The organism is Streptococcus sp. Marseille-Q8145 (assembly GCF_965112035.1).
Map to the genome: position 1 here is coordinate 230,686 of NZ_CBCOPQ010000001.1, position 57,671 is coordinate 288,356.

General features: G+C 41.6%; 53 protein-coding genes, 1 tRNA gene and 2 pseudogenes (2 of these 56 only partly in view). 5 read left to right on the top strand and 51 right to left on the bottom strand.

Annotation, left to right across the window (positions count from 1 at the left end; translation table 11 throughout):
* The 10 genes from cas8c to ACWPVL_RS01235 all read right to left on the bottom strand — a co-directional run.
* Nucleotides 1-1,474 carry the 5' portion of a type I-C CRISPR-associated protein Cas8c/Csd1 gene (cas8c, locus tag ACWPVL_RS01190; protein WP_454386336.1) on the bottom strand. Its footprint begins 428 nt before the window's first position, so 1,474 of the gene's 1,902 nt are visible here — the first part of the coding sequence; its start codon is at nt 1,472-1,474; its stop codon lies off the left edge, out of view.
* Complete coding sequence (cas5c, locus tag ACWPVL_RS01195; RefSeq protein WP_454386338.1) at nt 1,474-2,202, bottom strand: type I-C CRISPR-associated protein Cas5c; 729 nt, start codon at nt 2,200-2,202, stop codon at nt 1,474-1,476. The genes cas8c and cas5c overlap by 1 nt, the downstream gene beginning before the upstream one ends.
* Before the next feature lie 245 nt (nt 2,203-2,447).
* Nucleotides 2,448-4,862 carry a CRISPR-associated helicase Cas3' gene (gene cas3 / locus ACWPVL_RS01200; protein WP_454386340.1) on the bottom strand — a complete coding sequence of 805 codons (2,415 nt, stop codon included), beginning with the start codon at nt 4,860-4,862 and terminating at the stop codon, nt 2,448-2,450.
* Between the two features lie 817 nt (nt 4,863-5,679).
* A tRNA-Arg gene (locus ACWPVL_RS01205) sits at nt 5,680-5,751 on the bottom strand.
* Nucleotides 5,752-5,791: 40 nt separating this feature from the next.
* Nucleotides 5,792-6,139 carry a 50S ribosomal protein L19 gene (gene rplS / locus ACWPVL_RS01210; RefSeq protein ID WP_005590628.1) on the bottom strand — a complete coding sequence of 116 codons (348 nt, stop codon included), beginning with the start codon at nt 6,137-6,139 and terminating at the stop codon, nt 5,792-5,794.
* Between the two features lie 118 nt (nt 6,140-6,257).
* Nucleotides 6,258-6,584, bottom strand: coding sequence for a fluoride efflux transporter CrcB (gene crcB / locus ACWPVL_RS01215; RefSeq protein WP_454386342.1), 327 nt, complete (start codon nt 6,582-6,584; stop codon nt 6,258-6,260).
* Nucleotides 6,581-6,955 (bottom strand): fluoride efflux transporter CrcB, encoded by a 375-nt coding sequence (gene crcB, locus ACWPVL_RS01220; RefSeq protein WP_314044135.1) that lies wholly within the window; start codon nt 6,953-6,955, stop codon nt 6,581-6,583. Before crcB (ACWPVL_RS01220) ends, crcB (ACWPVL_RS01215) begins: the two co-directional genes overlap by 4 nt.
* The gene (locus tag ACWPVL_RS01225) at nt 6,952-7,218 is read right to left on the bottom strand and encodes a chorismate mutase (RefSeq protein ID WP_048763700.1); all 267 of its coding nucleotides are present in this window, start codon (nt 7,216-7,218) and stop codon (nt 6,952-6,954) included. Before ACWPVL_RS01225 ends, crcB (ACWPVL_RS01220) begins: the two co-directional genes overlap by 4 nt.
* Before the next feature lie 217 nt (nt 7,219-7,435).
* Complete coding sequence (sufB, locus tag ACWPVL_RS01230; protein ID WP_061909505.1) at nt 7,436-8,818, bottom strand: Fe-S cluster assembly protein SufB; 1,383 nt, start codon at nt 8,816-8,818, stop codon at nt 7,436-7,438.
* A 123-nt stretch (nt 8,819-8,941) separates the two neighbouring features.
* Nucleotides 8,942-9,382 (bottom strand): flavodoxin, encoded by a 441-nt coding sequence (locus tag ACWPVL_RS01235; RefSeq protein ID WP_454386345.1) that lies wholly within the window; start codon nt 9,380-9,382, stop codon nt 8,942-8,944.
* Between the two features lie 105 nt (nt 9,383-9,487).
* Here ACWPVL_RS01235 and ACWPVL_RS01240 point away from each other — a divergent pair, with 105 nt between their 5' ends.
* Entirely contained in the window at nt 9,488-10,423 is a 936-nt protein-coding gene (locus tag ACWPVL_RS01240) for a DHH family phosphoesterase (protein ID WP_125370605.1), read from the top strand.
* A gap of 104 nt (nt 10,424-10,527) precedes the next feature.
* Nucleotides 10,528-10,770 carry a type B 50S ribosomal protein L31 gene (locus tag ACWPVL_RS01245; protein WP_048763695.1) on the top strand — a complete coding sequence of 81 codons (243 nt, stop codon included), beginning with the start codon at nt 10,528-10,530 and terminating at the stop codon, nt 10,768-10,770.
* Between the two features lie 158 nt (nt 10,771-10,928).
* Here the strand turns inward: ACWPVL_RS01245 and ACWPVL_RS01250 are convergent, their stop codons facing one another.
* From ACWPVL_RS01250 to cdaA, 6 genes are all read right to left on the bottom strand, one after another.
* On the bottom strand, nt 10,929-11,084 hold the full coding sequence (locus ACWPVL_RS01250) for a hypothetical protein (RefSeq protein ID WP_125387654.1): 156 nt from the start codon (nt 11,082-11,084) through the stop codon (nt 10,929-10,931).
* An 11-nt stretch (nt 11,085-11,095) separates the two neighbouring features.
* Nucleotides 11,096-12,406, bottom strand: a complete 1,311-nt coding sequence (gene obgE, locus ACWPVL_RS01255; RefSeq protein WP_454386348.1) for a GTPase ObgE — start codon at nt 12,404-12,406, stop codon at nt 11,096-11,098.
* Between the two features lie 52 nt (nt 12,407-12,458).
* Complete coding sequence (locus tag ACWPVL_RS01260) at nt 12,459-12,587, bottom strand: DUF4044 domain-containing protein (protein WP_065426516.1); 129 nt, start codon at nt 12,585-12,587, stop codon at nt 12,459-12,461.
* 195 nt (nt 12,588-12,782) lie between these two features.
* Nucleotides 12,783-14,135, bottom strand: a complete 1,353-nt coding sequence (glmM, locus tag ACWPVL_RS01265) for a phosphoglucosamine mutase (protein WP_454386350.1) — start codon at nt 14,133-14,135, stop codon at nt 12,783-12,785.
* Nucleotides 14,136-14,164: 29 nt separating this feature from the next.
* The gene (locus tag ACWPVL_RS01270; protein ID WP_045499391.1) at nt 14,165-14,914 is read right to left on the bottom strand and encodes a CdaR family protein; all 750 of its coding nucleotides are present in this window, start codon (nt 14,912-14,914) and stop codon (nt 14,165-14,167) included.
* A complete protein-coding gene (cdaA, locus tag ACWPVL_RS01275) occupies nt 14,901-15,758 on the bottom strand; it encodes a diadenylate cyclase CdaA (protein ID WP_454386352.1) in 858 nt (285 codons plus the stop codon). The genes ACWPVL_RS01270 and cdaA overlap by 14 nt, the downstream gene beginning before the upstream one ends.
* Before the next feature lie 107 nt (nt 15,759-15,865).
* Between cdaA and murT the strand changes: the two genes are divergently transcribed.
* Genes murT through ACWPVL_RS01290 form a run of 3 tightly spaced genes read left to right on the top strand, consistent with a single transcriptional unit; the run spans nt 15,866 to nt 18,265 of the window.
* Nucleotides 15,866-17,209, top strand: a complete 1,344-nt coding sequence (murT, locus tag ACWPVL_RS01280; protein WP_454386354.1) for a lipid II isoglutaminyl synthase subunit MurT — start codon at nt 15,866-15,868, stop codon at nt 17,207-17,209.
* Nucleotides 17,209-17,994 carry a lipid II isoglutaminyl synthase subunit GatD gene (gene gatD / locus ACWPVL_RS01285; RefSeq protein ID WP_454386356.1) on the top strand — a complete coding sequence of 262 codons (786 nt, stop codon included), beginning with the start codon at nt 17,209-17,211 and terminating at the stop codon, nt 17,992-17,994. Before murT ends, gatD begins: the two co-directional genes overlap by 1 nt.
* Nucleotides 17,995-18,007: 13 nt before the next feature.
* On the top strand, nt 18,008-18,265 hold the full coding sequence (locus tag ACWPVL_RS01290; protein WP_048763681.1) for a LapA family protein: 258 nt from the start codon (nt 18,008-18,010) through the stop codon (nt 18,263-18,265).
* 26 nt (nt 18,266-18,291) lie between these two features.
* On the opposite strand, the gene lepB is transcribed toward ACWPVL_RS01290, so the two are convergent.
* From lepB to ACWPVL_RS01465, 35 genes and pseudogenes are all read right to left on the bottom strand, one after another.
* A complete protein-coding gene (lepB, locus tag ACWPVL_RS01295; protein ID WP_454386358.1) occupies nt 18,292-18,849 on the bottom strand; it encodes a signal peptidase I in 558 nt (185 codons plus the stop codon).
* Nucleotides 18,850-19,001: 152 nt separating this feature from the next.
* Nucleotides 19,002-20,951, bottom strand: a complete 1,950-nt coding sequence (gene thrS / locus ACWPVL_RS01300; protein WP_454386360.1) for a threonine--tRNA ligase — start codon at nt 20,949-20,951, stop codon at nt 19,002-19,004.
* A 103-nt stretch (nt 20,952-21,054) separates the two neighbouring features.
* Nucleotides 21,055-21,411, bottom strand: a complete 357-nt coding sequence (locus ACWPVL_RS01305; protein ID WP_454386817.1) for a hypothetical protein — start codon at nt 21,409-21,411, stop codon at nt 21,055-21,057.
* A gap of 330 nt (nt 21,412-21,741) precedes the next feature.
* Nucleotides 21,742-22,107, bottom strand: coding sequence for a hypothetical protein (locus ACWPVL_RS01310; RefSeq protein ID WP_454386362.1), 366 nt, complete (start codon nt 22,105-22,107; stop codon nt 21,742-21,744).
* Between the two features lie 36 nt (nt 22,108-22,143).
* Nucleotides 22,144-23,457 carry a glycosyltransferase family 4 protein gene (locus tag ACWPVL_RS01315; protein WP_048763671.1) on the bottom strand — a complete coding sequence of 438 codons (1,314 nt, stop codon included), beginning with the start codon at nt 23,455-23,457 and terminating at the stop codon, nt 22,144-22,146.
* A 1-nt stretch (nt 23,458) separates the two neighbouring features.
* Nucleotides 23,459-24,457, bottom strand: a complete 999-nt coding sequence (locus ACWPVL_RS01320) for a glycosyltransferase family 4 protein (protein WP_454386364.1) — start codon at nt 24,455-24,457, stop codon at nt 23,459-23,461.
* 140 nt (nt 24,458-24,597) lie between these two features.
* Nucleotides 24,598-28,269 (bottom strand): helicase-exonuclease AddAB subunit AddA, encoded by a 3,672-nt coding sequence (gene addA, locus ACWPVL_RS01325; protein WP_454386366.1) that lies wholly within the window; start codon nt 28,267-28,269, stop codon nt 24,598-24,600.
* Nucleotides 28,266-31,553 (bottom strand): ATP-dependent nuclease subunit B, encoded by a 3,288-nt coding sequence (gene rexB, locus ACWPVL_RS01330; RefSeq protein WP_454386368.1) that lies wholly within the window; start codon nt 31,551-31,553, stop codon nt 28,266-28,268. The genes addA and rexB overlap by 4 nt, the downstream gene beginning before the upstream one ends.
* 140 nt (nt 31,554-31,693) lie before the next feature.
* Nucleotides 31,694-32,890, bottom strand: coding sequence for an elongation factor Tu (tuf, locus tag ACWPVL_RS01335; protein ID WP_005590656.1), 1,197 nt, complete (start codon nt 32,888-32,890; stop codon nt 31,694-31,696).
* A gap of 122 nt (nt 32,891-33,012) precedes the next feature.
* Nucleotides 33,013-34,011 carry an anti sigma factor C-terminal domain-containing protein gene (locus tag ACWPVL_RS01340; RefSeq protein ID WP_454386370.1) on the bottom strand — a complete coding sequence of 333 codons (999 nt, stop codon included), beginning with the start codon at nt 34,009-34,011 and terminating at the stop codon, nt 33,013-33,015.
* On the bottom strand, nt 33,998-34,468 hold the full coding sequence (locus ACWPVL_RS01345; protein ID WP_454386819.1) for an RNA polymerase sigma factor: 471 nt from the start codon (nt 34,466-34,468) through the stop codon (nt 33,998-34,000). The genes ACWPVL_RS01340 and ACWPVL_RS01345 overlap by 14 nt, the downstream gene beginning before the upstream one ends.
* Nucleotides 34,469-34,773: 305 nt before the next feature.
* Complete coding sequence (locus ACWPVL_RS01350) at nt 34,774-35,709, bottom strand: DUF805 domain-containing protein (protein WP_454386372.1); 936 nt, start codon at nt 35,707-35,709, stop codon at nt 34,774-34,776.
* A gap of 106 nt (nt 35,710-35,815) precedes the next feature.
* Nucleotides 35,816-36,391: pseudogene (locus tag ACWPVL_RS01355) on the bottom strand (ComEC/Rec2 family competence protein); the annotation flags it as partial.
* A 79-nt stretch (nt 36,392-36,470) separates the two neighbouring features.
* The gene (locus tag ACWPVL_RS01360) at nt 36,471-37,046 is read right to left on the bottom strand and encodes an ADP-ribosyltransferase (protein WP_011184671.1); all 576 of its coding nucleotides are present in this window, start codon (nt 37,044-37,046) and stop codon (nt 36,471-36,473) included.
* A 55-nt stretch (nt 37,047-37,101) separates the two neighbouring features.
* On the bottom strand, nt 37,102-38,667 hold the full coding sequence (locus ACWPVL_RS01365; RefSeq protein ID WP_011184672.1) for a recombinase family protein: 1,566 nt from the start codon (nt 38,665-38,667) through the stop codon (nt 37,102-37,104).
* A complete protein-coding gene (locus tag ACWPVL_RS01370) occupies nt 38,664-39,875 on the bottom strand; it encodes a recombinase family protein (protein ID WP_228380115.1) in 1,212 nt (403 codons plus the stop codon). Before ACWPVL_RS01370 ends, ACWPVL_RS01365 begins: the two co-directional genes overlap by 4 nt.
* A gap of 84 nt (nt 39,876-39,959) precedes the next feature.
* Nucleotides 39,960-40,121 (bottom strand): SHOCT domain-containing protein, encoded by a 162-nt coding sequence (locus ACWPVL_RS01375; protein ID WP_032462744.1) that lies wholly within the window; start codon nt 40,119-40,121, stop codon nt 39,960-39,962.
* A gap of 393 nt (nt 40,122-40,514) precedes the next feature.
* A pseudogene (locus ACWPVL_RS01380) lies at nt 40,515-40,982 on the bottom strand (CHAP domain-containing protein); the annotation flags it as partial.
* Nucleotides 40,983-40,992: 10 nt separating this feature from the next.
* The gene (locus tag ACWPVL_RS01385; RefSeq protein ID WP_032462745.1) at nt 40,993-41,409 is read right to left on the bottom strand and encodes a phage holin family protein; all 417 of its coding nucleotides are present in this window, start codon (nt 41,407-41,409) and stop codon (nt 40,993-40,995) included.
* 10 nt (nt 41,410-41,419) lie between these two features.
* Nucleotides 41,420-43,276 (bottom strand): DUF859 family phage minor structural protein, encoded by a 1,857-nt coding sequence (locus tag ACWPVL_RS01390; protein ID WP_032462746.1) that lies wholly within the window; start codon nt 43,274-43,276, stop codon nt 41,420-41,422.
* Nucleotides 43,277-43,288: 12 nt separating this feature from the next.
* Complete coding sequence (locus tag ACWPVL_RS01395; RefSeq protein ID WP_011184676.1) at nt 43,289-46,177, bottom strand: phage tail spike protein; 2,889 nt, start codon at nt 46,175-46,177, stop codon at nt 43,289-43,291.
* Nucleotides 46,177-46,902, bottom strand: a complete 726-nt coding sequence (locus tag ACWPVL_RS01400) for a phage tail protein (protein ID WP_011184677.1) — start codon at nt 46,900-46,902, stop codon at nt 46,177-46,179. The genes ACWPVL_RS01395 and ACWPVL_RS01400 overlap by 1 nt, the downstream gene beginning before the upstream one ends.
* Entirely contained in the window at nt 46,899-50,018 is a 3,120-nt protein-coding gene (locus ACWPVL_RS01405; RefSeq protein WP_032462747.1) for a phage tail tape measure protein, read from the bottom strand. Before ACWPVL_RS01405 ends, ACWPVL_RS01400 begins: the two co-directional genes overlap by 4 nt.
* A gap of 17 nt (nt 50,019-50,035) precedes the next feature.
* On the bottom strand, nt 50,036-50,158 hold the full coding sequence (locus tag ACWPVL_RS01410; protein WP_032462748.1) for a hypothetical protein: 123 nt from the start codon (nt 50,156-50,158) through the stop codon (nt 50,036-50,038).
* 38 nt (nt 50,159-50,196) lie between these two features.
* Entirely contained in the window at nt 50,197-50,616 is a 420-nt protein-coding gene (locus tag ACWPVL_RS01415) for a hypothetical protein (RefSeq protein WP_011184680.1), read from the bottom strand.
* A complete protein-coding gene (locus ACWPVL_RS01420) occupies nt 50,613-51,203 on the bottom strand; it encodes a major tail protein (RefSeq protein ID WP_011184681.1) in 591 nt (196 codons plus the stop codon). The genes ACWPVL_RS01415 and ACWPVL_RS01420 overlap by 4 nt, the downstream gene beginning before the upstream one ends.
* 12 nt (nt 51,204-51,215) lie before the next feature.
* The gene (locus ACWPVL_RS01425) at nt 51,216-51,533 is read right to left on the bottom strand and encodes a hypothetical protein (RefSeq protein WP_011184682.1); all 318 of its coding nucleotides are present in this window, start codon (nt 51,531-51,533) and stop codon (nt 51,216-51,218) included.
* Nucleotides 51,530-51,889 (bottom strand): HK97 gp10 family phage protein, encoded by a 360-nt coding sequence (locus tag ACWPVL_RS01430; RefSeq protein WP_032462749.1) that lies wholly within the window; start codon nt 51,887-51,889, stop codon nt 51,530-51,532. The genes ACWPVL_RS01425 and ACWPVL_RS01430 overlap by 4 nt, the downstream gene beginning before the upstream one ends.
* Nucleotides 51,886-52,215, bottom strand: coding sequence for a phage head closure protein (locus ACWPVL_RS01435; RefSeq protein WP_011184684.1), 330 nt, complete (start codon nt 52,213-52,215; stop codon nt 51,886-51,888). The genes ACWPVL_RS01430 and ACWPVL_RS01435 overlap by 4 nt, the downstream gene beginning before the upstream one ends.
* The gene (locus tag ACWPVL_RS01440) at nt 52,216-52,479 is read right to left on the bottom strand and encodes a head-tail connector protein (protein ID WP_032462750.1); all 264 of its coding nucleotides are present in this window, start codon (nt 52,477-52,479) and stop codon (nt 52,216-52,218) included.
* Between the two features lie 3 nt (nt 52,480-52,482).
* Nucleotides 52,483-53,670, bottom strand: coding sequence for a phage major capsid protein (locus tag ACWPVL_RS01445; protein ID WP_011184686.1), 1,188 nt, complete (start codon nt 53,668-53,670; stop codon nt 52,483-52,485).
* 15 nt (nt 53,671-53,685) lie between these two features.
* On the bottom strand, nt 53,686-54,372 hold the full coding sequence (locus tag ACWPVL_RS01450; RefSeq protein WP_011184687.1) for a head maturation protease, ClpP-related: 687 nt from the start codon (nt 54,370-54,372) through the stop codon (nt 53,686-53,688).
* Entirely contained in the window at nt 54,365-55,606 is a 1,242-nt protein-coding gene (locus tag ACWPVL_RS01455) for a phage portal protein (RefSeq protein WP_011184688.1), read from the bottom strand. The genes ACWPVL_RS01450 and ACWPVL_RS01455 overlap by 8 nt, the downstream gene beginning before the upstream one ends.
* Before the next feature lie 11 nt (nt 55,607-55,617).
* Nucleotides 55,618-57,210 carry a terminase large subunit gene (locus ACWPVL_RS01460; protein WP_032462751.1) on the bottom strand — a complete coding sequence of 531 codons (1,593 nt, stop codon included), beginning with the start codon at nt 57,208-57,210 and terminating at the stop codon, nt 55,618-55,620.
* A 1-nt stretch (nt 57,211) separates the two neighbouring features.
* Nucleotides 57,212-57,671: the 3' portion of a phage terminase small subunit P27 family gene (locus ACWPVL_RS01465; RefSeq protein WP_032462765.1), read on the bottom strand. It continues 8 nt past the right edge of the window; 460 of the gene's 468 nt are visible here — the last part of the coding sequence; its start codon lies beyond the right edge, outside the window — the gene reads right to left on this strand; the stop codon is at nt 57,212-57,214.

The following is a 57,671-nucleotide window of genomic DNA, read 5'->3' on the forward strand; positions in this document are numbered from 1 at the left end:
CATATTGTTTGTGTAAAATCGCTAAACTTATTTGCTGCACCTGAGACCAGTGATTAGGGTACTTTTGTCGCTGTTTAATATTCTTTTCTAACTTCTTAACGATAGTACTAGGTATTGGATTCCCATCAATCAAAGTTGTTACTAATTGCTGATATTGATCACTCTTAAAACTGTCATTGTCCAATTCCAAATAACGTTCTCTGTCAATACCGTAGGCAGCGTTGATTATGTCATTAAAAGTAGGTGTTCTTAATTTATAATTTCCAGATTTAGTTTTTGCCTTCCAAGAATAGTTTTCCTGCCAAGTTTCCAGATTTTTCAGCAGCTGTGAAACTTGAAGCTGGCGGAAATATTTTAAAGCAATACGACCATTGCTTGTTTTATTTAGTATTGCAACGTAGTAGGTTGCATCATTGCCAAATAATTTTCTTCCTTTAATAAACGAAGACCTTATTTTTTTATTTACTTGGTTCGGTTTGAGGAAAACCGAACTGTCTTTTTGGTCTATATCATCTTCAAATAATTCATTAAAAATCGGCTTAACAATATCCAATTGACTCTCATTCGCTAAATCATCACTAAACCAATTGATGAGATATTGTGACGATCCTAGCCAAGTACTACTGTTTTTATTTTCTAGCAGATACTTAATCATTAAATGAATTTTTTCTGAAGTTTCATACCCAACACTAAAAACATCTTCTCGCTCCTTAAAGCGCCCTTTATAGGCCTCTCCTTTATTACTAACCGAAATAATTTTAGCATTCCCCATCAGTCCTCGATGCTTATTGGTAATTTGCTCCGTTCGTCCGCTAATATTACATATTCCCAAATTATCCTGATTAGCTCTTACAAATGAAATATATGATTGATGTAATTCCTTGTAGCTAGTCACTGATTCATCTTTAAAGCCATTAAATCGTACAATTGAAAACTCTAGGAAATAAGCGGATAAATCAACAGTCTTGTTTTTTCCATCAGAGTCAGAATAGGTGATTTTCAATCCCTCTCTTTGGTAATGCTCACCATATAAAGACTGAAGAATGCTACTTAGAAAATCTGTTTGGAGAATAAAATGCTGAATTTTTATCAAAAATTCCTTGACTCTACCTTCCTCACAGTAAGCAATCCAACTAGCTAATTGTTTATGAAAATCATCATATTGCGATTGACTCACTTCTGGTATATAATAAGAAAACTTGTCTACAAGAGGATGTGGAGCAGGATTGCTACCAGATCTTGCTACAGAATTTGCAGTCACAGGAAATATAATCGTTTGATTATCAGAGATGAATTCTGCTTTATAGAAATTCCCATCCTGATCCAACTTAACTGCAATAATATTCTTACCATTTGACTTCAAACTAGTATGATAAATTGGAAGCAAAACAGGATTGTCCCCACTTTGTTGGTCAACTAAGCCAATTTCTTCTGCTTTTTCATAAGCTTTTAAGAGAGAAGTAAAAAAATCCATTATTCTTCTCCTTTCTCCATAGCATCGTATTCCTTAAGTTCATCATCAACGGACTTAATCTGGCCAGTTGTCTTAAAGGTATAACTAGATAAAGTATTTACAATTTCACACTCAGACTGAGGCTTAAACTTAATCAACCCATTCTCCATCACTGTTTTTGTGAAATAAGATTTTAACGGTGTCGTTTCGTCTTTTGGGTAGGCGAAAGAATGAAACATAATACCCAAATCAATAGTAATGCCATCGTAGTAAGAAGGAGTATTCTCATACTCTTCCTGACTAATTTCATCGACTAAGCCAAAGCATTCGCTGGTTCCTAAAAAAATATGTCTCCGCCCACCTTTTCGAATAGAACGTTCCATAATGGCTTCATGCTTTTTAGGTAGCCGATCTTGCATCAAATCTTCACGATTCTCATTCCAAATGAAATGGAATTTCACTAGATATTCCACATCACTCAGGTATGAAACGTAACTCAAATCTGCACTATAATCATGTAACAAAGCACGAACACCGTGTAACTCTGTCTGAATTTGATTCATGACCTTAACTTCAGTAATAACATTTGTGAAAGTTGGCTTGTAGTACACAGCATCAATTATGCCTTGGAGGGCTTGTCTAGTAGGAACTTGGTACGACGATCTCTCTCCACCACCTTTAGTTGCAGGATTTGTAAAAAGAGCCTGTTCGCTACGTATCTTTACATAGAAATTTCTTGATCTGTACAAGGTTAAAACCTCCTTCTGTGATTCTATAAACCTATCTTAGCACTTGAAACTTCAAAAGTCAATTATTTACTTTCTATATATAGTGTTTATAAAACAACTGTTGATTATATGGATCAATTTTGATATAATCTAGCCATCATAGTGCTATCTATGTGGATTGAAATTATATTTAGTGCTTATTTATACTGAATTACAGGTCAACGAAGTCCTCTACTGACTCTCGTCGACCTGTTTTCTTTTAATTTTTACATCAGGAAACTTCCTGACTCTAGGGTGATCCCCTTTTTCTCATCATAATAACCATCTGACAATATCTGAATTTGCCCATTCAAATATGATTTTGTCGCTTCAAGTATTTGATCGTGCTGACGAACATTTACCGTATAGGGCTGCAATTCCTTTAAAAGTGCTTTTATTGTTTGATAGTCTTCAACAGATGGGTAATCATATTCACACAATTCTTCTAAAACCAACAACTTTTCAATAGCTTCTCCATACGGAACCATCACCCCTATTGTGTCATTGTTTATTAAATTCATTTTCAAACCAGCAGTTTTAAAGGCTTGTTTTAACTTTCCTTTAAAATCATTACTGTCTTGATATGAATTTATGCTTAAATAATCATAAACTGATTCACCATGCGATAAAGGATAATCCATTGAACCTTGATTATTAGCATAATAATATTCAAAAAAATCCCGATTTAAAAGTGACATTTCAATAGGCGATGAGATCTTATGGATAATATGCTCTGTGGCGTCTTTCTTAGCTTTTATTTCTTTCAAGCGTGATAGATTTTCCTCTTCAGAGGTAAGATTGACTAAGGTAACTTGACCTTTATCACGTTTACCTTCACGATTGCATCGGCCACTAGCTTGCACAATTGAGTCAACTCCTGCATAAGATCGGATGACGCGATTAAAATCAATGTCAACTCCAGCTTCAATTAGTTGCGTACTAATACAAATAATAGGTATTCCTTTTTTAAGATGTTGTTTAATTTCCGCTATAATGTCTAATCTGTGCTGAGCACACATATTAGTCGAAAGTTGATAAATAGGTCTATCAGTCAATCCTTCAAGCATCATATAGAATTTATCAACAGTCTTCTTGGTGTTAAAAATCGCAAGAATAGACTCGTCATTTTCCAGTACAAAATCTACTAAATCTGACAGGTTCGAATGTTGATTATTTTCATCAAATTTTCTAAGTTCTGTTCTTGAAAAGACTGCTTTTTCTTCATGAGTTAACTCAACAATATCAGCAGCTTCACCATATTTCCCACCATAAAAAAGTTTATGTTTGATAGCAGCAGAATCATAAGCAGGCTGTGTAGCCGTACATAAGATAATAGTCGTGTTCATAACTTCATTTAAGAAATTCATGGTTAAATTAAATAAAGTTGTCACCTCAATAGGCAATGATTGCACTTCATCTAAAATCAAAACACTATTCGCTAAACTAGAAAAACGGCGAATATTTGCTGATTTAGTTTTAAATAAAGTTTGAAAAAATTGAACCATTGATGTCAAAACGACTGGACTATCCCAACTTTCTATCAGGTACTCTGGTAATAAGCTCTCTTTTTCGTCTCCCTTATCCTCGTTCTCTTGTTTGTTCTGTACAACATTTGAATGATGCTCTAGTACCCCATCTTCTCCAATAACTTTTTTAATAGCTGCTGCATTTTGTTCTAAAACAGATAAAAAAGGCGTAATATAGAAAAATCTTGATTTCTTTTGATCAACCAGCTGATGAAAGGCGTATCTCATACTCAGATTCGTTTTCCCAGCGCCAGTAGGAAGGTCTAAACGATAGATTCCCGTTGAATCTTTTTCCCCTCTACTCTTAACTCGTTCACCAATTTGTGAACGAATCTCATTCAGTCTTGTAGTTGGATGACTAAAGCTACGATATTTTCGCTCAATAGCTTCAAGATAAGAATCATTTAGTTGTTGTTTTTCTTCATCTTTTAAAGGTTCAATGAGCAAGCCATAAGCATTGACAGTATCTAGTACATCTGCATTCTTCAAAAAAGATAAGTACATGCGAATAAAACAACCACTATAATATTCTTTCTCACTTTCATCAGACCAACTAAGTTTAGACCAGGCTTGCTGGTAATTTGTAAATGCTTTTTCGATTAAATCGTTTAAATCACAGTAACCATGAGGATTTAATTCAGCTTCTAATTCTTGAGCAAAAGGTAGAATATCTTCTTGGTAAGCAAGATTATTCATACATTTTGTCATTCTATGCCTTAATTTATTGAATGCAAATTGTTCTGCTTGAACACCTTCATCTTCCAGAAAAATATTATACATACCGTGGTGAGCTGAAATAACATAAGCACTGATCTCCTGAAAAAGTATCCTATCTTCCATTGGAATACTTGATTTTTTTAAACATGCTTGTATACTTTGAAAGAGATAGATAGCTCCAGCAGATGAATGATCAACATGCTTGTTAGGTTGCATTTCCAATTTATCTTGAAAAGCTTTATTTGCCTTACCTAAATCATGATACAAGCCTAGCAAAAAAAGCACATCCCCTTGTCCTAAAGACTCTGCTTGTTTTCTTCCACTTTCAGCAACATTTGTTAAATGTATTTTTAACGATTGCATTTCGTTCGTATCACGATTATAATGAGCTTTTATCATTTTTACCCTCATTTCATTTAGTGTTAATGTTGGAAAAATATTCCAATCTTAAATCTCTAATTTAATAAAACTTCCGAATTTTAAAGCGCTTTCATTTTTGGAGAAAATAGTTTCTGAAGTATTATAGACAGATTACAGAATACTTAAAAGAATAATGTCTTAGTCCTAGAAAATGAATCCTTTATCAATGCGACCATATAGATTAAAACATTACTAATGACCTATACTATAATTATTTAACTTTAATAAAAATCACTGATAATCTTCATAGGAATATATTCAAAACACTATATTAATATCATTGTAAACTTAAAAACTAAAAATTTCAATAGATTATGAGTATTTTTGTTACTTTCTATTAAAAACGCTACAACATTTGCTGTAGCACTCATTTTTCATTCTTCTATATCTCCATATCTACAGTTATAAAGACTGATATTACTCTCGTTACTCGGTAATGACAGCAAGCCATCTGACTCCTTTAGGCTGAGGATTTCAACTAATCTTAGAAGAGAATAGTTTTGTTGTAATTATTTTAGAACGATTTTATGAACAATCTTTTGTCCACACTCCTCTTTAATTTTTGTAAAAAGTGAGCGCTAATGCTTGTGTGCTCCACTGCAAAAAACTTACTTTCATCATCTAGCTTCCGATAGACCAATCTCTTTTGAGCATGTATAAGTCTATACCCATCGTTTAGAGCAACAAGAAGAAAAAAATCATAATCGAATAAGAAATATTTTCGAAACTTTTGGGGCAGATTTGGGTCAAATATAACAAAAACCCTTGTTAATCAAGGGTTTTAAGTGTTGTTTAATGTCCCCTGCCGGAATCGAACCAGCAACTACTCCTTAGGAGGGAGTTGTTATATCCATTGAACTAAGGGGACTAGAGAAAAACTCTGCCAAGTGACAGAGTCATTTCTGATATTAACGACGGATTTCTTTGATACGCGCTGCCTTACCTTGCAATGCACGAAGGTAGTACAATTTAGCACGACGAACTTTACCGTAACGAACGACCTCAATCTTGTCAACACGTGGAGTGTGGATTGGGAAAGTACGTTCAACACCTACACCGTTAGAGATTTTACGAACTGTGTAGTTTTCTGAGATACCAGCACCTTTACGAGCGATAACGACACCTTCAAAGATCTGGATACGTTCGCGAGTTCCTTCGACAACTTTCGCGTGAACGCGGACAGTGTCACCAGGACGGAATGCAGGGATATCTGAGCGAAGTTGACCTTCAGTCAAACTTTGAATTAATGGATTCATTTTTTCTCCTATCTTGCTAATCTTGTAGTTCTAGACGACAGCGGATTAGCCGTTTTTTTAGTGCATCCATTTATGCACAAAGTATATTATATCAAAATTCTAGCAAAAGTAAAGATTTTTAGATAAAAATTCCTAAAAGAATGGCTAAAAATCCTATAAAGTAAGTCAGCATCAGATAGAGGCTAAATTTCTTCTTATCTGGGAATAGCTCTGCTAATTCCACATTAAAAGTGGAAAGAGTTGTTAAACCGCCACAGAAACCTGTTGCCAAAATGCTATACAGTTGCTTATCTTGGATATGATTATAAAAATATCCAATCAAAAAGGCTCCCAGTACATTAGCCATCAAGGTGCCTATTGGCAAAGCAGCTCTGCTATTAACCTTAGAAAAAAAGTAACGGACAAGAGCTCCTAGACCGCAAGCAATGAGCAAAAACCAAATCATGCGGTCACCTTCCTTCCAGCCCATAAAGCAATGCAAAGGCTGCCGCCGATACTCAAAACAAGATATAGGAGCAATTCTGGATAACGGCCTAAATCCAGCAATTTGAGCGAATCTAATAGAAGACTAGAAAAAGTCGTCAAGCCGCCACAAAATCCCGTCGACAAAGCCAATAACAAACGCTTAGAAACTTGCTTGCGACTGAGATAGCCTTTAACCAAATAGACTAACAAGAAAGTTCCCAAATAGTTGACCAAAAGTGTCGCTAGAGGAAAATGTCCCGTAAATGTGAAAAAGGATGAGCATTGATAACGAAGTAAACCGCCTAGCATCGCTGCTAGGAAGATTGCCAAAGAATTTTTTACTTCACTCATCTAATTTGCTTCTCCTGAAAAGCACGTGAATGCTTTAGGATATCCGCAAAGGTCGCAAGAATCGTTTCTTGATAGTCCTTATTCTCAATCTTGCTCGCAACTCTAGCAAAGATCCTTTCTTCTCGCTTAGGATCTGCGACGGCCTTCCCAGTTGATTTTTTAACAGCCACAACTTGGCCGACCAGATTCATACGCTGCTCTAGTAAGGCAACAAGTGCGTCATCTACTTGGTCAATTTCCTGTCTGATTTCTTCTAACGTCATCTCATTCCTCCTCATATTCTATCTATCATATCAAAAAATAGTAAAATCTTCTAGTTTTATCCTAAATAAAAAAGGGCCACTGGACCTTAAATTAAAAGAAAACTCGCTTAAGCGAGTTTTTATCCGCAACCTAAAACAGTCCTCAGGACCTTTGGATTAAGGAGAACTCGCAAAAGCGAGTTTTTATCCACAGATTAAAAAGGTCCGCTGGACCTTTTTAACCAACTGAGCCTTCCATACTCATGTTGATGAGTTGGTTGAGTTCGACGGCGTATTCCATTGGTAGTTCTTTGGTAATGGGTTCCATAAATCCGTTGATAATCATAGCTGTGGCTTCTTCTTCGCTGATTCCTCGGCTCATCAGGTAGTAGAGCTGATCCTCAGACACTTTGGAAACCTTGGCTTCATGCTCTAACGCGACATTGGAATTATGGATTTCATTAAAAGGAATGGTGTCGGAACTGGACTCGCCATCCATCAGAATAGTATCGCACTCGATATGAGATTTGGAACCTGCACTATTCTTGCCAAAGCGAACCTGACCACGATAGTCTGTCTTACCGCCATCCTTGGCCACTGATTTAGAAATTAAGGTACTGGAAGTCTTAGGAGCATTATGAAAGACCTTGCAACCCGCATCCAAATGCTGGCCATAGTTAGCAAAGGACATGGATAGAACAGAAGTTCTCGCGTTACGGCCATTAAGAATGCTACAAGGATATTTCATATTGACCTTACTGCCTAAGTTTCCATCAATCCACTCTAAGGTGCCGCCCTCCTCAACAATCCCCCGCTCCGTTACGAGGTTATAGACATTGTCCGACCAATTTTGAATGGTCGTATAGCGGAAAAAGGCATCCTTTTTGACAATGATTTCGACATTTGCTGCATGAAGACTATTGCTTGTATAGGTCGGTGCTGTACAGCCCTCGATATACTGGATGGAGCCGCCCTCCTCGATAATCATCAAGGAGCGCTCAAACTGGCCAGCATTTTCACCATTGATTCGAAAATAGGTCTGAACAGGAACTTGGCACTGGACATTCTTGGGCACATAGATAAAGGTTCCGCCGGACCAAACTGCACTATTAAGAGCAGAAAATTTATGCTCAGCATTTGAAATCACAGTACCAAAATACTGCTTAACCAAGTCCGGATATTCCTGAACAGCCGTATCCGTATCAGTAAAGATAATCCCCAACTTGGCAAATTCTTCCTTCATATTGTGGTAAACCACTTCCGATTCGTACTGGGCCACAGCTCCAGACAGAAACTGCTTCTCCGCTTCTGGAATTCCCAAGCGGTCAAAGGTTTTCTTAATCTCCTCTGGGACTTCATCCCAACTGCGAGCCCGATCTCCGCTTAGTTTCTGATAGTAGATAATATCATCAAAGCGAATACCTGATAAATCTGGTCCAAAGTTAGGCATGGGCAGCTTATGAAAAAGTTCCAAAGAGCGGAGGCGATAATCCAACATCCACTGGGGCTCATTCTTGATTTCTGAGATTTCTCGAACTACTTCTTCGGTCAAACCTTTACCAGTTGAAAAGAGTGGCTTGACATCATCATGGAAGCCAAAGGCATAGTCGCGTTCTTTCATAGAAATTCCTCCTTTATCTAAGGGATAACGCTTACCTATATTATACTCCTAATCATGAGAATTGTCAGAAAATAATACTTTAACAAAAGAAAAACGGCCACAGCCGCTTCCTATATTGTCATTTTAAACTTTACTTACTAACTCTTCCGCAAATGCTTCCAAGCGCTCAATATCATCTTCTTCTGCAGAAAGATCTACTTTGACACATTCTGAACCTTTCACTGCTCCTGTAGCCGCAAAAACAGCATCAAAGTCATCAACAGCCTTGCAGAATTCATCATAAAAAGTATCGCCTGAACCGACCACTCCGTAGACCTTGCCAGTCAAGTCCAATCCAGACAAGTCTTCGTAAAAGTCCATCATTTCATCCGGCAGCTCACCGTCACCGTAGGTATAGGTCGCTACAATCGTAATATCCGCTTCCAAGAAATCTTCTGCATCGACAGTGGTACACTCGTCCACTTCAACTTCTACATCTAGTTCTCTTAGCTTATCCGCCACAATATCGGCAATTTCCTCGGTGTTTCCAGTCATACTGGCAAATACAATTTTCGCTAAGGTCATAGTTCCCTCCAAATTATAATCTTCATTCATTATAACACATCTTTTTTATTTTAAAAATAAAAATTCTTGTGCTACAATAACTAGAGAAAGTTTAAGAGGTTTACAATGAGTATCTATAGTAAAATTCTGAAAAAAATTAAGGAATACGATAAAATTATCATCCACCGCCACATGCGCCCCGACCCAGATGCAATTGGCAGTCAAGTCGGCTTACAAAAACTTCTCCAGCTCAACTTTCCTGAAAAATCCATCAAAGTCACAGGATACGACGAGCCTAGTCTTACTTGGCTAGCAAAGATGGATGAGGTGACAGATGCGGACTATGAGCAGGCCTTGGTAATCGTGTGCGATACAGCCAACACTCCCCGCATTGATGATCAGCGCTACAGCATGGGCGACTTTTTGATTAAAATCGACCATCATCCCAACGATGATGCCTACGGAGATTTGCTGCTGGTTGATACAGATGCTAGTAGCACGAGCGAAATTATCGCTCTTTTTGCCTTCGAAAATCACTTAGAAGTAAATGACTATATCGCTAAACTTCTTTATGCTGGCATTGTTGGAGATACAGGTCGCTTCCTCTATCCAGCGACTACTGCACGCACATTTGAGGTAGCTGGAAAACTTCGCCAATACGCTTTTAATTTTTCAGAGCTTTCTCGAAAAATGGACTCCATCACACATCAAGTTGCCAAACTGCAAGGTTATGTTTATGATAATTTAGAAATTGATGAGAATGGTGCTGCACGCGTTATCCTATCTCAGCAATTATTGAAAGAAAATCAGCTGACGGATGCTGATACTTCAGCTATTGTAGCTGCACCTGGACGGATCGAGGATGTCCAGATGTGGGCCATCTTTGTCGAACAACCTGACGGCCATTATCGTGTGCGGATGCGCAGTAAATTTACTCCAATCAATGAAATTGCCAAGCAACATGATGGAGGTGGCCACCCACTTGCCAGCGGTGCCAATGCTTATTCCAAAGATGAAGTGGACTTAATTTATCAAAAATTAAAAGAAAGAGCAAAAAAATAAGAAAATCATCCAAAAGACTTGTCAAATCATTTAGAATTTGATAAACTATCAAAGTAACTAATCTATGGCTCGCAAAGAGTCCATGGCAGAAAGGATTTTTTAAAATGAGAAAAGACATTCATCCTGAATACCGTCAAGTTGTATTTATGGACACTACTACTGGCTACAAGTTCCTTAGCGGTTCAACTAAACGTTCAAACGAAACTGTTGAATTCGAAGGTGAAACTTACCCATTGATCCGTGTCGAAATTTCATCAGACTCACACCCATTCTACACTGGACGTCAAAAGTTCACTCAAGCAGATGGACGTGTGGATCGTTTCAACAAAAAATACGGTCTCAAATAAGAACTGTATTGACATTAAAAAGAATGTTGATACAAAGCCATTTCCGAGAAATCGGATTTGGCTTTTTTTGTTTTTTCCAATAGAAAATCCTTCGAAATCTGGAATGAGGCAGCATGACTACTGTCACTCATTCCTTCATCTCAAAGGATTGGTTTCAACTATTGATCTTCTTTCAGTTTTTCTCGCTCAAGGCGAAGTTTGCGATTTGGATTTAGCCGGTTAAAGAGTTCTTCCAGCTTTTTTGCATTCCAAACATCTGCTGCTGAGACAAAATTGCCATTTTCGTCTCGGAAAGATATTGGTTTATCACCCATTACATATCTCCTTAGTCAACAAATTCAAACTCAAACTTACCGATACGCACCAAATCTCCATCCTTGGCACCACGCACACGAAGCGCTTCGTCAACGCCCATACCGCGCAACTGACGGGAGAATTTCATGATGGACTCATCACGGTCAAAGTTAGTCATTGTAAAGAGTTTTTCTAGTTTATCACCTGAAAGCACCCATGTAGCATCATCATCACGGGAGATTTCGAAGGCTGGCGTTTCTTCATCAAAGCCATAATAAGCCTCGTCTTCCATATCGGATTCTTCATAAAGTAGAAACTCAGGTGTCTTATCCAGCAACTCAGCCGTTGCATCCAAGAGCGTGGCAAGCCCCTGCTTGGTCAGACTAGAAATAGGGAAAATCTGCGGCAACTCTTCAAATTCGTCATAATTGGCAGCCAGTTTTTTCTTGAATTCTTCCAAGTTTTCTGCGCTATCAGGCATATCCATCTTGTTGGCTACAATGATCTGCGGCCGTTCCATCAAGCGCAAATTATAGGATTCTAGCTCTTTATTGATTGCAAGGTAATCTTCATAAGGATCGCGACCCTCACTGGCAGACATATCAATAACGTGCAAAATGACCCGTGTCCGCTCGATATGACGAAGAAACTGGGTACCTAAGCCCACTCCCTGACTGGCTCCTTCGATCAAACCTGGTAGATCGGCTACAGCAAAAGATTCCCCAGACTGAGTCCGAACCATGCCCAGATTAGGAACAATCGTGGTAAAGTGATAGGCTCCGATTTTCGGCTTAGCTGATGTAATCACACTTAGTAGGGTTGATTTTCCAACCGAAGGAAAACCAACCAAACCAACATCAGCCAGCACTTTTAGCTCCAGCAGTAATTCTCTTTCCTGACCGGGCTCCCCATTTTCAGAAATTTCCGGAGCAGGATTTTTAGGTGTAGCAAAGCGAATATTGCCACGACCACCACGACCGCCATGCGCTACGATGAATCGTTGACCGTGTTCAATCAAATCCGTAATGACCTTGCCAGTTTCAGCATCACGCACGGTCGTCCCCTGCGGTACACGGACAATCAAATCCTCCGCTCCTCGACCATGCATTCCCTTAGTCATTCCTTTTTCGCCTGATTGAGCCTTGAAATGACGATTGTAACGGAAATCCATCAAGGTGCGCAGTCCTTCGTCAACGACAAAAATCACATCGCCGCCACGACCGCCATCGCCGCCCCAAGGTCCGCCATTGGGTACATATTTTTCTCGGCGAAAAGCTACCATGCCATCGCCGCCCTTGCCAGCCTTGACCTGAATCTTGGCTGTATCTAAAAACATACTCATATAAATTCTCGCTTCTTTTTTACTCTAAAAAAACGCCTTGCAGCGTTTAGGATTAGAAGATTACGCCGATAGCTTGTGCAAAAATTGCACCAATCGTTACAAGTAACATGATTACCACGACCAGCATTGTCAATTTTTCAAATCCAGTTTTTTTACGTTGTCCGTTATCTCCAAAAGCCACTTTATTACCTCAATTCCTAGATTACTCCCTATATTTTAACACGATTAGCATACTTTTTCAAATATTTACGAGATGAAAAAGAAAAAGAGAGGTTTTACTCCATTAGCCAAAGAATCCTAAAGGATATTTATGAAAATAATTTAAAAAGATTGAAGAACTTACTCCAAATAGGAGACTTCTCCAATCTTTTGACTTTTATTCGATGCCAATTTCAGCACGGACAACATCCGCAATAGTGTCTACATAATAGTCCACTTCTTCGTGAGTTGGCGCTTCAGCCATGACACGCAGAAGCGGTTCTGTCCCACTTGGGCGGACAAGGATACGGCCGTTTCCTGCCATTTCAATTTCCATTTTTTCAATAATGGCTCTGATGGCTGGTACTTCCATTGCCTTATCTTTCATGGCATTTTCGACACGAATATTGACCAATTTTTGTGGGTAAATGGTCACTTCTGCCGCAAGTTCAGACAAGCTCTTGCCAGTTTCTTTCATCACTTTGGTTAATTGCACCGCTGACAATTGACCATCACCAGTGGTATTATAATCCATGATAATAACATGTCCAGATTGCTCACCACCTAGATTATAACCGTTCTTGCGCATTTCTTCTACCACATAGCGGTCACCAACGGCAGTCACTACTTTATTGATGCCTTCACGCTCCAAGGCTTTGTGGAAACCAAGGTTGGACATAACCGTAGTCACAATTGTATTTTGAGCCAATTGGCCTTTTTCAGAAAGATACTTGCCGATGATGTACATAATCTTGTCACCATCTACAATATCGCCATTTTCATCAACAGCAATCAAACGGTCACTATCACCATCAAAAGCGAGACCAATCGCTGCTCCTGACTCACGGACTGTTTCCTGTAAGCCTTCTGGATGAGTAGAGCCTACATTTAAGTTAATGTTGAGGCCATCTGGATTTTCTCCGATAACAGTCAGCTGGGCACCCAAATCAGCAAAAATTTGACGGGCACTAGTTGAAGCAGCACCATTTGCTGTATCAAGGGCAACATGCATTCCTTCAAGATCTAAACCAGTTGACACGATATATTGTTGGTACTTACGCAGGCCTTCTGGATAATCCATGACTTTCCCTAGACCTTCTGCACTTGGACGTGGAAGGGTATCTTCTGCTGCGTCCAACAAAGCTTCGATTTCAAGCTCGCGCTCATCATCCAGTTTATAACCATCGCCACCAAAGAATTTGATGCCGTTATCAAGAGCAGGATTGTGGCTAGCTGAAATCATGACACCCGCACTAGCTTTTTCGGATTTAACCAAGTAAGCAACACCTGGAGTAGCAATCACACCAAGTTTGTAGACGTGAATCCCCACAGAAAGCAGACCTGCAATCAAGGCACTTTCCAGCATTTCTCCCGAAATGCGTGTATCACGGCCAACAAACACTCGAGGAACTTCACTTTCGTGTTGGCTCAGAACATACCCACCAAAACGGCCCAGTTTAAAGGCCAATTCCGGCGTTAATTCCACATTCGCTTCTCCACGAACACCATCGGTTCCAAAATATTTACCCATTTTTAAAATTTTCCTTTCAAATCTTGCATTTATTTACTAGATGAATTCGAACTTGAGCTCGATTTGGAGCTTGACGAATTCGAATGTGTGGTTTTGGTCGTAACTTTCATCGTTGTTTCAAACGGTGTCACAACACTTGGCAAAACATTCCCATTGGCATCCATGGCCTGCAAGGAGGCTGCCCCACTATAATTTCCTGAAATAGTGACATTGCTTGGTAAAACTGCTGCGACATGATTAACTTTTTCCAAAGTTTCTTCATCGCTTGTCACTGTCACTTCTTCGTGCTCCAAGCTCACATTTGTGATAGAAATATCTTCTGCAACCTGACTGCCTGTGATGAGATACTTCACTGGCACTTTCTTGCTTGCTTTTTTACCTATCTTAACTGAAATTTTTTGCGGATTAACCGTAGCAGACAGGCCGCTAGGTAGATTTTCGACTTTCAGCTGCACTTCGACTGTTCCTTCTGATGCATTGGATAAATCCGCTACCACATGGAACTTCCGTGTACTCTCTTGCATTTCGCTACTTAAAGCCACTCTATTAGAACCCGTTAAAACAACACTAGCCTCGGAAGTGAAGCCACTAATGAAGTACCGTTCACTATCATACTTGATATCAATCGGGACATTAGAAATCGTATTGCTGTAAGTTTCCGAGGTCACTTGGCGAATGCTGATACTATTTTGAAAACTACTAGACGTCGCATAAATAAACAAAACCAAAGCAAAAAATATGGAGGAGATAATATAGAGAATTTTTTTACTTTCTTTCATTCTTCCATCCTCCCAGGATACGATTCTTTAGGCTCAATTTTTCATGCTTGTCTGATAAGAGAACTTCCCGCAGTTGTGATTCGAACTCGCTCAAACTCAAGTCATGCTTGAAGACTCCATTATGTGTCGTAGAAATACCGCCTGTCTCCTCAGACACGACAAAAGTAAAGGCATCTGAAACTTCTGAAAGGCCAATCGCAGCCCGATGACGAGTCCCAAATTCCTTGGAAATACCTGTGCTTTCGGTAAGCGGCAAATAGGCACAAGAGGCAGCGATCTTATTATCTTTGATAATAACTGCCCCATCATGCAGAGGCGTATTAGGAATGAAAATATTGATCAACAGTTCCCCAGAGATATCCGCATCCAGAGGGATTCCCGTTGCAATGTATTCCTGCAACGTTCGAGCGCCCTGAATAGCCACCAAGGCACCTATCTTACGCGGACTCATATAAGCCACTGCCTTGACAAAGGCTTGAATCAATTTCTCCTCACTGCTGACTGGCGTGGCTGAAAAAATCTCGGTTGCTCTACCCAACTTTTCAAGACCAGTCCGAATCTCAGGCGAGAAAATCACCACTGCCGCAATGACCCCGTAGGTAATAACCTGATTGATCAACCATGAAATGGTCGTCAAACCAATGATATTCGCTAAAAACTGTGCCAAGATGAAGAAGAGCACCCCTCGAACCAGAATCATAATTTTAGTCCCGGCAATTGCTTTAGTAAAATGATATAAAATCCAGGTGACTAAAGCAATATCAATAATGTTGATTAAAATATTCCAAGGATTACTGAATACATTAGCCCAGTATTGGAGATTGGTTAATTGTTGAAAGTTCATTGCATAGTGGCCCTCCCAGTCAAAAACAAACAGTTCTCAACCATTATATCACTTTTAAGGATATTTTTCTGTAACCTTCTTTACTTTTTTATGATAAAATATTTCTTATGAAGATAAATACAGCATTGGGCCTCTTGGCAGGCAAGTCCTCCCACTTTGTTCTCAGCAAAATGGGACGCGGCTCGACTCTACCAGGGAAAGTTGCCCTCACATTTGATAAAAATATTTTGCAAAACTTGGCCAAGAACTACGAAGTTGTGGTGATTACAGGAACCAACGGAAAAACTCTGACTACAGCTTTGACGGTGGGCATTCTCAAGGAAGCTTTCGGAGAAGTAGTGACCAATCCTAGCGGTGCCAATATGATTACCGGGATTACCACAACCTTCCTGACCGCTAAAAAAGGCAAATCTGGCAAAAATATCGCTGTGCTGGAAATCGATGAAGCCAGCCTGTCTCGGATTTGTGATTATATCAAGCCTAGCCTCTTCGTCTTTACCAACATTTTCCGTGACCAAATGGACCGCTATGGTGAGATCTACACGACCTACCAGATGATCTTGGATGCTGCAGCTAAGGTGCCTGAAGCAACTGTGCTGATGAATGGGGACAGTCCACTCTTTAACTCGGTCAGCCTGAAAAATCCTGTCCGCTACTATGGTTTTGACACGGAGAAAAGCCAGGCTAAGCTGGCGCACTACAATACCGAGGGTATCCTCTGTCCTAAGTGCGAGCATATCCTCAAGTACGAGCTCAATACTTATGCAAATCTAGGAGCTTATATCTGCGAAGACTGTGGTTTCAAGCGCCCTAAGCTAGACTACAGTCTGACCGCTCTCAAAGCACTTGAGCACAATCGCTCTGCCTTTACCATTGATGGACAAGACTATCAGATCAATATCGGTGGTCTCTACAATATCTACAATGCCTTGGCCGCTGTGTCAGTTGCTCAGTTCTTCGGAGTCGATCCGGCTACTATCAAGGCTGGCTTTGACAAGAGCAGAACTGTCTTTGGTCGTCAGGAAACTTTCAAAATCGGCGATAAGGAATGTACCTTGGTCTTGATCAAAAATCCGGTCGGAGCCACCCAAGCCTTGGAAATGATTGAGCTGGCACCTTTTGACTTTAGCCTATCTGTCCTGCTCAATGCCAACTATGCGGACGGTATTGATACTAGCTGGATCTGGGATGCAGATTTTGAGAAAATTCTAGAAATGAATATTCCTCAGGTCATTGCAGGCGGTGTGCGCCACTCAGAGATTGCACGTCGACTGCGCGTGACGGGCTATCCAGCAGATCAGATTACCGAAGTCAAAGATTTGGAAGCAGTCTTTAAGTTGATTGAAGAGCAAGAAACCAAACACGCCTATATCCTAGCTACTTATACCGCCATGCTGGAATTCCGCGAGTTGCTAGCAGAACGACAATTAATCAGAAAGGAGATGAACTAATGGTTTATAGATCCCTCGTTTCTCCTGAAAGCCAGGATTATCACTATGACTTAAAAATCGCTCATCTCTACGGCGACCTTATGAATACCTACGGCGACAATGGCAATGTCCTCATGCTCAAGTATGTAGCTGAAAAGCTAGGCGCTAGGGTTGAAGTTGATATCGTCTCCCTAGAGGATGACTTCGATAAGGATAGCTATGACATCGTCTTCTTTGGCGGAGGTCAAGACTATGAGCAAACGATCGTGGCTCGTGACTTGCCGGCTAAAAAGGAAGCTTTGGAAAATTTCATCAATGACAACGGCGTTGTGCTCGCTATATGCGGCGGTTTCCAACTTCTAGGCCAATACTATATCGAAGCGTCTGGCCGTCGAATCGAAGGACTGGGCATCATGGGACACTACACTCTCAACCAAGTCAAGAATCGCTATATTGGTGACATCAAGATTCATAACGAAGAATTTAACGAGACCTACTATGGTTTTGAAAACCACCAAGGACGAACCTTCCTCTCTGACGATGAAAAACCTCTGGGCAAGGTCGTTTATGGAAATGGCAATAACCAAGAAGACGGCAATGAAGGCGTTCATTACAAAAATGTCTTCGGCTCCTATTTCCATGGTCCCATCTTGTCCCGCAATGCGAATCTGGCCTACCGTCTCGTGACCACTGCTCTGAAAAACAAGTATGGCTCTGCCATTGAACTGGCAGCTTATGAGGATATCCTAGCCCAAGAAACTCAAGAAGAATATGGCGATATCAAGAGCAAGGCTGAATTTGAATAATTAGGAGATCATTATGAAAGAAAAATTACACTATATCCTGCTATTAATTACCATCCTATTGGTTGCTAGCATTTCTTTAGCAAATATGCAGAGCGTCAATGTTAGCTTTATCCTATTTAGCTTCAAACTTCCCTTAATCATATTGATTTTGGTATCAGTGCTCCTAGGCTCTGTCACGACCTTTCTCATCAGCATGCCCAAAAACTTCTCATTAAAAAATGAGCTTAAGAAAACCAAAGAAGCTCTGAAAACATCTCAAAAAGAAAACTAGGTTGGAATTTCCAGCCTAGTTTTTTGCTACTTCGTTTCAACAAAACCAAATTTATTTAAGGGAGAGACGCGAAATTCTACACTGCCCTTAATTTGATCTTTTTTGATCAGACCAAACTCACGGCTATCTTTCGTGTTTTCTCGTCGATCATTTAAAATGAGAAAAGAATTTTTAGGGATAACATCAGAAGTCGCTCCTTTTAAGTCAACAATAGAAAAATCGTGGGTATAATAGCCCGTGCTGGCAGCCGAAGCCAGATATTTCTCTCGCATCTTTTCTATATATTGCTCTGATTGCACCTGATCGTTCAGATACAGCAAGTTATCCATATAGGTCACCTTGTCATTTTCCATAGCAATGACACGGCCGACATATTCTTTTCCATCGACCTCATAGAGAGCAAATTCCCCACGAGTAAGCTTGGCTGTCTTATCCGCCAAGACTAAATCATTTTCCGCTAAGAAAGAATTGGCATCTTGTTTAGTGATACGATAAGGTGTATAGACAAACAAGCGTAGCCCCATCAGAATGGCAATAAATACCGTCACAATGATAATATTTCTCAGTAAATCTCTCTTTAACATCTCTCTCCCCTGTCCTTTTATTCTATTATATCATTTTTCATGGGATTAGACAAAACACTGAGATGAGAGAGGATTACGTTTAACAAAATTGTAAAAAATGAAAAGGCAAATTCAATTGAGGAGCTTCCTCAATCGAATTTGCCTTTCTTATTTTAATCTTCTTTAGTCACACGTGATTTGTTGGCAATATCAGTAAGGATAGCTTGAACAAAATCATCGACTGAGACAGTTTGTGTTTCTTTTTGACCGTAGCGACGAACATTGACAGTTCCGTCTTCCATTTCCTTGTCCCCAACAATCAATTGGTAAGGAATCTTGCTGGTCTGTGAAGCACGAATCTTGAACTGCATTTTTTCATTGCGCTCATCTACATCAGCACGGACACCGCGGTCACGGAGTTTCTTCGCCACTTCCCATGCGTAGTCCACGTGTTTTTCGTTAGACACTGGGATGAGGGTCACTTGATGTGGTGCGAGCCATGTTGGGAAGGCACCCTTGTAGTTCTCAATCAAGATAGCTGTGAAGCGTTCCATAGTTGAGATAACCCCACGGTGAATCATAACTGGACGGTGCTCTTCGCCATCAGCTCCGATGTATTTGAGGTCAAAACGTTCTGGAAGCAAGAAGTCAAGCTGGATAGTAGAAAGTGTTTCTTCTTTTCCAAGGGCAGTCTTAACCTGGATATCCAATTTTGGTCCGTAGAAGGCTGCTTCACCTTCAGCTTCAAAATAGTCTACGCCCATTTCATCAAGCGCTGCACGAAGCATTGTTTGGGCATTTTCCCACATCTTATCGTTGTCAAAGTACTTGTGAGTATCTTGGGGGTCACGAAGAGAGAGACGGAAGCGGTATTCAGTCAAGTTGAAATCTTCATAAACATCGATAATCAACTGAAGGGCACGTTGGAATTCTTCTTGGATTTGTTCAGGAGTAACAAAGAGGTGACCGTCATTAAGAGACATTTCACGCACACGTTGAAGGCCAGTGAGGGCACCAGATTTTTCGTAACGGTGCATCATCCCAATTTCAGCGATACGGATTGGTAATTCGCGGTATGAGTGAACATGGTGTTTGTAGACTTGGATGTGGTGTGGGCAGTTCATTGGACGAAGGACAAATTCTTCCCCATCACCCATGTCCATGGTTGGGAACATATCTTCACGGTAGTGATCCCAGTGACCAGAAGTCTTGTAAAGTTCCACAGAGGCAAGTGGTGGAGTGTAAACGTGTTGGTAGCCTGCAGCTATTTCCTTATCGACAATGTAGCGTTCCAATTCACGACGGATAGTCGCACCATTTGGCAACCAGAATGGCAAACCTTGTCCAACTTCTTGAGAAATCATGAAGAGGTCAAGCTCTTTACCAAGTTTACGGTGGTCACGTTCTTTGGCCTCTTCACGCATTTGAAGATAGTTCTTCAAGTCTTTCTTGTCAAACCAAGCTGTACCGTAGATCCGTTGCATCATAGCATTGTCACTATTTCCACGCCAGTAAGCACCAGCCACATGGAGAAGGTGGAAGATTTGGATACGACCTGTTGATGGGATGTGCGGGCCACGGCAGAGATCCACGTATTCACCCTGACGGTAGATGGTCAACCCCCCCTCATCTTCCGAGTGCTCTTCAATCAATTCTAACTTGTACGGATCGTTTTTGAAAATTTCACGCGCCTCATCCTTGGTCACTTCCTCACGAATGGACGGGAAGTTTTCTTTGACAATCTTTTGCATTTCTTCTTCGATACGAGGCAGGTCTTCGTTCGAGATTTGACCAGCTGTGTTGTCCGTATCGTAGTAGAAGCCATCTTCGATAGCTGGACCAACTCCCAAGTGAATGTCTGGGAAGAGGCGACGAGCTGCTTGGGCAAACAAGTGAGCAGCAGAGTGACGCAAGATGTCCAATGCATCTTCATGGTCTGGTGTCACGATTTCAATGGCACCATCTTCAGTGATAGCACGAGTCGTATCAATCAATTTGCCGTTGAATTTACCAGCCAAGGCTTTTTTAGCTAGGGAATTGCTGATAGATTGGGCAATTTCAAAAGTTGTAACGCCAGATTCGAATTCACGAACAGCGCCATCTGGGAAAGTAATCTTAATCATGGTTTTCTCCTTAAAAATTTATCATATTTTATAACTGAAGGTTGAAGAACTGGGAAACTAGCTATCAACAAAGAATGATAACAATCGATTTGCTAAATCAATTTCATTTTAGCTTTTTCATTCTGAAAATAAAGAAAAGCGTAGAAATACATAGATAGCATATCAAGGAAAGAATGAGAGACAGGTATTCCTCCTGAGTCATCTCACCTCTCATGTATATCCTTATAGGATAGCTTTTTATCGCATTGACTAAATAGATAATAGCTGTCAAACTTAAAAGATATCCTGTTATAATGAGTTTCTTGTTGTTGAAAAACATTAAGATACCAAGAAAGGGGGCAAGGAATGGCAAGAGAGGAATGAGTAGAAAAAATGAAAAGACGACAATATTTTCCGTTCCCCATAGACTGAGCGTATGCATTAGCCAGACATAGACGAATAGGAAGCTACAAGTCATCATCCAAGATAATATTTTCTTCAACTCTATCACCTCATTCAGCTCTTGACTAAATTCATTTTAACTTTGTCTTAACCATCTCCATACAAAAAGCGACATCCTCAAAAGGACGTCGCAACGTGGTTCCACCTTAATTTATGCAAGTCAAAAAGACCTACACCTCTGATTGGCTCTAACGTAGCCACCGTTTTATGTTTTCATAAAAGCCAGTAGAGTAGTCCCAACTGCATCCTCTGCGCGATTTCCAGCTCCACGCGCTCTCTAAAAGATTTCCTGCAGGTGATATGTCTCTAAAAGTTATTATAGCACGATTGAAAAAATTTGCAAGAACTTTTATTGGTTTTCAGCTCTGCTATTTTTCCTAGTAAATCGATAAATCACATGCCCCAAGCCATTTCCAGCTAGTGAGCATAGGAAATAGGCGGCATGATAAAGAGGAATCCACTCCCCAAAGGTGAAAATAGTCAGGAAAAATAAGAGAGCAACCAAGAAAGAAAAGCGCAAAGAAAATCCATATAAAGCTGCATAGAGCAGGGATACCAACAAGGTTGCCAGAGGAGAGTAGATGAGAACATTTCCAACTACTAGCCCCTTACTTAACATGGAATCCATTGGAACATACCGTAACAGTATATAAAAGACAAAATAGAAAAAGAAAAGGGGGAGCAAAAAGAAAATTTCTTTTTTATGGACTTTCATAAGAGCACCTCCGTTCATTAGGCCTTATGAGAAAGTTTATTCCCAATATTTCCGAATATTCTTTATCTGCTTCTTAGATGCTTTTATCATTCTAGTTGAGCTGTTTACCGGCAGTGACATGATTTTTCCTGGCAAATAGACAATGGTCTTGGCTAAGCGTTTGGCCATCGTTTCTTCTGGATTGAGATCATTATGAAAATCCTTACTAATAGTCAAATCCAAATAGAATTCATAGATTCGGCGACCAAAATTCTCAGCTGAAATCTCGTATAATTTATCGGCTAGCTTTTTCTCGTCCATATCTGGTGTTGCCAAAATGGCCTCCAAAATAGCTCCCGCCAAATCCCGGCTCTCATAATAAAGAGTGCCAAAGGTTTTATCGCTGATTACATTGTCCAGATAGGGATTGCCATGGGCGATGATGGGTGTACCGCTGGCTAGACTTTCCAGATAAGTCAGCCCCTGCGTCTCACTGGTTGAGGCTGAGATAAAGAAATCCGCCGCCTTATAGTAGAGAGCCGTATCACTCGGCGCAATCATCCCTGTAAAAATGACTGAATCCTCAATATGAAGCTGGGCTACCAAGGCTTTTAAGTCCTCAGCATAAGGACCATCTCCGACAATGACCAACTTCACCTTGGCATTTTCCTCCAAAACCATTGGCAGTGCTTCAACAATCGCCTGAATATTCTTCTCGTAGGAAATTCTGGATAGACTGAGCAACATGACTTCATCTTCTGCTATGCCCAGCTTAAAGCGTAGTTTCTTGATGTCTTCCCGTGAGAGTTCTGGGCGGTCAAATTTGGCCAAGTCGATTCCTGTTGGGATAACCCGTTTTTCCGCCTTGATTTTATAACCAACCAAAAGATCGTAGACAATCTCAGAAGGACAAATGACACCATCCAAATCGCTCATAAAACCACGCACGATGTACTTGACCATACTCGGACGAATTACCATGCCCTTGGCAAGATAGTGCACATAATCCTCATATTGGGTATGGTAGGTGTGAACCACTGGAATCCGCAGTTCCTTGGCAATCCAGATTCCCAAAAGGCCCAGAGAAAACTCTGTCTGAGTGTGGATAATATCCAGCTGATACTGGCGAGCAATTTCTAAGGCATTGGAAAAGCCACGATAAGCCACGCGCCGATCCTTAAAAGCAAAGAAAGGCACGCTGGGAATACGGATAATCTGCCAATCTTCATAACGATTGACATCCTTGTCCGTCGTAGTAAAAATAAAGACTTTATGACCTAATTTCTCTAGCTCAGTCTTGAGGGTGCGAATGCTCGTCGCCACCCCGGAAACCTGAGGAAAATAGGTATCTGTAAAAAGACCAATCCGCATATCACATCTCCAAAACTGTTTGGTAAGCCTTGACTAACTGAAGTGCGACGTCATCGATGGAGCGACTCTCCGCAACACGATAACCTGCTTCACGTTTGTCCACTTTTCCGTCAAGAACCTTACGAAGCGATTCGACAAACTCATCTACATTATGACAAAGCTCCGCCGACTCCTCATCAATCCAGCCATTATAAACAGGAATATCACGCAGGACCACGTGTTGCCCGCTGGCCAGCGCTTCTAGGACCACAATCCCTTCTGTCTCCTCATAAGACGGGAAAAAGAAGGCATCGCTGCCTGACATGGCTCCTTGAAAAACTGCGCCTTTGAAATAACCTGGAAATTCCACATTTTCTGGATGATTATAGAGGACAAGATCTCGAATTTTGCGCGGAATAAGCCAGAGATTGATAGAGCCCAGCCAGATAAAGCGGACATCTGGCATTCTACGAGCTACTTCGACAAAGTCCTCGATTCCTTTTCGTCTGAAATAAAGACCGGCACAGATTACGACTTTCTGTCCATCTACAATCCGAAAATATTTTTTAAAAACTTCTTCCTTGCGTTCATCTTTCTTGTATTTCGACAGGTCAATGCCGTTTGAGACAGCCATAATGGGCGTCGTCACACCGTAGGATTCAATCAATTTTTTTGAATACTCAGACGGAGTAATGATAAAATCCGCCATTTTATACATGTGCGCTAGATATTTGCCAAACAAAGGCGCAAAAAGATTGGATCCAATAAAAGAATTTTCAAAGTCTTCTTTGGTCGAATGTCCGTGCATGATCACTTTTTTGCCTCTCCGCTTAGCCGCGTGAAGAAGAAGCAAACTACGAGGTCCGTAAGTGTTGATGTGCACGACATCATAATCTCCTAAAACATCTGTTGTATAAGGAATTCCTGCCAGATCCAGTGCATGCATTTGATGATGCAAGGCACGGCCGATGCCTGATTTTTCTAAAACAGACTTTCCTTCTAGATATAGTAATACTTTCATATCTTCTATTATACCCAAAAGAAGCAAAAAAAGAAACGCCAAGGGAAGATTGGCAGTTAAATAATGCACTCAATCTTCCCACAAGCATTTCCTGTAGCAATATCCTTTCTTGCTGGAACTCTATTCAGTTTCTAATCAGACTAGTCCACTTTGACCACTTGCAGCTCAGCTCCCCCTAGTAGAATCAAATACTTGTCTACTTGGCTAAGGCCATAGGAACGACTGAGTGCTTCGGCATAGAGATCCAGTTGAGATCGGTAGCGCTCCACCAACTCTATCGGATCATGATAGCGGTCAGTCTTATAGTCAAAGAGAACAATACGGTCATCAAAGACCAGGTAGCCATCCAAGATTCCCCGAACGACAAAGTTTTGACCGCTGGCTGGATCCTGCTTGAGCATAGCAAAAGGTGCTTCACGATGGAGACAATTAGCCTCCTTCTGGATTAGCTGACCTAGTTCTGTAGCGAAAAAGGCTTCAATCTTAGCTAAGTCAATCTCTTTCTTAACTGCTGCATCTGCCTGAACCTGAGCCAAGGCTTGGCGAATGCTAGTCTTAGTGACAGGCTGATCCAGTGGAATCCGCTGCATGAGCTCATGGACAGCAGAACCGATTTGGGCTCCTGTGATTTGCTTCTTCTTGCCAAAATCAGGCAGTTCAAAAGTCAACTGGGGCTGATAACTTCGAGACTCATCCATAATATCCAGTCCTTCTGAGTCCATAACTGGTTCATAGAACTTCTTGATTTGGCTGGGCGTGCGGACACTAGGCAATTCAATAGCCGCTTGATAAAGACTGTTGAGCCGATCTACATTCTCCAAGATATCCAGAGATCGGCGGATATCTTCTGACTGACGGTTGCCCGTCAAATCATCTACTGGAATAGGATCAACCTGCTCTACTAAGCCAATCTGTTCGTCTGTCATCTCCTGATCAGTTACAAAGCGGGTTTGATAAGCCAGATTTTCCTTTTCAAACACTGACTGAATAGCATAGAGCCAATCCTGAAAATTGGTCAGCTGGCTTCGAAGACTGCTAGATAAGCGCCCATTTTGGCTAGTTCCCCACTTGCGCTCCTGGAGCTTAGCTTGCTTGCCCTTGCCGACCAGATAGAGCTTGGTTTCAGCCCGCGTCATGGCCACATAGAGCAGACGCATCTGCTCAGACAGGCTCGCCAGCTTGAGTTCTTCGGCATTCTGCTGATAAGGTAAGGTCTCCATAGAAATACGGATCTGCTTGGGCGCATGAGGATCCTGAGCATCAACGTCCACATCGGCTACATATTTGATTCCGATGCCTTTTTGTCGGCTAAGGATAATGGCAGAGCTGCTATCCTGACGGTTGAAGGTCTTATCCATATTGAGCAGGAAAACATACTTAAACTCCAGCCCCTTACTCTTATGGATGGTCATTAGCTGGACCGCATTTTTCGGAGCAGCCAGAGGGACACTAGCCAAATCGTGCTCATTTTTCAAAATCCGGTCAATCATGCTGATAAAGCGGGACAGGCCTTTGAAACTCGACTTTTCATAGTCGTTGGCCCGCAAGGACAGGGCATAGAGATTAGCCTGACGCTGTTCGCCGTTGGGCAGAGCCCCTACCATATCATAGTAAAAACGATCCTGATAAATCTTCCAGATTAAATCATAGAGAGAATGGGTCTTGGAATAGCTGCGCCAGTCATTCAGCGTTTCCTGGAAGTGCTGCAGTTTCTTGCGCAATTCACCATGGATGAGCTGAGGTTCCAGACCTTGATCAGCCAGAGCATTCCTCAGCTTTTCGTAGAGATTTTCCATAGACTTGGTACTGGAGGCTTGCAAGGCTAACCGAGCCAATTCGTCCTCATCAAAGTCAAACATTGGCGACTTTAGGAGAGCGGTCAGGGCATAGTCATTGAGAGGATTGTTAATGGTCCGCAAGGTATCCAGCATCACCATAACCTCTACCGACTGGAGGTAGTTGGTCTCGCCATCATCAGGAACAATCGGGATATGATGCCGGTCAAACTCTGCCAAAATCAGATCATTGCGGGTCCGCGAAGCTGTCAGCAAGGTAATATCCTTGAAATCCACTCCTTCTTGATTATGAAGTCGGATAATTTCTTTGATTACCAAGGCCACCTCACCCGCTGAAATGCTGGGCAGACCTTGGTCAGAATCCTCTTCTTCGCTATCGGCACTGCCATCATAAAGGAGAAATTCCGCTTGATTGGCTGGATTTGGCTCCCGTTTGGCTGGATTTCCCGCTACCAAGTAGTGGGTCTCATTGTAATCAATCTCGCCGATTTCCTCGTCCATGAGTCGTTTAAAGACATCATTGGTCGCTTCCAGCACCTCGATGTGACTGCGGAAATTTTCCTTGAGAATAATCAGCTTGCCCTGACTAGGATCGGCCTGATAGAGTTTAAATTTATCGTTAAAAATTTGCGGATCGGCCTGACGGAATCGATAGATGGATTGCTTAATATCGCCAACCATAAAGCGATTATTTCCTCGAGCCAGCAATTCCAACATCCGCTCCTGAGTATGGTTGGTGTCTTGGTACTCATCGACCATGACCTCATGGTACTTATCCTGATAAAATCGCCGCACTTCTGGATAATTTTCTAAAATTTCAATAGCAAAATGGCTGATATCACCAAATTCAAAGGCATTTTCTGCTACTTTGCGCTCCAAATAAGCCTGCGAGAAATCTCGGACAAAATCTCGCAACAAATCCAGTAGGGGAAGAGCTTCCGCCTGATGCTGCTCCATAAAGTTCAGATGATAGAGGCGGACATCCAGCTCTTTAATTCGCTCTATCAAGGGCTTGCGGGCTTCATTATAGGTCTGAGCCAGCTCTTTTTTAAGTTCGTCCGCATTCTTGCCAACTCGGGCAGTAAAAGCCTGATGGTTAGAGGTCTTGGCCAATTCTAAAAAGCGCTGAATCAGGTCTAGCAACTGCTCAGATCCGGTCTGCTCTGTCAGCTCAGCCAAGATATCTAAGGCCGCCTGAATATTTTCCTGATACTTAGCCCCAGCAAAGGCCTGGCCTTCATGAGCCAGATGGCTCTGGAAAAAATCTTCCAAATCCAGTAAAGATTGCCTAGCTCCAGAGAATATTCGCTCCCGCTCTGCTCCAAAATCACTGGTTTCATAGCCTAGAAGAAAGGTTTCCTCCAACCATTTCCGCGGATTGCTGGTAGACTGGAGAAAGCTATAAATACTATAAATCTGCTGGCGGAAACCAGCAATGTCCTTGCGCTTGCCAGTGAAATTTTTGACCAAGTGGCTGAATAATTCCTGCTGAGCACTCTCATAGTAGGTATCGAAAAGCTGGTCAAAGACTTCATTTTGCAGAATGAGCTGCTCACTGGCCGACTGTAAAATCCGAAAATGCGGTGCTAGCCCCAGCAAGTAGCCGTACTTATTGACCACTTTCTGGGTAAAAGCATCCATGGTCCCAATATCCGCATTGGCTATCTCAGCCAACTGCTGGGCAAGATGCTGGCGGAGCTCCTGATCTGAAGTCTCCTTGAGCACTAGACTCAACTCCTTCTCCAGCCGTTCCTTGAGCTCACCTGCTGCCTTGACAGTAAAGGTGGAGATGAAGAGTTGGCTAACCTCCACACCTCTGAGAATCTGGTCAATAATCCGCTGAACCATAACATAGGTCTTACCAGAGCCAGCCGAAGCCGAAACGAGAATATTCTGACCAGAGGAGTAGATGGCTTGGATCTGCTCTGGTGTACGCTTTTGTGGCTTGTCAGAGGCAGCTTCCTCAGCCTGCTTGACTAGGATATCCTGCTCGTTTAAAAAGGGAATCCGTCTCATTTATCCAACTCCTCCTTGATTTTTTCTATCCAGGCTTGACGCAGCTTTTCGCCTGTCGGTCGTTTATCGTACTGCTCAAGATTTAGCTTGGTCAGCTGTCTAGCCTGCCCCAGATGGAGATTGGCTTCAAATCCTGTAATGGCCTTAAACTGGTCCACGTAAGGGGCAATACTGCGCCCATTTTCTGTATAAGGATTGATGGCAAAACGACCAGCTAAAATGCCTTCTGCTGCTTGCTGATAGAGGTAGGCATTGTAGGCCAAAATCACTTCTAATTCTTCCTTAGTCAGCAGATTAACCTTGCTTTTCTCATAGTTAGTGCCCAAGTCCTTGGCTTGGTCAGCCAGAAAGAGGCCTTTATAGACCTGACTTTTCATGACCTGTTTCACTGCCTCGTCCAGTGCCTTGGTCTCCTTGAGGCTGGCTAGGGGCTCCGTCATCTGTAGGTACATGGCTCCGAAAATTCCCTTGTCCTCGTGGTATTCTGGCATTTCTCGGATAGCTGATAGGTAGGTCGGCAACTGAGAATTAAGCCCATTAAAGAACTTCTCAAAGCTGAATTTGGTATCGCCAGACTTGTAATCCACAACTCCCAGACTCCCCGTCTCCGTCCGCCGATCAATACGGTCCACCTTGCCGCTCACCTGAAGAGCTCTGCCATTGTCCAAAAGTAAGAAAGGTCGATCATCCCGACCAAAGTCAGTCTCCTCACCGATGACCTCCAGCCCATCCGACTGAGCCAAGATACGACCAGTGGCCTGAGCCGTGTCCAATAGCAAACGGCGGGCAAACTGGGTCTCCCCATTTTCACCATAGATAGACTCAAACTCAGCCTCCCAGCTAGTCTCCTCCATAGCCCGCTGCAAGCGAGTGTCGAAATCCTGCTCCAAGTGCTCCTGCATAACCTTTTCAAAGATTCGGTGGAGGAAAATCCCGTGACTGCGCGCATCCGGCTGAATGGTCCACTCCTCCTGTAGTCGCAGGACATACTTAAGGAAATAGGCATACTGGTTTTTAAAATATTCATTGAGAGCGGAGGCTGATAGTCTCAAAGGCTGCTCTGAAGGATACAGAGCCTGAAGGGTTTCCGACTTGAGAGGCTCCGTTTTCAACTCCTTGCTGATCTGGGGAATAGAAATCCCTTCAGCTGCCAACTTCTTACGCAAGACTCGGATGGCCACCGCCCAAAAAGTCTGCTCCTCCGGCGTCCATTCGCGGTCAATATCCTCCTGATAGAGGTCAATCACGCGCGCCAGCAGAGCCCGATAAGTCCCAATATCGTCGCTACTAGCCTGTGGTCGCTTGCTGATGATAGGTAGGGATATAGGTGCTATTTCCAGCTCCGTCAAATAGGAAGACATGGCATCTTCTACTTCATTGATTAAGACAGGGGCAGACAAAACCAAATCTTCTGTCGCTGAATTGAGTAAAGATAGCGCTGCAAAGCGATTTTTCTTGAGATTTTCACTGCTGGCTACCTGCAACTCAGCCTCGTCCCCCGTTGCTTGGTTTAATTTCTGACGTTCTTCGTCACTGAGCAAACTTTTATTTTGCGCTAACTTGGGCAAGCGCTCCTGCGTCAATCCGATAGCATAGACATAAGGCGCAGCCATGGGCTCAATCAAATCGTAAGACTGAACTGTCACCACATCCACTGTCGCTGGTACAACTCGGTACTTGGCCAGAAGCATGCCAGACAGAATCAGAGCCAGAAAATCATCGATCTTGAGCTTGCTACCATCAAACACCTGCGCAAGCTGCTCTAAGACATGGCAAAAAGTCTTCCAGACTTCCTCCTGACGCTCTACTTCTTGCTGGCTTGCATCTTCCAGCAGACCAGTCAAATTGGCATCTAGGCGAGCTTCTTTGATAAAGTTGGTAAATTTAGCCAAGAGACCAGTCGCTGTCTGACTGCGAGATTTGAAAAAGTCTAACAGAGGCGTGATAAGACTGCGACGCATAGCATTGATCCGCTTCAGGTCAAATTTTCCCTGACGGTTAATGGTGAAATCTCTCCCCAGCTTGGCTGCCCCTTTAATCTCAGCAAAGCGAAGGTATTGCTCAAAACTATCCAGCTCCTCTTGACTCAAGCCACCATACAGGCCGGTTTTTAGAAGATTGAGCAAGTCTTCTGTCTGAAAATTATAGCGTTTCAAGCGTTCCAGTGACTCTAAAAATTGGACCAAAGGATGCTGAGCCATGGACTCAGACCGCCCCAAATAAAAGGGAATCTGATACTGGTCAAAAATGGTCTTCAGCTGGAGTTGGTAGGCCTCCACATCACCCAAAAGCAGCCGGATATCCTTGTAGCGGGCGCCATCATGGAGCCGCTGACGAATGGACTTGGCCACATACTCTAGTTCTTCTTTTTGATTGCGCACCGACCAAATCTCTAAGTGAGAGCGGTCATCTTCGGTCAATTCCACATGAGTTTCAGAAAAATCATAGCGACTCTCTAAAATTTTGGAAATCTTGCCAAAGGCATCATCGGCCTGACTCGATCCCCTTGCTATATACTCTGGCTTGACCGCATAAGTTTGAGCTAGCTTGAGCAAAAAGTCCACGCTGGCCTGATAAAGATTACCCTCACGAAAGGCTGTCCGGTAGGCTTTTTGACTAGCATAAACGCCAATGACAATCTCCACTCCCTTGCGATGCAGCAAATCTACTAGATATTCCTCTTCTGCTGAGAAGCGGGTAAAGCCGTCGATAACCAGTGCAAGATTAGCCAATTCCCCAGCCAAATCTCCAGCCAGAATATGCTGGGCAAAAATCGTGAGTTTAGAGGTCGCATCATAATTTCCTGCCTGAAGAGTAGCAGAAAAAGCCGTGAAAATCTTGAGCAAATCCTCGCGCTTCTCTGGCTCTTCTAGATGATTCAAATCCGTAAAAGTCATCTGGGCTGTCTGAAGCTCATGATAAAGGTCTAGCAGTTGCTGGATAAATTGTGCATCTTTCTTGATCCGCCCATAAACCTTGAGTTCTCGATCATCCATTTCCGATAATATTCGGTAAAATAGCATACCTAGGCCAATGTCGTCCAAGGGCTGTCCATCTTGAACATCATTAAGGACAAAATACCGAGCCATCTGAGCAAAACGGGTCACCGTAATAGCAAAGGAAGCCTGATTTTCCAATGCCTCCAAAACTGCTCGCTCCTTTTCAAAAGAAAGGGAGTTGGGCGCTATATAAAAGACCCGCTTGCCGGCTGCTGCTAAGTCCTGAGCTTGCTTAGCCAAATGCGCCGTCAAAGGACTGCGGATATCCGTATAAAGTAATTTCATACCGTCTCTTTTCAACAACAAAATTATAGAATTATTATATCATGTTTGCGAGAAAAAGGCTTTGTCTAAAAGAAAAAGCCCCGCCGAAGCGAGACTTTTCGTGTCTGATTTTATAATTGTTATCTGGGAACGAAATCGAATTAAGCTTCGATTTCAGTAACCATACCTGAACCAACAGTACGTCCACCTTCACGGATAGAGAAAGTAGTACCTTGTTCAACGGCGATTGGGTGGATCAACTCAACGTCGATAGTTACGTTATCACCAGGCATTACCATTTCAGTACCTGCTGGAAGTTCGATTGAACCTGTAACGTCAGTTGTACGGAAGTAGAACTGTGGACGGTAGTTGTTGAAGAATGGAGTGTGACGTCCACCTTCTTCTTTAGTAAGGATGTAAACTTCACCCTTGAATTTAGTGTGTGGGTTAATTGAACCTGGTTTAGCGATAACTTGACCACGTTCGATTTCATCACGTTGGATACCACGAAGAAGTACACCTACGTTGTCCCCTGCAAGACCTTCGTCAAGCTGTTTACGGAACATTTCAACACCAGTAACAACTGCTTTTTGGATTTCTTCTTTGATACCAACGATTTCGATTTCATCGTTGACACGAACAGTACCACGGTCGATACGTCCTGAAGCAACTGTACCACGACCAGTGATTGAGAATACGTCTTCGACTGGAAGAAGAAGAGGTTTGTCAGTATCACGTTCTGGTTCTGGGATGTACTCATCAACAGTGTTCATCAATTCCATGATGATGTCTTCGTACTTAGTATCACCTTCAAGAGCTTTAAGAGCTGAACCTTGGATAACTGGAAGATCGTCACCTGGGAAGTCGTATTCTGACAAGAGGTCACGGATTTCCATTTCTACCAATTCAAGCAATTCTTCGTCATCAACCAAGTCGATCTTGTTCATGAAGACGATAAGGTGTTTAACACCAACCTGACGTGAAAGAAGGATGTGCTCACGAGTTTGTGGCATTGGTCCGTCAGTTGAAGCTACTACAAGGATAGCTCCGTCCATTTGAGCGGCACCAGTGATCATGTTTTTAACGTAGTCCGCGTGTCCTGGAGCGTCGATGTGAGCGTAGTGACGTTTTTCAGTTTCGTACTCAACGTGCGCAGTGTTGATAGTGATACCGCGTTCGCGTTCTTCTGGAGCAGCATCGATAGACGCATAGTCTTTTGGTTGGTTAACTGATGAAGGCAAGCGACGTGCCAATACAGTTGTGATAGCTGCTGTCAAAGTAGTTTTACCGTGGTCAACGTGTCCGATAGTACCAATGTTAACGTGTGGTTTACTACGATCGTATTTTTCTTTTGCCATTTGAGTAAAAGCCTCCAATAAAATATATTTTATAGATAGACAGTAGGCAATACAGTCTAACTTTCCTTACTATTTTATCAAATTTTACTGAAAATGCAAGCCTTTTACACATTTTTTGTCAATTATTCCTTATCGAGCTTATAGTAAGGCTGATTGGGAACGGAAGCACCGATACTTGAAGCATAAATCCACTCTTTTCCTTCTAATTGAGTGAAATTTTCTGCTTTTCCTGTCAAGATGACACCGGAGAAAGTCAATTGATCCCGATTTTCTGGTTCACGAATATCTAGCTGTCCAAATTTCTTGAGATAGGCATCAACATCATTATACATGTTGTACCCACTAAGACTTGGGAAAAGATTTTTATCTGCCTTTTTCAGATAATCCAAGAAAGTCTGCTGCTCTTTCTTAGCCTCTTTTGCCTTCTTCCTAAAATCTAAATCATAAGTAAAGAGAAGACTAGCGTTAGCTCCATAGGTGAACTGGGGATTGGAAAACAGTTCAATACCTTTTTCACCATCTTCTGACTGGCTGCCAATCCAGTACCAGTTAATCTTGAGGTTGTTCGGTATCATCTTCTGGATTTCCTTATAGGTATAAGCTTTATCAAAAGTCAAAGCTACTTCCACCAATTGATTCGGCATTTCTTTGACAGAAGCAAGTTCTTGAGGGATTCGCTTTGTATCTATTGTTCCTTTAGCATTAATATTGTGGAAGACCGGATATTTTTGACGCAGGGTTCGCGTATAGGTTCCTGAGAGAGACAAATAAGTCCCTTCCGCAGTCGGATCTCTAAAAGCACCTATGAGTGAATAGTTCCCCTCATAGGAAGGATAAGCCACCTTCACTCCATCTAAATCTTTGAAACGATCAGAATGTAAGGTTCCTGAAAACAAAGAATTTTGAGTGTAGTAAAGACTGTCATAGTCAACATTAGGGTAGGCGATTTCCGACATAACTTCGTACTCTTTCTGCAAATTTCGACCATTACTCGAGGCTAATTCTATCAATCCCTTTCCTAGTAAAAGCAATAAAGCTAAGGAGACAAGACTACTGATGGCAACTGTCTTCCAAAGTCGTTTTCTTTTACTTTTCTTCGCTAAAATTTCAAATGTTTCCATTTTTATATCCTTTCCTTTCCAATTTATGGCGGAGCTTAACTCGGCTACGCATGAGTTGTACTTTCACTTTACTTACAGAATACGACATAATTTGAGCGATTTCCTTTACTGTAAAATTTTGGAAATAATAAAGATCTAAAAGCATTGCTTCCTTGGTTGGGAGCTCTTCTATCGTCGACCTTAACAGCTCATAATAGTCGTTTTCAAATGGTTGAATCACATCTTGTTTGAAAAATTCCTTTTGCAAAATTTCTAGATAATACTGATCGCGCCTATAGCGATCGATGTAGCGGCGGATGGAAACCCGATACATCCAAGCTCGCATCTTCTCTGCTGGGATGACCAGATCAGTCTCTAACATTTTGACAAAAACATCCTGTACCACATCTTCTGCCTCGGCCTTAGAAGCTCCTGACTTTTGCAAGTAGAAGACGATCTCTCGGGCAAAGCCAATCAAGATGTTTTCGTATTCATCCAGTTTGATAATCTCACCTCCCCACAACTTCTCCTAACATCTCTCATTATTTGCACTTCTTTAAAAAGAATAACAAAAAAGCCTTTCTATCCCAAATCTCACAGCTGCTACTTCTCATTTGAAACTGCTTTTCTCTATGCAATACTTTTCTCTATGCAATACTTTTCTATTCTTCCCCCTTTCTACTAGTATAACGAATAGAAAGTCATTTTGGTTACAAAAGTTTAAAAGACGACAAAGAAACCCCAGATAGATTGAAACTATCTAGGGTCGATATCTTATAGATTTTATTGAGAGATTGACTCTGAGTTATTGATTTGTTCAGAAGCAGTTCCCAGAGCCTGTTCTGCAGTTTCAGCTTGAGACTGATGAGCTTCTACTGAATGAACTGATTCAGCTGGTTCTGAAACTGATGCTGAGAATGCTGATTGAGTTGATTCTTGAGTTTGGGCTTGGCTAGCAGCAAACGGTTGAGTTGGCTGGTTCACTTGATTCTGACCAAAAGGTTGCTGAGGCTGACCAAATCCTTGATTTTGAACTGGTGCTTGTTGCTGAGCAAATGGTTGCTCTTGGTTAACAGGCTGACTAAACTGTTGGTTTTGAGCTGGCTGTTGAACTTGACCAAATTGTTGGTTTTGTGTCGGCTGTTGTTGTCCTTGGAATCCAGGCTGAGCAAACTGTTGGTTTTGAACTGGTTGTTGAGCTTGACCAAATTGCTGACCTTGGAATCCTTGTTGACCATAAGGAGCCCCTTTAACTTGCTGAGCTGGTTTGCTAGCTTGGCAAAGCAAGACAATCAGAGCAATACCACATGGCAGAGAAACCAAAGCAGCTAAAATATTCAAAACTGGAATGAAAGAAGCTATTGTTGGCCCTACTCCCAGAAAAATAAATGCCCAATGGAAGCCAGCGTCGCGAAGACGACGAACTGTGATAGCAAGATGGGGAACGATCGTTGCAAGTCCATAGATGGCAAGCAAGAACATGATGAACACAGCTAAACCAGCGCCAGCCATCGCTCCAGATAGATCAGGTTCATAATCGTACAATCCCGCATAATAAATTTCACTAAAAAGTGGAATAAGGAAGCCGAAAAGGGCAATCAACGAAAATGGTAGAGTAATCAAAAAATTACATAGGACAACCCACCAGTAATCCGAACGGCTTGAACGACCACTAAAGTCTGCATAACGAGTCCAAAATTTTTTATAAGCAGAAAACATAGAAATCTCCTTTAAATTTTTATTAACAGGGTTCATTGTATCATAATTTTAGTTCGAAATCAAGGTAAGTTAATCCTGGCTCACTCTCAGAGAAAGGAAACAGGGGTTACTTTACCGTTTCGATTTCCCATGAATCCCAGCCACTGAAGCGAATAGCTCCTTGTTCATCTGTACGAAAAATCTGTGTCTTAATGTTCTCAAATCTGTCCAGAGTTTCTCGGTGAGGATGCTTGTAGCGGTTATTCTTACCGGCAGAGATGAGGGCAATTTTGGGCTGAAGCTGATGTAAAAATTCTGGGCTAGAGGATCCTTTAGAACCGTGGTGTCCTGCTTTTAAGACATCCACCTTGAGTTGCGGAAAACGCCGCATCAAGGTAGCTTCGCCTTTCTCCTCTAAATCTCCCGTAAACAAAAAGCTGGTTCCAAAAAATTGTCCATATAAGACGACAGAGTCGTCATTACTGCCGTCGCCCGTCTCCTCAGGATAGAGAACTTGCAAAGCTCCATCAAAAATCGGAAGGCTATCTCCTACTTCTACCGCATGGACTCTCGTCTGCATCCGCTCCAGTTTCTCCACAAAATCCGACTGGGTCAAGCTTCCCTTAGATACATAAATTTCCTTTATAGAAAAATGCTTGGCTACTTCCAGCATATCGCCCATATGATCGGTATCGGTGTGAGTTCTCAATTTGATACAAGCTCAATAAAAAAATGAAACTCCTAATTGAGTTTCATTTGAGTTTCATTTTTTTCTTAACTTATTAATCCGTACCCACTAACTCACAATTTATATAATCATCAATCGAAATCACTTTTAACTTGGCTCCTTTTTGGATAATGACTTCATAATAATGTGTCTCTTCATTATTAAGATTTCCTACATAAAATGCGTTAGTTCCTTTAGGAATTTTAATACGTAGTTTTTTATAAGGATCTCTGAATTCAAATCCTTTGACAAGAGAGGTATGAAGGAAGCCTTTCTCTTTAAAATCAATACATCCTTCCACTTGTGCTGATTCTACCATTTTTTCTAATGTTTCCATACTAACTCCTCGATATACTACAATATCTGCTTTTGTGCTATATTTTTTTAGAGTTTGGTAAATATTTTCTATCTTTTCATCAACAGAACCTGACCTCAATCTACCATTTATGGTTGGCCCAGAAGAAGCAATAATATATTCGTCAGATGGTATTTTCCCCACATACCTTGGTGGCTCATTATTTAGATACTTTGCGACAAAGAGGGGTACATCAGCTTGGGAACTCGAAAGCAAATCCCATTTCTGGCCAGTTCTAAGTATTTTTCCTTTAAGTTTATAGCAAAACTCGTTCATAAGACTTTATTCTTACCTACTTTTTTTACACACATTATATCAAAATTTCATAGAATTACTCTACTACCTCTATTCCATTCTTAAATTTTATAGCCACTGTTTGGTCACAAAAAATTTTAATTTCATCTACCATAGTTTCCCAAAGCAACTCATCAAACTCACTTATAAGCTCACTTTGCTGATTGAGTGTCTTTAAAAATTCTTTGAGGTCTTTTTGATGACTGGCTGCTTCCAGTAGCTGCTTCTCTATCGACTCAATTTCACTAACCAGTGCATCATGCCGCTCGACCAAGTTACTGTACTTTTTCTGATAGGTATCTTGGTCCTGTGGCATTATCGCATTCTCTTTCACTAGATTAGAAACCATTTGAGTGACTACTTCTACCTCGGTTTCAAGCTCAACCAACCTTCGTTCAAGGTCAGAACTTTCCCCAACGTCAAGTAACATTTCTAGATTCTGGATAATCTCATCCTTATTGCTGATTACCTTATTTATTGCTGTTACAAACCAATCCTTAATTTCATCTTCAGTAACATGAGGAGTGGTACACTTCTTTTCGCCCTTGTACTTCTCATTACATTGGTAGATAACCCTTCGATATTTTGATGTGGAGTGCCAGACCTTGCTACCGAAGTAATGCCCACAATCCCCACATACCAGCTTTGAACTAAATAGTGTAGTACTCCCCTTACCCTTTTCTTTCCTATCTAGTGATGCTTGAACTGCATCAAACGTTTCTTTATCTACAATGGCTTCATGGTTATTTTCTACATAATACTGTGGTAACTCTCCCTTGTTAATGTTCTTCTTTTTGGATAGAAAATCAATTGTGTAGGTTTTCTGAAGGAGGGCATCACCCTTGTACTTCTCATTCCTTAACATCCGTTTGATGGTCACAGAACTCCAATGATTCTTACCACTAGGTGAGAGGATACCTTGTTGTGTCAAGTCTTTTGCAATGCTATAGGGAGTTTTACCAAGCAATGCCTGTTGGAAAATGTAGCGGACAGTCTTAGCTTCTTCCTGATTAACAACAATCTCACCATTCTCGCCCTTTTCAAAGCCCATGACGTTGGTATAGGGAAAATGTACCTTTCCTTCCGCAAACTGTTTCCTCAAGCCCCAAGTGACGTTCTCTGAGATGCTACGGCTTTCTTCTTGGGCCAAGCTAGACATGATGGTAATCAACAGCTCACCCTTTGAATCTAGAGTCCAGATATTCTCTTTCTCAAAGTAGATTTCAACTCCGACTTCCTTCAACTTACGAACTGTTGTCAATGAATCAACTGTATTTCTTGCAAACCGACTAACTGACTTGGTAATAATGAGGTCAATTTTGCCAGCCAAGGCATCCTCAATCATGCTCTTAAAACCCACTCGCAGTTTAGTATTAGTGCCACTAATACCTTCATCCGAGTACATTTTAACAAACTCCCAATCGCTTCGAGTTGAAATGTATTCTGCATAATACCTCATCTGAGATTCATAGCTGGTTGTTTGGTCTTCATGATCAGTTGATACCCTCGCATAACCTGCTACACGACGTTTCTTAGGTAGCGAAATGCTAGCTAACTCTGAGTTCCTAGGCGCATTTGCTTCAATAGTTATGACGTTTTTCATAAGAAGTGCTCCTTTCTAACCTTCAGTTCATATTTTCTACCTTTTATAGGAAAGACGGTAATTAAACCTACTGATGAGTCATAAATAACCTTCTTGATATTTTCGGTAACCCAATTTTTATCTGGTTTAAATCCAATTTTATCTTCAAATGTAGCTAATATCCGTTTTTCAGATAGAGTCTTACTAGGACAAGAGGATGTTCCGAACCTGTCTCTAGTGCGGCAACAGTATCTGATGGTTCGGTGTACCTTTTTGGAGTCTACTCTAGTAATCATTATTTTTCCACAATGGCTACACTCGATTAACTCTCTAAAAGTACCTTTGTGCATATGGCTTTCCTGATACATTACCTTGTACCGACGTTCTTTTTCTTGTAGTACCACATCAAAATAAGACTTTGAAACAATGGCTTCATGAGCATCCTCTACAATATACTTATTCTTTTGCCCATTATTTCGTTTAGGATTTCGTGAAAAAGGTTCTCGGTAAGTCTTCTGTAATACCAAACGTCCAAAGTATGCTTCCTGCTTAAAGAACTCTCGGACACTAGAGACTGTGAAGGGATTTCCCAGTCGTGTCAAGACTCCTTGCTCATTTAACTTTTTAGTAATCATTGGGGCATTATCTCCGTCCAAGAACCATTGAAACACCTGTCGTACAACCTTTGCTTCATCAGGCTCAATGACATAATTCTCACCATTCCAACGGTAGCCATAGATATCTTGAGGTGTATGAGGTTGACCCTGTTCAAACTTTTTCTTAATCTGCCATCTTAAGTTTTCACTGATGTTATGCGATTCTTCTTGAGCGACAGAAGCTAGGAGAGTTAACATCAACTCGCCTTCGGAACTTAGGCTATCTATCCCTTCTTTTTCAAAGGTAATTCCTATGTTCTTTTGTCTAAGTACACGCACTGTAGACAATAGGTCAACGGTGTTTCTACCGAACCTTGCAATGGATTTAGTTAAAATTCTATCAATTTTTCCATCATCACATGCCTTTAACAAATCTTGTAACCCTTGACGGTTACTTTGTTCTTTACCGCTGATGCCTTCATCATAATAAACGCCAACCAATTCCCAGTCTGGATGAGACTGAATTAATCTACTATAATAGCTGACTTGAGTGGATAACGAATGATGTAGGCGACTATCAGATACCCTCGCATATGCTGCTACACGCAACTTAGGTTTTTGCGGTGTCATCATCGGTTGAATTCGTCTAACTATTCTCAATTTGATACACTCCTTTCGCTACTATATATCACTCTAAAGGCCTCATTTATCAAGTCTTTAGGTCGATAATCTACTAATAAATGGTTGATATTTTTCAAGCATCTTTTCCTTAAATTGCTGATGAACTTCCTCACTAATAATCCTAGATTTTAGGAGTCTATCGGCCTGTATCATGGTCAGTTGGTAAGTCATCTCATCTTGTAATTTGTCATTAGTCATAATAGCCCTCCTACCTTACTAAGTAAGGCTGAGGGCATTTTTTCCGCTTTTTAGGCAAAAAAAATAAGCCTGACAGAAAATACACTCCATCAGGCTTAACATAAGTTACTGTTTAATTGCCTTTTCCAAGGCCTGTACTGAAGCAACCAATTTCTCATCGTCAAACTTTTGTGACTCTAAGAAACGGTTGAAATCGCCATCGTCTAAGGTTAAGTGTGCTGCACCAGCTGATTGCAACTGAACAACTGTATCAATGTGACCAATCCCAAAGACAGCACCATTGACCACTGCCACATAACCTTGTTTCCCACTTTTTGATCGTACGACAAAATTTTTCATATCCTCATCCTCCGAAGTTTCTACTTTCTTTGTGCTAGTTGCTACCTCATAAGGCAGTCTAAACCAGCCAACCATATAACCAACCAATCCACCACTATGGCTATCAACTAATCGCCCATCAGAATACCACTTTCGTGACACACGTCGAGTGTAACCGCCAACTTCCAGTTGATCGTTGACCCCATTACGGTTACTATCCGAATAACCATCGACATTTTGTTCCACACCTTCAAGTCCAGTACCATCAGAATCCGCTAAACAAACACCGATGTGACCAAAACTGTGACTCGGTACACGAATCACGTAAAAGTCACCCGCCTGTGGGTTAACCCCTACGGCATCATAGGTGACCTGAAAACCATTGGCTTTTGCCTTATCAAGACAGTCAATGGCATTGGTGTAAGACATATTCTTCCCTGTTTCCTCCTGAACGATTTTATCAATTAGAGCCACACATTGCCCACCATAAGGATTGGTAGGCACCGTCACTTTGGTATTGACTTTCGAGAGGGCATTGGCAACAACCTTTTCTTTACTTGTCATTCTCATCCTCCTTATCTTCGTTTAACTGACGTAAGACTTGTTTAATACGATTAGGCACTGGCAATCCAATACGAGTCGCATTCTCCAAGATGGACAGTCCTTCATTACTGAAGTAGAAAAAGATAACAGCTGTTCGAACTGCCCCACCTTGTTTTAAGACATGTAGGTCAATCATGTGGGCAACAGCCACCAAACAGATAATCATGGCTTTTTTGAAAATCCCTTTTTTACCGATAGAACTGGAGAGGTTCTTCTCGACAATGGCTGCCATAATCCCTGTCACATAGTCAATCAACATAAAAATCAAAAGGCCATAAAGAAAGCCATCGATTTCTCCAAAAATAGAACCGATGACCCCACCGATTCCTGAAAACACTAATTTATTAGTCAAAACTTCTTGTTTCATTGTTTCTCCTCTAAGCGGTACGTCGCCACCGATAAACTGTAATATAAGGTTGTAAATTGTTATGAGCCTGTCCTCCTCCAGAATTACCTGTGTTATTTCCTTGAGGATACAATGATGAACTCCCGTCAGAAGAATAATCTCGACGTGTGGCCTGATTACCTGAATTGGCAGAAACATATTGCGGATGTGAGTGAACAGGCATTTCATTGATGGTTAAGGTATGAGTTTTGCTGCCACCTGTTTTTGAAACAGTATTAAATTCGCTTTCTGTCTCAGAGACACCAACCAAAACACGTCCATTCCCAAACCGCTCCCACTTCCCTCCCATAAAAGTTGAAGGACTTTCAGAACTCGTAGACTCATAAATCGTTCCAATCGGATAGAAAATATCAATCAGCTTTTTGTTACGCATGATGATGTCTCCATCAAAATAAGAAGGCTGACTACCATCCACATCAAGAACCCCTCGTGTCCATGCTTTTCCTATCCCCATCCCTGTCGGAGATAAGCCATAAACTACCTTTTCAGGACCAACCGTAAACTCAAAATCCGTTTCATAGAATAAATCTCGCAAATGACCAATGATGGTATAAGACTTGGTTTGGTCATAGGTGCCATTCAGGGTAGCTTGAAAATTCTCTTTGGTATGTTCCGTTGTCGTACTCCAGTTAGCGGCTCCACCTACATTCGTTGTCTTTGTACCAGTTGATAAATCAAGAATATCCCACGTCATAGTGGCTCGATTCTTCTGACTATTGCCTACAATGAGTGGTGCAATTTTTACTTTTCGAATCACATTTAATTGATTCATGGTAGTTCCGACTCGAACTGAAGTAAAGGATAGAATGGGTTTAAAATATTCAAGTAGAGAAATCTCGACTTCCTTTCTCGGACTTTGTCTTCCTCTTGAATCCGTCACAAAAGCAGAGATTTTGGCACGACCAACATGGTTAATACCTCCTACTCCGCCATTTTGTGCAGTAGCTACATTCTGGAGTTGTATCCAGCTATTTCCTTCAAATTTAAACACTTCCGCTCGATAACCACTAGCTGGAATAGTTGATCCATAAATTCCTGTAGCACCATTAAAGGTAACCTTGGGATTTGACTCCAATGAAACAAAGGTATTGCCTGTAATGGCATTTTGAGCAATCGTATTTAAATCCGATAAACTGATAGAGGATAGACTGGGAACCACCGAGCTCGGAAGTTGAAGAGTCACTTGAATCCGAGACTCACCGATGACCTTTCCTCCATAAATGGTTTGTACTAAAATTGTGCCAATACCAGAGGTCGCATTGGGGATTTGAGGAGCTAATTTTGCAACTTCTGGTGTCCAACTACAAGAAGTGGTTGCACCAGTTGCGACCACTCCACTCAAACTACCAAATTGCCAAGTAACCTTGTGTGTAAAATCCCCACTTGCTCTCGTAATAGAAATGGTAATTGGAGAACCCATCATATTCCCAGAAACACTAGCTGTTGAGGACCGTGGAATATCTCGTAATCGTAACGATTGATAACCGGTATTAAGAGTTCCTGGTGACCATCCACCACTTCCTGAAAAGGTCGCAGAAAAACCAATGGTCTTTTGACCATTGGAATTGTGAGCGATGGTGATGGTTTTATCAATGAGATGAAGAGAAGAGTTCATGCTGTACATATCTGGTCTACCACTCCAAGAAAGAGTTTGACCATCTATGGAAACACTGGCACTACAGTTATACATCCCAAAGGTTGTTTGGCCATTTCGTAGCCACAATTGAACACGTACAGTTGAGGTATTATTGGCGGTGCTAGTTCCTGTTTCTTCTACCCTAAGTAGAAGATTGTACCCTCGGTCATTATTACTGCCATAATCTGCCATAGTCTTTCCTTTCTAAGTCTTGCTGTCGATGAAGCGACAAACCAAATGTTTGGGGTTATGCCTTGCAGCTTCTAAACGATAATATCCAACTTGTAGCGTTTCAACGAATACACCATGGTGGATTTTAATCACACCAGAAGTAACGGTCATGACCGCATTCCCTGCTGATTTAATCATCATTCCTTGTGGGGTTAATTCGATAAACTCAGAATTATCTTTCTTACCAATGATGACACCATTATCACCTGCTCGCAGATAAGTGTTCACAAATTGTAAAAGCAAGGCATTACTTTTCAAATCAGCTTCAATAGCTGCGATGCGTTGCGTGTTTGTGACAAAATCCTGATTGAATTTGGTGAGTGTTTCCTTGTTACTCTTTTCAAATTCCTTATAGGTCTTGAGCCAATCAGAAACTTCACTGGCCAGTGCCCTCGCTTCCATATCCACTCGAATCGACTCCGTCTTCTCCGTTAGGATATCCAATTGTTGCTTCATAAAACTTTGGTCTGCTTTCCCATCAATTTGCTTCATCAAATCTGCTAAGGATGGACCTGGAGCGGTTGCTACATTGCCATCCTCTAATTGAACATTCCGTAACCAAACCACATCTCCTTGCGCCCATGCTCCTGAGGATAAGGTAAAGACAAAAGACCATGTTGAATTACTGGACACCTTCCAGCTAGACACCACTCGTTCCCAATTAGCTGTCAGTGAAACAGGCTTTGTTCCACCTAATTCAGAGCCAATCATCATGGATACTGCTCTTGAAGCTTTTAGTTCCACCGAAAAAGTCATGGTCTGTCCAATGCGTGTCCGCAAGTCAAAAAAATCTCGCTTAAAGCCACCACTTCCTGCTTTGGTACAAGTCATTTTAATCGAGATGCCACTGACAGATGTACTATCTTCTACGATTTCTTTTCGCCATTCTGACTGAAGATTAGTGAAACTTGTTTCTCGCATGGCATAGTCATCAATGTAATTCCGACCACCTAAAACAGTCCCCTCAAAGAAAGAAGACCAAGTATAATCACTTGGGTTCGTTGAGGGTGTTGCGGTTGGTCGATTCACCGCCAGACCAAAATAGCGTTTTCCCTTGGGTGAGGGTGAAATGCCTTCTCCTTTTTCACTGTCCGCATACATCTTCCACGTATATAAGGTTTGACCGGTATCTCCCTTATTCCCATATACACCAATAACCACTGGTGTCGTCGACGTTTCATTTCCATCAGTGAAAACAGTTCGTTTGTAATTCCAAAGATATTTAATGGTATCCGTTAAAACAGGAATGGTTTTTGACCAACCACTCGTTGATGTGAGGACTCCTGTTTTTTGATTACTCGCTAAATAGTATTCTTCGATTTGGGAAATGCTGACACCTTTGTCTCCTTTTGGACCTGGAGTGAGTGACAGTTTAGAAAGTTGACTCTTGGTAGCTAGTTCTTCGCCTCTCACTTTTAAGAGTGGTGTATCAATTGAAATATTCCCATTGGAGTCCAATGAAAATACTGGCTTGTGACTTCCAGGAATAACAACCTTGTTGGCATTGACTTCTATCGCATTTAAATACTCAGTCAACACCTGATGAGAAACCAAACGACGCATCCAAGCAGAATTGGACACGGTTAGTTCATCTATCTTTGCTTTTTGAATAGCCGCAAAGCGAATTTCTGCCGCCTCTGAGGATAAATAGTCAACTGCTGCTTGATTGCCACTCCGAATTGCTTCAGCTTTTGCTCGCTCAATCCCATCTTCTACATCCTTGTTTACTCGACTCATATTGAAATCAAGTACACGACTGAGATTGGCTCGCTCCCTTTCAATCTGACGTTGAATCTTTCCATCATTGAGAGTTAAGAGCTCATTTGCGACAGATGATATTGGATTTCCTGACACCCCTTGTCCACCAAACGCGACCGTATCGTCAAATGAGATGGATGTGATTTGCTCTGTTAAGGCATTAAAGCGATAACCAACTGCTCTTTTGACCACATCAACTTGATGAAGTCTACTTTTTAGGGTCACCTCGTCCCCCAACTGCACCTCTTGCCCATCTAGTTCAAAGGCTTCAATCTCAATCACTTCTGAAACCTGATCTAAATGGTCATTGCTAAATTTTGCCATCGCCCATTGTCTCAATTCTTCCTCGGTATGGAGATTATTGTTCTCATACTCCGCCTCATGCACATAAGGATATTGATGGATGAGAGGACTCTCCACCATAACCGAAAGAGTTTTCTCTTCCTTTTCACCTTCTGGCTTAAAAATTGAGGACGCATAAATGCGAGTGACAATAGACTGACTAGAACGAGTACGATCAAACTTTTCTAAGTTATGATGCGTTGAAATGACCACCCCACGATTCTTTCCTCGATGTTCTTTGATAGTGAACAAAAAGTTATCACGAACCAACTCTCCCTCCCAAGTTCCTAAAATAGAATGTTTCCCATCCATCAACACTTGGTAAAGTGTAGCTGTCTCTGTCGTATTAAACGACCGTTTCTTTGTAATATCACTATCAAAAGAAAAGGGTGCTATATCTCTTTTAGCTTTTGAAATCAATTGTCCAAGGGCACTTTGGCAGGTCACATTTTGATTCGAAACTGGTAGAATAGAGCGACGCATGATATCATCCGTAATATGTTGGCAAGTCACACGAACCCTATCGTTTTCTTCAACTGGTTTCTTAATCCGAAAGAGTTGTTTTTTGACATATGGTACTGGACATAGTATCAATTTATCTGTCACCAACTCTTTATAGATGCCTGAATCTGTGATGGGATAGTCAAATTGAAGCGTAAAATCTCCATTCAAAGTTTCTTCAACTTCCGCACTCAAGGTTTCATGAAGAGGAAACCCATTCCATTTTGGAGTTTTAGTTTGTCCGTCTAACAAAAATAACATTACGTCCACCCCCATAATATTTCAATGTGAAGACTGGTGATTCCAGTACCAAGAACAACACCAACTTTCTTGTCCTTTTGATTGGCATCAAGCGTGATAAAATCTCCTGACCAATGAACCAACTCTCCACTTTCCGTCAAAAAACTAGGATGACTTGGGTCATTATCCATAACCAAAGTTTTGTTTAGTTGCTCCAAACCAATAACTTGTTCACCGATGGTGAAACTTGTCTCTCCAGTCGATTTACCTGAAACAGTAATCTTAGGATAAGACAGAGCTGAACCAAGCAAGGGAATCATCCCATTCTTCGTTAAAGTATACTCACTCACTTTCTTAAAATATCGAGTGGGGTGACACAGAAAAGTTACCTCCATGCTGAAGACTCCTAAATTATCTTGAACAATATCAAAACTATCCACCTTATAGCACCAGTACCGAGTCATTTTCATGCGCTCACTTTCAAGCCAAAAGCCTTCACGAGTTAAAAGTGCAGAAAATTCATTAATTTGTTCCTCAGTCGCACCAATAAGGTGAATCCGATAAGCTTTCTCAATCGCTTTTCGGTGCTTATTGGTCAAAACCAAACCACCACTCAAACCGTCATGTTCTTGCAGTTGGCTTTTAGAAGTCGGAATATGAAAACTTGGTCTATCTTCCACGAGTATCTTGTAAGGGAATGAGGCCGTTGATACACCGTCTATGATTAAAGCATTATGTTGGATCACAAAGTCACCCCTCTCAATGATTGTTGACGAGTTAACTCGTCATGAATTCTTTCTGCTACTTGATTGGCTAGTCGTTTGATATCGGCTTCTTCTCTTATCACTACATCTGTAATGGAAACATTGATGAAATTGCCACCAGTTCCCATGGTTGAGGCGATTCCTTCACCGATTGCCGCAAGATTCTGTTTGGTTAAAGGCAAGACAGCCTCTTTCCCAGCTTCACCACCAACCATCAGTTGTTTCTCATTCATGCCAAAGGCTGTCGGTTTCGTTAGAATCCCACCCTTGGCATACCAAGCAATCGAAATCTTAGGCAAACCGCCCTTTAACCAATCAAGTGGATTGGCAGAACCACTCACAGAAAAGTGAGGTAAAGGAATATGTGGCCATGAAATCTTAAAGTTAAACAGATTCTTGATGGCATTAATGGCAGAAGATACAACATTTTTTGCACCATTGATGGCGTTTGAGATAGAATTCTTGATACCATTCCAGACACTTGAAACAGTGGAGCTAATACCACTGAGAATACTAGAAATGGTCTGTTGAATGCCAGACCAGCCACTGGATACAAAAGAAACAATTGAAGAAATCACTGACGAAATGACGGATTTTATCGTGTTCCAAATAGAAGACACGATACCTGAAATGGCAGATAGGATATTGCTGATGGTATTTTTGATACCGTTCCAAGTGTTGGAAATAAACTGACCAATTGCTGACAAGATAGTCGTCACAATTTGTTGAATAGCTTGCCAAACTCTTTGAAGAACACCCTTAATGGTTTCCCATGCACCAGACCAATCACCAGTAATAGCCTGCATAATGGCTTTGATGATTCCTAATACAACTGTGATAGCTGTTTCTACAACCGTTTTGATAATCTCCCATGCCGTGGTGATGATTAACTGAATATTTGCCCAAGCAGCTTCAAGATAAGGGCCAATCAAAGACATGACCGTCTGAATAACTGTAGAAATGGCATTCCAGACCGTTTCCACTGCTGCTTGTATAAGGGCTTGATTTTCTGTCCACCAAGTGGTAAGAGTTCCCCAAATCGTCATGATAAAGGTAGAAATCTCTTGAATGATCACAGAAATAAAAGCATAGATGGCATTCCAGATTTCAATGACTGCAGTTCTAAAGCCCTCATTGTTTTGCCACAGTTCTTGAATCCAAACGACTAATAGGGTAATCACTGCTATGATGCCTAGAACTGTTCCAACAATCGGAGCTGCTGCAACGACCAATCCTCCAATGGTCGTTCCCATGGCGACTGCTGCCGCTTGAAGGGCTAAGAGTCCAGGTAACAACAGACCGACAACTGTAATTAACCCCCCCATAATGACAATAAAGGTCTGAATGGGACCAGGTAAGTTGCTGAACCAATTGGCGACAGCTTGTAGTAATTGAGCCAATAATTCTAAGACTGGTGCTAGAGCTTCAGCTAAAACACCACCAACCTCTGCCATGGCAGCTTTAGCAGTATTTTGTGCAATCGTAAATTTATCAATCGGATCAAGTGTTGCTTCATAAGTTGACGTCACAACTCCTAAAGCATTCTTAGCAGTCCCTGATAAATCATTAAATGAAAAAGCACCACGCTTAATGGCATCGACCATTCGTGGCGCAGCTTTTGAACCAAAAACTTCTGAAGCGAGTGTCAGACTCTCTGTCTCATTTGTTGAATTCTTAATTTGTTCAACAGTTTTTGCCAGACCATCTTGTAAGGTTAAGCCATCCTTGGCATAATTAACAGCCGCTTTAGATAAAGTAGAAAGTGCAGCACTTGAATCGACACCAGCTTTTTCAAAGCGTCCCATTAAGGCGACACCCTCGTCAAAGGATAACCCAAGTGACTTAATTTGAGGAGCACCAGATACGACCTTACTCATTAGATCCTGAACACCAACCCCAGTTTGTTGGGAAGTAAAAGTGACCGTATCAAGTACCATGGCGAGGTCTTTAGACTCAAGACCATAGGCTTCAATGGCCTGTTTGGCAGAAATAGCCGATTGCGTCACATCCGAACCATTGATTTCAGAATACTTAATCAGTAATGCTGAAGCCTGTGATAAAGCATCTCCTGTTAAGCCAAACTGAGTATTTAATTCCCCAACCGCACTACCTGCTGTCGCAAAGTCTGTAGGAATGGAAGTGGCGAGTTCAGTCGCAATATCTTGCATCCCTTCAAGTGCCTTTCCACTAGCACCAGTCTTGGTGATGATGATATCCATTCCTTCATCAACTTCACGAAAAGCTTCAAGAGATTGTTGCCCAAATTCGATTAACTTTTGAGAGAGTTCACCCAATCGGTCTCCAAACTCCATAAGGATATCTGCTTTTAATAAACCATTGGTTTGTTCAAGGCTTGCTGCAGATTGTTGGGAGGCATTGGAAAGCCCCTCCATTTCCTGTTGGAGATTGTTATAGGCTGTCTTAGTATCGTTGAGTGTTTTCTCAAGCCGATTGGCTTCGACAGAATTCTCGCCATATTCTGATTTGGTTAGTTCTAACTGACGTTCTAAATTCGCAATTTGACGCTCAACGAGTTCAGACTGACTAGCAATTCTTCTTTGTGCTAAGGCTAATTTTTCAGACTCTGAAGCATTTGAACCAAGCTGACTCTCTTGCAAACGAAAGGTGGAATTGAGTTTCTCACTCTCTGATGCTAATTGGGCCTGTTCAGCTTCTAAACTGTTTAATTTCGACCGGTTGCTTTCAACTGTGTTTCCGTGAGAATCAAGCGCTCGATTAACTCCTTCAAGTTTTGTTTCATAGCTTTTTAGGACATTTTGTGTTGTCTCAACTTCACGTTGGAATGCTCGATATTGTTCTGCACCAATATCCCCACGTTGGAATTGCGCTTCAACTTGACTTTGTGCCTGACGTAAGGTTTCTAATTTTTCTTTCGTGGTCGCAATCTGTTTTGAAAGCACCTCTTGCTTTTGAGTAAGGAGAGTGACATTGCCAGTATCAAATTTCAGTGCTTTATCAATTTGTTTCAGCTCTTTAGTGGATTCCGCTGATTCTTTATTTATTCCCTTCAAGGCTCGTTGTAAAGGTTGGGTGTCACCACCAATCTCAATCGTAATGCCTTTGATGTTACCAGCCATAGTTCTCCCTCCTTTCTCTAAAAGTTATCAAAATCAGCTTGGGTTGCTCGTCTAGTTTGTGGTTTGTCAGAACGCAAGGCGACATAATCCGTCTGATAATCCAGTGCCATCCCAATAGAGATGTGTTTTAAATCATCCATAGATAGTCCAGTTTCCTTGCAACAGGACAAGTAGCTTTCTACCGTGAAGATTTCTTCACTCGCTTCATCGGTTTCATCGACTTTTTTCGAGTCGACATTCCTTGATTTAACATCTCCATCAAGACTGGACCAATCTCCTGAATCGGTAACTCCTCCATCTCCATAAAGAAAACATCAAATGCTTTCACCCGTGGATTGGCTGATTTGGCAAATACCCAAAATAGTCGATGAAAGAAGGTCATATCGAAATCAGAAAGAATGGAGACATCCATATTTTGTGCGGTTAGCTCCTCTCCTTCTTCTAACTGATTAAGTTGGTCTAAAATAGACTTGGCATTAATCATTTGAAAGAGGTCTTGAAAGTAATCTTTACCGAATTGTTCTTTATAGGCAATCGGCGTGTAAGCATTACTTGCTAGTGGGTAAACTTTCCCACAAATCGTCACCTGTTTTCTCATGTACGACTACCTCCACTTGCGACAGTTGGCTCATATACAGACTTAAACCAATTTTTCTTCACTGTTTCGGGGGTCTCTTCTGTTGTCCGACGACGAACCACCTGATCAAGTGGACGTGGACTGGCTGTGAATTTCAATTCCACTTCATTGATATCACTACCATTCTTGGTTTTTGAGCCTACTGTTGGTCGAGAGGCATAACAGTAATAGAGGACATGAAGTGTCTCCTTCTTATCCCCTTCAAAACGGAACATTAATGCGAAGTTTTTCCGAGTTGCATTGGATGATTCCGTAATCACCTTATTGGTATCATCTAGTGTTTCTCCTAACACTCGAGTTAAGAACTCTTGTGTTAAAAGGGCAACCTTCAAAGTTCCACTATAACCATCATTAGACTCAGTCGTATAAAAGTTGATATTATCCGCTTTGTAGGAACCTGAATCTCCTGTTGCTTCAAGGGTCAACTCTGCAGCACCTCTTAATCGTTCAACATTCCCATAGGTTAAGGCTCCGTCACTCCCTTCCGTTGTGACTTCTGCCCAGTGGACATCTTGTAGACCAAACGTGACTTTATTTTTTTCAGCCATATGTTCTCCTTCTTAAAATGCAAAATGAAAAGCAACCTGATAAAGTTGCTCGGTATCAATATAAGTTTCAACCTTGTCAAAAAACAAATGTTGTTCCGTCAGAAAAGTTTCAATCTTCCCTTCAACGTCGAGGTCTTTCTTCCTTGTGTAAAGTTCAAGAATGAATTGCGCGCCCTTATGGTAAACCTGATTGTCTGCCCCAAAGTTTTCTGATTGCGGACTATAATAAACCATAAAAGGCGGACTTGGACTGTGACCTTCTTCGAAGTGATGATAAGCAATCGGAAGATGTAAGGCTTTTAGCTGTTTAAAAAACTCCTTTTCACTCATAAGTTACCTCGAATCTTCTTCTCCAAAGCTTGAACTGCTTTTTGTTCAACGGGGCCAATATGAGGACGCCCGGAAACTCGACCACCATTTTGTTTGGCATAGCCATTCTCAAGTAGATGAGTTAGGCCTGGTGTCCGATTATGAATCGTTTTCGTTTTACCAGTGGACGTGCTACTCGTTTCCTTTGAAGTCCACCCTCTCACATAGCGACCACTCCGCTTGGGCGATGTAGATTTTAGAGTCGCAATCGCCTCGTCCGTTACATCATCGACTGCTTCAACTACCGTCTCTGTTGTTTGATGCAAGTATTCCTCTAGCTCCTTTTCAATAGCCCTACTCAGTTCATCAGCTCTCATGGCTCTTCCTCCACTCGACATTTGACCATTTTCTTTTCAAAAAAGACATGGTCAATTGAAAGAATATTAAACGATTTCCCTTGAAAGATGAGTTGTGTATTGGTGGTATCAAGTGAGGCGACTTCTGAATCATATCTAAGAGTGACTATCAGCTGAAGTTTTCGTTTCGTTTGACCCACTTCAAATATCTCATCACTATTTGCTTGATTCACACTAGCCCATCGTGAAAATAAATTAGTAAACTGACTTGTTTCGTTACCAATATCATCTTGAGTAATCACACGTTTCTTGAAAAGAACTCGCTGGTTTAAAGGTGCAATTTTCATTTAAAACACCTCTTTTCGCAAACCACCTAACAGATGATAGAGCGTCTCTTTCAAATCATGATGGTTAGCCTCTTCTCGATGCTCGAAAAGATAAGCTACCGCATAGAGCATTGCGGAGCGAATAAGCGGTGTATCCACCAACTCATCCACTCGCAATACGTCTTTGCAGAGTTCTTCACTCGTTGCAATCAAGACTTTTATCAAATTATCTTCCTCAGAAGTATCAACTCGTAGATAGATTTTAGCTTCTAAAAGCGTAAGCATATCTTACCCTTTCATGGTGAGCACTTTGACAGCTTCAGGAAGAACCAATTTCCCATCCACACGTTGGCTACCCAAGAATCCAACTTGACCACTAGTCGCATACAACTCGTTCAGACGTTTGAAGGAACGCCCTTGACGGTCACTAATCCAATAGTGGGAGAAATCCCCAAAAGCAAGAACTTTTTGCCCAGAAGCAATTTCTGGGGCATAGCTTGACGTATAGTATGGTCGATTCAAAATCATATCTGGTACTCCTGCTTGAACAGATGGTTGCCAGATGTAATTTCCGTTGTTGTCCTTCAACTTACGCAGAGCCTTGATAGTAGAATCATTGAGAATCCAAACGGAATTCTTACGGTAAGGTGACTTGAGAGAATGATAAAGGTCCATCACATCATCAAAGGTGATGTTGGCACCTGTTGAAGTAACCCCTTCAGTAACTGTGGTAAAGACACCAGTTGGTTTACCAGAACCATCACCAATCAAGAAGGCTTCTTCTTCCTTAGACCCAATGCGTCGAGCAAACTCTTCTGCCATATAGGATTCAAGGTCAAAGACAGAGTCATGAATCAACTCCTCTGAAATCTTGATAGCTGTCCCAACCTTGTAAGCACCAAGAGTCACTTGGCCAAAGGTTTCTTCACTCTCTGGGTAAGTACCATTTTCATCCATCCACGCAGCCGTACCATGACCTGTCACCACTGGAATCTTGCGCTCACCATTTGAGGTCTTGATAATGGTTGCCAAACGACGGAAGAAGTTCTCCTCTTCAAGAGCCTTAATCAAGCGGTTCTCGTATTCATCAGGTACCAAGTAACCACCTTGACCATCATTCCCAATGTTCAAGGTATTATTAACGTCAAAGAAATTCTTTTGACGCACATTTTTCCAGAATGATTGGTTGTAAACAGTTGAAGCCGTACCTGTCTTCTCATCACCACCAGCATCAGTTCGTGGTTGAGAGACAATAGCCGCGCTAGTTGCTTGTGACAGTTCACGCTCAATACGTTCTTGGCGTTCCAAACGGTCAATCTCTTTTCCAAGGTCAACCACTTCTTGTTCCAACTTATCGTAGTGTTCACTATCTTCCTGTGAAATCATGCCCTTTTCATCACGACATGAATCTAAGAAGTTCTTGGCTTTATCCCAAACCTTGGCACGTTTTTCTCGTAGTTCTAAAATTTTGTCCATAGTATAAATGTCCTCCTAGGGTTTTAATAACTGTAGTCGTTTTTCCAAGGTGCTTACTGCAACCTTGGGTTTATCTATCAACTGTTCACACTTGGCGACCACTTGATTGGTTACTGTCTGCATTGAAAATGCATAGGCATCTTGTGACTCATCATTGTCATGAGTGCCATCGAAGATAATCTGATCCGCAAAACCTAACTCAACTGCTTTCTTTGCATTGAGCCAAGTCTCTCCATCCATGAGGTTTGAGAGTTTCTGACGACTTAGAGATGTCTTAATCTCATAAGCGTTGATAATCGACTCCTTCACTTCATTTAGAAGCTGAATAGCTTTTTCCATCTCACGTTTGTCACCACTCGCAAAAGTGGCCGGATTATGAATCATCATCATAGAGACTGGACTCATGTTTACAATTGTTCCAGCCATGGCAATGACAGATGCTGCACTAGCCGCAATGCCATCAATGTTTACGGTGACTGCTCCTTTATAATCCATTAACATGTTATAAATCTGAGCCGCCGCAAAGACATCTCCACCCGGGCTATTAATCCAAAGTGTGATATCTCCTTGTTCTGAAAGCAGTTCATCTTTAAAGAGTTGAGGAGTTACCTCATCCCCAAACCAAGATTCACTGGCAATCACACCATTTAAAAAGAGGGTTCGTTCCCCCTCATTTTTGGCCCAATTCCAAAATTTATGCATCTTTGATAAAACCTCCTGCGTCTTCTAACTTGGTCATGTTGCCATTGACCAAGTAAAGGTCACCACCTTCTTCTTTTGAAAGTGGGTTCATGTCCTCTAAGCGTCTAATATCATTTGTTGACAACCAACCATTTTGACGGCCTATGGCATAGCCATTCATCCGACTCTGGTAGTCCCCTCTTAACAAACCGTCCACATTGAACTTGATAAAGTAGGTCTTCTTCTCATCAGGTAAAAGCAGAGCTTTTTGAAAGGCTTGTTCAAATCGAACTACCCAAGGATCTAGCGTGTACTTCACAAACTCCAAGGACTGTTGTTCAATATTTGAAAAGGAAGATTTCTCCAAGTCACCGACCATATGAGGTGGTATCCGATAGAGTCTTGCAATTTCATTGATTTGAAACTTACGTGTCTCTAAGAACTGGGCTTCATTGGGTGGAATCCCAATAGTCTTATAGATCATGCCTTCTTCAAGGACAGCAACCTTATGGCTATTGTTTGTGCCTTGATAGACTTGATTCCACGACTCTCTAACCTTACTGGGGTCTTTGAGAATACCGGGATGTTCCAAAACACCTCCGGGATTCGCACCGTTCGCAAAGAATGATGCACCATACTCTTCAGTCGCCAAGGTCATACCAACGGCATTTTTTGCCATAGCAATCGGTGAGTAGCCAATTAAACCATCAAAGCCAAGGCCAGGAACATGTAAAACCTCACTTTTTTTGAGAATGATATTTCCTTTATCTTTGAAGTTCGGGTTGTCCTCTTCACTACGTTGATAAACATAGTAGAGTTCACCCTTATCATCACGCTTGACGGTCATCCTATCTGGCAACAAGGGATACAAGGCTAAGACCTGCCCTCTTCCATCACGAATAATCTGGGCATAAGCATTGCCCCAAATCAATAGATGACTCATGAGTGTCTCACGAAAGACAAAGGATGTCATGTCTGGATTTGGTTCATCATGAAGTAGGTAATAGAGCTGATGATTAACATCTTGTTCCTTGCCTTCATCCGTATGCTTGTAAACATGAATGGGGAGACTGGCAATCGCCTCAGCTAAAATTCGCACACAGGCATAGACTGCAGTGGTTTGAAGAGCTGTCATTTCATTGACATTCTTCCCTGATGTGGTTCGTCCAAAGAGGTACGAAAAATCCGACCCCTCATACGAGTTGGTCGGTTTGTCTCTTGCCCTCTTTAAGCCTATCAATTCTAAGATTCCCATAGAGCCTCCTTCTAAAAACTCAAAATTCCTCGCTGGTCGTAAATACTACCATCATCACCTTTATGACGGATACAACGGTCTAGTCCCATAATGAGAGCTACAATCCCATCAATCTTATCGACTGACTTCTCTTTGTCTGGCTTGATGTTACCAGCTGGATCTTGCCTCATGACCACATTTTGAGCCATCCATTTCAAAACTGGATGACCAGCGTGTGTGACCCTGCCCTCCATCATGAGTTTGTATAATTCCTTAGATGGTGGTGACATATCTTTATATCCCTGACCAAATGGCACTACAGTTAAGCCCATATCCTCCAAGTTTTGAACCATCTGTGTCGCATTCCAACGGTCGTAAGCAATTTCTTTGATGTTAAACTTAGTAGATAAGTCTTCGATAAAACGCTCAATAAAGCCATAATGTACCACATTCCCTTCGGTTGTTTTGAGATAGCCTTGACGTTCCCAAACATCATAAAGAACATGGTCACGTCGACATCTCAAAGGTAGCGTGTCTTCTGGCAACCAAAAGTAGGGCAACACAATGTAAGATTCATCCTCAGTCCGTGGTGGAAACACTAAAACAAAGGCAGTAATGTCAGACGTACTTGATAAGTCAAGCCCTGCATAACACTCTCGACCAAGCAGACTACTTTCAACTATCGGTCTATTTCCTTTGTCATAGACATGTTCCGCAATCCACGTCACCGTGGAACTTGTCCACATATTCAAACGGAGTTGCTTAAAAACATTTTCTTCAGCTGGATTGTCGATGGCATTTCGATAGGCTTCACGCACACGGTCAATCTGAATGGTGTGACCCAATGATGGATTTGCCTTATACCAATTTTCTTCATCCTGCCAATCCTCATCATTAGCTAGGCCATAAACAACTGGGTAGAACGTTTCATCTTTCTTTCGTCCAGACAAGATATCTAGTGCCTTCGTATGAAGTTCATAACAGATAGAGTTCTTATCTGTACCTGCGGTAGTGATGATAAAAAATAGTGGTTGTTCACGCGCATCACCAGAACCTTTGGTAAGAACATCATAGAGATGGCGGTTGGGTTGAGCATGGATTTCATCAAAGACAAGACCTGACACATTAAGTCCGTGCTTTGTCCCAGTCTCCGCAGATAGCACTTGATAAAAACCTGCATTATTGTAATTAACAATGCGTTTGGTTGCTCCCATGATTTTGGATCGCTTGTTTAATGGGTTTGACATCCCTACCATTTGCTTGGCCACATCAAATACAATGGAGGCTTGGTTTCTATCACAAGCAGCACCGTAAACTTCAGCACTTGCTTCACCATCCGCATATAACAGATAGAGGGCAATGGCAGCCGCAAGCTCACTCTTACCATTTTTCTTTGGAATCTCTACATAAGCGGAGAGAAACTGTCTGTTTCCATCCTCTTTCACAATTCCAAATAAGTCACGAATAATCTGTTCCTGCCATGGTAAAAGTAAAAAGTGCTTACCTGCCCACTTCCCTTTGGTGTGTTTAAGATTTTGGATAAAGGCTACCGCCCTATCCGCTTTCTTCTCATCGTAGTGTGAGGTAGGCAACATAAAAGGACTTGGTTTATAGTGATAAGTCATCCTATACCTCCCTCAATAGACTTTCCATTTCATCTTGTTCTCCATCACTACTATCAGCCTGTATTCGACTTCTTGCAGAAGGGGTTAGACCAAACTGCTCGGAGAACTTGAGCATGATTTTCATGTTGGTTTGAGCAATGGAAACTTGTGGAACCTGCTGGAGGTAGCCGTTCGGTGTTTTGATAATAGAGCCATGTTTCGTTAGGAACTCTTCTGCCTCTTTCCATCTAGCGTACGCTTGACAGTATCCTGCAAAAGCCGTCATATCCATATCTGTCAAAAGACCCATGGACTCGAGCACCTTGCTCATGCGTTTCCATTCTTTCTTGGCATCCTCTTCTAACCACGATGGGCATCGAGGAGCTTTCTTAGTTGGTTTAGGTTCTTTATGGTTGAGAGGACGCTTACCTAAGTTACCTTCAAGAACTTTTAAACCAGTTGGTTTTGGTTTACGTCCACGC

Coding starts and splice junctions, on each gene's coding strand:
- ACWPVL_RS01420 (WP_011184681.1), bottom strand. CDS start 51,203: ATGGCTGAAAAAAATAAAGTCACGTTTGGTCTACAAGATGTCCACTGG.
- ACWPVL_RS01290 (WP_048763681.1), top strand. CDS start 18,008: ATGAAAGAAAAATTACACTATATCCTGCTATTAATTACCATCCTATTG.
- addA (WP_454386366.1), bottom strand. CDS start 28,269: ATGAGACGGATTCCCTTTTTAAACGAGCAGGATATCCTAGTCAAGCAG.
- ACWPVL_RS01430 (WP_032462749.1), bottom strand. CDS start 51,889: ATGAGAGCTGATGAACTGAGTAGGGCTATTGAAAAGGAGCTAGAGGAA.
- murT (WP_454386354.1), top strand. CDS start 15,866: ATGAAGATAAATACAGCATTGGGCCTCTTGGCAGGCAAGTCCTCCCAC.
- ACWPVL_RS01435 (WP_011184684.1), bottom strand. CDS start 52,215: ATGAAAATTGCACCTTTAAACCAGCGAGTTCTTTTCAAGAAACGTGTG.
- ACWPVL_RS01425 (WP_011184682.1), bottom strand. CDS start 51,533: ATGAGTGAAAAGGAGTTTTTTAAACAGCTAAAAGCCTTACATCTTCCG.
- ACWPVL_RS01225 (WP_048763700.1), bottom strand. CDS start 7,218: ATGACGTTAGAAGAAATCAGACAGGAAATTGACCAAGTAGATGACGCA.
- crcB (WP_454386342.1), bottom strand. CDS start 6,584: ATGATTTGGTTTTTGCTCATTGCTTGCGGTCTAGGAGCTCTTGTCCGT.
- rexB (WP_454386368.1), bottom strand. CDS start 31,553: ATGAAATTACTTTATACGGATATCCGCAGTCCTTTGACGGCGCATTTG.
- ACWPVL_RS01460 (WP_032462751.1), bottom strand. CDS start 57,210: ATGACTTATCACTATAAACCAAGTCCTTTTATGTTGCCTACCTCACAC.
- ACWPVL_RS01320 (WP_454386364.1), bottom strand. CDS start 24,457: ATGAAAGTATTACTATATCTAGAAGGAAAGTCTGTTTTAGAAAAATCA.
- ACWPVL_RS01340 (WP_454386370.1), bottom strand. CDS start 34,011: ATGGAAACATTTGAAATTTTAGCGAAGAAAAGTAAAAGAAAACGACTT.
- ACWPVL_RS01415 (WP_011184680.1), bottom strand. CDS start 50,616: ATGAGAAAACAGGTGACGATTTGTGGGAAAGTTTACCCACTAGCAAGT.
- cdaA (WP_454386352.1), bottom strand. CDS start 15,758: ATGAACTTTCAACAATTAACCAATCTCCAATACTGGGCTAATGTATTC.
- sufB (WP_061909505.1), bottom strand. CDS start 8,818: ATGAAAGAACGCGACTATGCCTTTGGCTTCCATGATGATGTCAAGCCA.
- glmM (WP_454386350.1), bottom strand. CDS start 14,135: ATGGGTAAATATTTTGGAACCGATGGTGTTCGTGGAGAAGCGAATGTG.
- cas3 (WP_454386340.1), bottom strand. CDS start 4,862: ATGATAAAAGCTCATTATAATCGTGATACGAACGAAATGCAATCGTTA.
- ACWPVL_RS01245 (WP_048763695.1), top strand. CDS start 10,528: ATGAGAAAAGACATTCATCCTGAATACCGTCAAGTTGTATTTATGGAC.
- ACWPVL_RS01385 (WP_032462745.1), bottom strand. CDS start 41,409: ATGAAACAAGAAGTTTTGACTAATAAATTAGTGTTTTCAGGAATCGGT.
- ACWPVL_RS01270 (WP_045499391.1), bottom strand. CDS start 14,914: ATGAAAGAAAGTAAAAAAATTCTCTATATTATCTCCTCCATATTTTTT.
- gatD (WP_454386356.1), top strand. CDS start 17,209: ATGGTTTATAGATCCCTCGTTTCTCCTGAAAGCCAGGATTATCACTAT.
- ACWPVL_RS01240 (WP_125370605.1), top strand. CDS start 9,488: ATGAGTATCTATAGTAAAATTCTGAAAAAAATTAAGGAATACGATAAA.
- ACWPVL_RS01450 (WP_011184687.1), bottom strand. CDS start 54,372: ATGCATAAATTTTGGAATTGGGCCAAAAATGAGGGGGAACGAACCCTC.
- ACWPVL_RS01310 (WP_454386362.1), bottom strand. CDS start 22,107: ATGAAAGTCCATAAAAAAGAAATTTTCTTTTTGCTCCCCCTTTTCTTT.
- ACWPVL_RS01360 (WP_011184671.1), bottom strand. CDS start 37,046: ATGAACGAGTTTTGCTATAAACTTAAAGGAAAAATACTTAGAACTGGC.
- ACWPVL_RS01410 (WP_032462748.1), bottom strand. CDS start 50,158: ATGGATGATTTAAAACACATCTCTATTGGGATGGCACTGGATTATCAG.
- ACWPVL_RS01365 (WP_011184672.1), bottom strand. CDS start 38,667: ATGAAAAACGTCATAACTATTGAAGCAAATGCGCCTAGGAACTCAGAG.
- ACWPVL_RS01250 (WP_125387654.1), bottom strand. CDS start 11,084: ATGGGTGATAAACCAATATCTTTCCGAGACGAAAATGGCAATTTTGTC.
- ACWPVL_RS01455 (WP_011184688.1), bottom strand. CDS start 55,606: ATGGGAATCTTAGAATTGATAGGCTTAAAGAGGGCAAGAGACAAACCG.
- ACWPVL_RS01390 (WP_032462746.1), bottom strand. CDS start 43,276: ATGGCAGATTATGGCAGTAATAATGACCGAGGGTACAATCTTCTACTT.
- ACWPVL_RS01370 (WP_228380115.1), bottom strand. CDS start 39,875: ATGATGACACCGCAAAAACCTAAGTTGCGTGTAGCAGCATATGCGAGG.
- ACWPVL_RS01235 (WP_454386345.1), bottom strand. CDS start 9,382: ATGACCTTAGCGAAAATTGTATTTGCCAGTATGACTGGAAACACCGAG.
- ACWPVL_RS01440 (WP_032462750.1), bottom strand. CDS start 52,479: ATGCTTACGCTTTTAGAAGCTAAAATCTATCTACGAGTTGATACTTCT.
- lepB (WP_454386358.1), bottom strand. CDS start 18,849: ATGTTAAAGAGAGATTTACTGAGAAATATTATCATTGTGACGGTATTT.
- ACWPVL_RS01305 (WP_454386817.1), bottom strand. CDS start 21,411: ATGATGACTTGTAGCTTCCTATTCGTCTATGTCTGGCTAATGCATACG.
- crcB (WP_314044135.1), bottom strand. CDS start 6,955: ATGAGTGAAGTAAAAAATTCTTTGGCAATCTTCCTAGCAGCGATGCTA.
- obgE (WP_454386348.1), bottom strand. CDS start 12,406: ATGAGTATGTTTTTAGATACAGCCAAGATTCAGGTCAAGGCTGGCAAG.
- tuf (WP_005590656.1), bottom strand. CDS start 32,890: ATGGCAAAAGAAAAATACGATCGTAGTAAACCACACGTTAACATTGGT.
- ACWPVL_RS01350 (WP_454386372.1), bottom strand. CDS start 35,709: ATGTTTTCTGCTTATAAAAAATTTTGGACTCGTTATGCAGACTTTAGT.
- ACWPVL_RS01405 (WP_032462747.1), bottom strand. CDS start 50,018: ATGGCTGGTAACATCAAAGGCATTACGATTGAGATTGGTGGTGACACC.
- rplS (WP_005590628.1), bottom strand. CDS start 6,139: ATGAATCCATTAATTCAAAGTTTGACTGAAGGTCAACTTCGCTCAGAT.
- ACWPVL_RS01375 (WP_032462744.1), bottom strand. CDS start 40,121: ATGACTAATGACAAATTACAAGATGAGATGACTTACCAACTGACCATG.
- ACWPVL_RS01395 (WP_011184676.1), bottom strand. CDS start 46,177: ATGTTATTTTTGTTAGACGGACAAACTAAAACTCCAAAATGGAATGGG.
- ACWPVL_RS01315 (WP_048763671.1), bottom strand. CDS start 23,457: ATGCGGATTGGTCTTTTTACAGATACCTATTTTCCTCAGGTTTCCGGG.
- thrS (WP_454386360.1), bottom strand. CDS start 20,951: ATGATTAAGATTACTTTCCCAGATGGCGCTGTTCGTGAATTCGAATCT.
- ACWPVL_RS01445 (WP_011184686.1), bottom strand. CDS start 53,670: ATGGACAAAATTTTAGAACTACGAGAAAAACGTGCCAAGGTTTGGGAT.